This is a genomic window from Georgenia muralis (assembly GCF_003814705.1).
Lineage (GTDB): Bacteria > Actinomycetota > Actinomycetes > Actinomycetales > Actinomycetaceae > Georgenia > Georgenia muralis.
Genome location: NZ_RKRA01000001.1, coordinates 1,426,670 through 1,483,544, shown reverse-complemented (window position 1 = coordinate 1,483,544; position 56,875 = coordinate 1,426,670). Strand labels below are relative to the sequence as shown.

Here is a 56,875-nt window from a genome sequence, read left to right as displayed (position 1 = left end):
CATGCTTCACCAGTTGGAGCAAGGTAGTGACGACGCCTGGCCCCCGTGGTTCCGCCCGGACAGCGCGAGGCCGGCCGACCCCGGCGGGTCGGCCGGCCCCCGGCCGGTCGTCGTGCGACCCGATCCTCAGCGGTCGACGCGGGCCCCGCCACCACCGGCGAGCTTGAGCACCTCGGCCTTGCTGGCCATGGTCGTGTCGCCCGGGGTGGTCATCGCCAGCGCCCCGTGCGCGGCCCCGTACTCCACCGCCGTCTGGAGGGGCTCACCCTCGAGGAGGCCGTAGATGAGCCCGGAGGCGAAGGAGTCCCCGCCGCCGACCCGGTCGAGGATCTCCAGCCCGGGCCGGTGGGTGGCCTGGACGGTGCCGGTCGCCCGCGACCAGGCGAGGGCACCCCAGTCGTTGACGGTGGCGCTGCGGACGGTGCGCATCGTCGTCGCGATGACCTTGAAGTTCTCGTACTCCGCCGCGACCTTGTCGATCATGGCGGCGAACTTGTCGACCTCGAGCTCGGAGAGGTTCTCGTCCACACCCTCGACCTCGAAGCCGAGGGAGGCGGTGAAGTCCTCCTCGTTGCCGATCATGACGTCGATGTGCTTGGCGATCTCGCGGTTGACCTCGCGCGCCTTGTCCTGCCCGCCGATCGCCTTCCACAGGCTGGGCCGGTAGTTGAGGTCGTAGGAGACGACCGTGCCGTGCCGCTTGGCGGCGGTGACGGCCGCGATGACCGTCTCGGCCGACGTCTCCGACAGTGCGGCGTAGATCCCGCCGGTGTGCAGCCACCGGACCCCGAGCTCGCCGAAGAGGTGGTCCCAGTCGACGTCGCCGGGGGCGAGCTGCGACGCGGCGGTGAGGCCGCGGTCGGAGACGCCCACGGCGCCGCGGACCCCGAAGCCGCGCTCGGTGAAGTTCAGGCCGTTGCGCACGCCGCGGCCGATGCCGTCGTACGGCACCCAGCTGATGAAGCGGGTGTCGAGGCCGCCGGTGAGGATGAGGTCCTCGACCAGGCGGCCGATCTCGTTGTCGGCCAGTGCCGTCACGATGGCGCCACGCAGACCGAAGCACCGGCGCAGGCCGCGCGCGACGTTGTACTCGCCGCCCCCCTCCCAGGCGCGGAAGTTCCGGGCGGTGCGGATGCGGCCCTCGCCCGGGTCCAGGCGGAGCATGACCTCGCCCAGGGAGACGACGTCGTACTGGCACTCCTCGGCGGGGCGGATCGTCAGGTCACTCATGTCTCGTCCTCTCTCAGGCGCCGGCGGCGAGCGCGACGGCGTCGGTGGTCAGGCGGGTCACCTCGGCGAAGTCGCCGGCGGCGACGAGGTTCTTCGGCACCATCCACGACCCACCGACGGCGGCCACGGCCGGGATGTCGAGGTACTCGCGCAGGTTCTTCGGCCCGATCCCGCCGGTGGGCACGAAGCGCACACCGCCGAACGGCGCGGCGAGGGCCTTGATGGCGGGGGCGCCGCCGGAGGTGCCGGCGGGGAAGAACTTGACCGTGTCGAGCCCGAGCTCGAGGGCGGCCTGAATCTCGGTGGCGGTCACGGCGCCCGGCAGCGGGAGCACGCCGCGCTCGCGGCAGCGCTCGGCGACGGCCCGGCTCAGGCCGGGCGAGACGACGTAGGAGGCCCCGGCGTCGACGGCGCGGTCCACCTGCTCGGCGGTGAGCACGGTGCCGGCGCCGACGAGGATGTCACCGCGGGCCGACATGGCCCGGATGGCGTCCTCGGCGGCGGAGGTGCGGAAGGTGACCTCGGCGACCGGCAGGCCGCCGGCGACGAGGGCGGCGGCCAGCGGGTCCGCGTCGGCGGCGTCGTCGAGGACGACGACGGGAACCAGGCGGGCGTCGGTGAGGGCCTGGAGGACATCCATGGAAGGTTCCGTTTCACTCAGGGGAACGTGCATAACGGTAGGTGTAACGCACTCTGCCACGTCGTCATCGCCGCCGCAACCGCCCCGGTCCAGGGATCGCGGGCGCCCGGCGCCGGGCACCGTCGGCCGGTCGGACCTCGTGGGTCAGCGGGCCGGCTCGGGGAGCGTGAAGCCCTCGGGCAGCAGGGGCGGCAGGACGCGGGAGATCGTCCCGCGCAGGGCGGCGACGCGGTCCTCGGTCATGCGCTCGGCCGGGGCGGTCACGCTCACGGCGGCCACGGCGGCCCCCAGGCGCAGGAGCGGCACCGCGAGGCAGCTGATGCCCGGCTCGTTCTCCTCGCTCTCGCGGGCGAACCCTCCGGCCCGGGCCTCCTCGAGCGCGGCCCAGGCGCGCTCCGCCACGGCCGGCGAGGGGTCCGGGAGGGAGCGGACGTACCCCTCGAGCACCGGCCGGTCGGTGCCGCGGTAGGCCAGCAGCGCCCTACCCAACGCCGTCGTCGCCGCCGGGACCCGCCGTCCGATCGCCGACCAGACGCGCACCGCCCGCTCCGGCTCGACCTTGTCGAGGTAGACGACCTGCGTCCCGGCGAGGACGCCGAGGTGGACCAGCTCGTCGACCTCGGCCACGAGGGCCACGAGGGCCGGGTGCAGGAGCGCGGGCAGGTTCTCGTCGGCGTAGAAGGACTCGCCCAGCCGGGTGGCCCCGGGGCCCAGGACGTACCGGCCGCTCACGGCGTCCTGAATGACGAAGTCGCGGAACTTCAGGGCGGCGAGGGCCCGGTGCGTGGTGGTCTTGTTCAGCCCCAGCGACGCGGCGAGGTCGGCGAGGACCAGCCCGCGGGGGCCGGCGTCGGCGAGGGCCTGGAGGGCGAGCAGGGCGCGGTCGACCGCCTCGACGGGAGATCCCCCGGCCTGGCTCATCGTGCCTCCTGGTCCTCGGGTCCGGCCCCGGCAGCCGCCGCACCTCGGCAGCGGCCACACTATCGAGTGGCGAAGACCGCCGCGGCACGGTGGAAAGCCTTTACCCTGAGCAGGTGCGCACCACGACCCTCAGCGACGTCGCCCGGGAGGCCGGCGTGTCCCTCGCGACGGCGTCGCGCGCGATCAACGGCAGCACCAACCGGACGGTGGGACCGGCGCTGCGCGAGCGGGTCCTCGCCGCCGCGGCCCGGCTGCACTACTCCCCCGACGCCAACGCCCAGGCGATGGCCCGGGGGCGCACCACCTCCCTCGGGCTCATCGTCCACGACATCGCCGACCCCTACTTCTCCGCGATCGCCGCCGGGGTGACCCGGGCGGCCGAGGCCGCTGGCCTGTCGGTGGTCCTCACCTCCACCGAGCACGACCCTGCCCGCGAGGTGAGCTTCGTCGAGCTCCTGCGCCGCCAGCGTGTCCGCGCCATCGTGGTCACCGGTGGCCGGCGCGACGACCCCGAGGGCACCGCGGCGCTGCGCGCGGCGCTCGAGGGGTTCCAGGCCGCCGGCGGCTCGGTGGCGCTCGTCAGCCAGCCGCTCGAGGGCATGAGCACCGTGGTGGTGGACAACCGCGAGGGGGCCGCCGACCTCGCCCGGCACCTGCACGGGATCGGCTACCGCCGCTTCGCCGTCGTCGCCGGCCCGGTGGACCACCTCACCTCCCGGGACCGGCTCAGCGGCTTCCGTGAGGCGCTCGACGAGCTCGGCGCGCCCCTGGCGGACGGCGCGGTCGTCCACTCCGGCTTCACCCGCGACGGCGGGTACGAGGGCATGGCCGAGCTGCTCCGGCGCGACGCGGGCCCCGAGGTGGTCTTCGCCGTCAACGACGTCATGGCGGTCGGTGCGATGGCCGCGGCCCGGGACGCCGGTGTCTCCGTGCCGGACGACGTCGCCGTGGCGGGGTTCGACGACATCTCCACCCTGCGCGACATCACCCCGGCGCTGACCACGGTGCGGGTCCCGCTCGTGGAGGCCGGCGTGCTGGCCACCGAGCTGGCCCTGGGGCCGGGCGAGCCGCGCGAGGTCCACCTCGCGGGCGAGGTCGTCGTGCGCGAGTCGACGCCGGCGCGCTAGCGGCGCAGCCCGGCGAGCCCCGGCAGCAGAGCGGCGAACCGCTCCCCCATGTGCCGGTGCCCGGCGTCGTGGGGGTGGAGCAGGTCGGGCATGGGCATCCGGTCCCACTCCGCCTCGCCGAACAGCTCCCGGCCGTCGAGGTAGGTCAGCGCCTCGTCGCCGGCCGCGCGGCGCCGGGCGACGACGGCGGCGAGGACCTCCCGCATCACGGCCAGGCTCAGCTTGCCCTCCGCGACCTCCTCGGGCCTGCCGGCGGTCCGGAAGGACGGGGCGTCGCCCGGGGAGTCCGGTTCGATCGACGTCGGGCCGGGCCGGTCCTCGACCATCGGGCACAGGATCGGCGAGATGACGACGACGGGGGTGTCCGGGTGGCCCTCCCGAACGGTGTCGAGGAAGCCGTCCACCGCCGGGGCGAAGGTGCGGCGCCGGAAACCGTCGTGGTTGGCGACGTTGATGCCGAGCTTGAGGGTGATGACGTCGGCGGGCTGGTCCCGGATCGCGCGGGCGGTGAAGGGGTCGAGCAGCGCGTTGCCGGACAGGCCCAGGTTGACCAGGTCCAGACCCGCCGCCCGGGCGGCCACGACCGGCCAGGTGCCCGTGGGTGCGGTGGCCGAGGCGCCGTGGCTGATCGAGCTCCCGTGGTGGACCCACCGCGGGTGCGTTTGCTCGGAGGCCGCGGCGACCGGGGCGTCGGCGCGCAGCGCGACGAGCACGGTGATCTCCCCGTACGGGAGCCAGACCTCGACGTCCTTCTCGCCGGTGGGCAGCGGTCCGAGGCGCACCGTGGCCACCGGGCCCGGCCGGCGGCTGCCGAGGCCGGTCACCGGGTCGAGCTCGACGACCCCGTGGGCCTCGGCGGTGCCGGAGGCGACGACGGCGCCGTCCACGACGGCCTCGTAGCGGCCCGCGTCGGCCACCGGCCGCCCGGTGAACCGGGTCCGGGTGGCGCGGACGTCCAGCTCGAGGACGGTGGCCGAGGTGCGTAGGACCAGCCGCACACCGGCCCGGGGAGTCGGCAGTCATCGGGACCCTCCGGCGTCAGTAGATGTTGCGGTGCTCGCGGAACTCCCGCCAGACGTTCTCGAAGAAGTCGTCGTCCTCGGGGATCGGGCGCACGGGTCGCCACTCGAACCCGACCTGGCCCGCGCCGTCGACGCCGTCCTCGTGCGCGCCAGGAGTCCCGCCGTCCGCCTCGCCGGGCGGCGGCGTCCACCAGGTCTCCTGAATCTCCCCGTCGAGCGCCCCGCCGTCGAGGCTGAAGCGGAACAGCTCGGGCAGGTCCAGCTCCCGCTCGGCGTCGGCACCGAACCCGGCCAGCGGCAGCGAGCCCTCGGGGTCGGTGTAGAGCACCGACCCGCGCGACCGCCCGCCGTGGCCGACGTAGTCGGCCATCGCCGAGAGGTAGACGTAGGCGGTGGTGAGGATGTCGCGGACGAGGAAGGTGCGGTTGACGGCCCGGCGCGACCCGCCGTCGGCGCTGACGAACCGCTCGTAGTCGGCGAGCCAGCGCTGGACCTGGACGAGCGCCTCGTGGATCGACTGCGCCGAGCGCACCGGTCCGGCCTTGGCGCTCATGAGCTCCCCGACCTCGCGCAGGAGGTCACCGGTGTTGTCCTCCTCGCCGCCGGCGAACCGGGCGGTCGCGGCGGCGGCCAGCTCGACGGCTCCGGCGAGCACCGGCTCGGCCGCGGCGGCGAAGGCCGCGTCGTCCACGGGTGCGTCCGTGCGGCGGGCGGCGATGAACTCCGCCGCCCGCGTGGCGCCCACCTGGCCGCTGTTGAGCGCGGCACCGCCCGGACGGTAGACGCCGTGGGCGCCGCCGGCCTCCCCCACCGGGAAGAACCCGGTGAGGTTGGACTGCCACCACGTGTCGACGACGAGGCCGCCGTTGTTGTGCTGGGCGCACACGTCGATCTCGAGCATCTCCTTCTCGAGGTCCACGTACGGGTTCTTGTTGAGGTAGAAGTCGTAGGCCGGGCGGTTCATGTGCTGCAGCCGCTCGATCGGCGTGCCGAAGAGGACGCCGGCCCGCTCGAGGTAGGCGTGCGCCTCGGGGCTGAGCTCCCCTGCGTCCAGCTCGGGCCGGACCGGGTTGGACCGGAAGTCGAGGAACACGCGGCGCCCGCGCAGGACGGTCTCGCGGTAGACGAGGAGGTCGATGAGCGACGAGCCGTCCAGCGCCTTGCGGACGTCGAAGGGCCACTGGTAGCCCTTGAGGAAGATCAGCGACAGCTGGCGGCCGTAGTCGGGGATGGCCTCGGAGAGGAACTCGCGCTCGTCGCCGCCGTCGGCGTCGGTGGAGACGAACCGGGGCAGCACCTGCATGTACGTGCCCGAGACGTTCCACCGCGGCCGGGTCGAGGCGAGGCCGAACTGCCACTCCGTGACGTTCTTGCCGCGCACGCCCGCCCGGTAGGCCGCCCCCGAGGCGCCCCACTGGCCGTTGGGGAAGACCCGGGTGGCGTACAGCCCCGCCGGGCCGCCGGTGGCGTAGACGACGTTGGTGCAGCGGAAGAGCATGAACGGGCTCTCGGCACCGTCGAAGGGGACGTCCAGGCGCAGGACGAGCAGGCCGACGACGGCGCCGCCGGCGGTGATGAGGTCGACGATGCGGCAGTCGTCGAAGATGCGCGTGCCGTCCCGGTTCACCTTCTCCTCGAGCTGGGTGACCATCGACCGCGACGTGTACGGACCCACGGAGGTGGCGCGACGCCGGGGGTCGTGGTCCGTCTTGTAGCCGATGAACTCCCCGTACCGGTTCTGCGGGAACGGGACACCGAGGTCGCACAGGTGCAGGAACGCCCGCGCGGACAGGGCCGCCTCGGCGAGCGCGTTGTCGCCGTCCATCGCCCCGCCGGAGAAGAGGGTCCGGGCCATCTCGTGGACCGAGTCGGGGTCGGAGCCGGAGAGCGTGAGCTTGTAGTAGGTCTGCTTGTCCGAGCCGGCGTTGCGGCTCGCCCCGGCGCCGACCTTGTCGACCACCATGACGACGTCGTCCTGGCCGAAGTCGACCAGCCGGTCGGCGGCGCAGAAGCCGGCCGAGCCGGTGCCGACGACGACGGTGTTGGCCGTGACGACGGGCACCTCCTTCTCGGCGATGGTCAGGGGCTGCGGGTCGTGGGGCATGGCGGTCCTCCAGGACGCGGTGGGCGCGGGCTCGGCGGTCACAGCCGGGCGATGTGCATGCCGCCGTCGACGTTGATGACGTCGCCGGTGGAGTAGGGCATCTGGCCGGCGACGAGCTGGGCGACGGCGCCCGCGACGTCGGACGGGCGGCCCCACCGAGGCATGGGCGCGAGTCCGCCGGCGAACAGGGCGTCGTACTTCTCCTTGACGCCGGAGGTCATGTCGGTGGCGATGACGCCGGGCCGGACCTCGTAGACGACGATGCCCTCCGGCGCCAGGCGCGCCGCCCACAGCTGGGTGGCCATGGCCCCGCCGGCCTTGGACATGCAGTACTCCCCGCGGTTGGTCGACACGACGGTCGCGGAGATGGACGAGACGTTGACGATCGTGCCGATCGGGGCCTCGGGCAGTTCCGTCAGCTCGCCGCGCGCCTCGATCATCGCCGCGGCGACCCGCTGGGTGAGGAAGTACGGCCCGCGCAGGTTGATGTCCATGACGCGGTCGTAGCTCTCCGGCGTCGCGACGAGGATGTCGTCACGCACGGTCGGGGCGACACCGGCGTTGTTGACGAGGACGTCGATCCGCCCGAACGCCTCGAGCGTGGCGTCGACGTAGCGGGCGTGGTCGTCGAGGTCGGCGACCGAGCCGCGCACGTAGATCGCCTCGCCGCGCTCGCGCAGGGCGCCCATGACGTCGGCTGGCTCCTCCCGGGTGGCCAGGATCGAGACGGCGTAACCCTCGTCGAGGAGCCGCTCGCTGATCCCCAGACCGATCCCGCGGTTCCCGCCGGTGATCATCGCAACCTTCGGCATCGTCGCCCTTCCTCGTCGTGGCCGGCCCGCTCCGGTGCCGGTCCGCCTCGCGGCGGGGCCCACGGGTCATCGCGGGTCCCACCCGATCCTGCCAGCCCGGCCCGGTGCTGGCAAGCGCTTTCCGTCGCCCGGCGAGGCCGGCGCTCGGTCAGGCGAGCGTCGTCGGCACGTCGAACGCCTCGACGACGGCGTGCAGCTCCTCCCGGGTCAGCCCCTGGGCGCGGCCGCCAGCCACGAGGTCCATGTACTCGTAGCGGGCGCCGGTCTCGGCGTACTCGATGCGGTCCACCGCCCGGGTGACGGACAGGTCCGAGCGTGCCATGACCCCGTGCTTGCTCCACAGGACGATCTCGTGCTCGCGCAGGCCGGCGGCGTTGGCCGCCATGAGCTCGGGGTCGGGGACGGTCACGGGCATGGTGTCTCCTTCTGACGGTGCGCGACCCTCACGGCCGCAGCAGGTCCTCTGCGTGGTCCACCGGGCCACGGTGCCGGTGGGTTCGTCCTGGGTGGGCTCGTAGGAGGTGGTCGGCACGGAGGCGGCGACCACCCGGCGCAGGGCGGGCAGGCCCGGTGCGACATCGCCGAGGGCCTGGGCCTGGGCCTGGAGGTTCCCCAGCGCCGCGCCCTCGGTGGGCCCGGCCACGACGGGTAGGCCGGTGGCCGCGGCCGTGAGGCAGCACAGCAGCGCGTTGCGCGCCCCGCCGCCGACGAGGTGGACCACCCGACCCTGCGCCCGGCGAGGCCGGCCGCCATGCGCACGGCGCGCCGGTAGGCCAGGGCGAGGGAGTCGAGGATGCAGCGCACGGTCTCGGCCGGGCTCTCCGGCGGGCGCTGCCCGGTGCGCCGGGCGGCCTCGGCGATCCGGGCGGGCATGTCGCCCGGCGGCAGGAACGCCGAGTCGTCGACGTCGACGACGCAGCGCAGGGCGGGCCCGGCGAGCGCCTCGGCCCGGTCCGGGTCGGCGGCGAAGAGCTGGGCCGTGCGTCGCCCGGTGAGGGGGTATCGCACTCACAGGCCGTCGTAGAGCGCCACGAGCGCGAGGTTGGGTGCGAGGACAGCGAGCGACACGGCCAGGCCGGCGAGCGAGAAGCCGAGCGTCATCACCCGAACCGCCCTCCCGTCCCGGCGTCCGGCGGTCGTCGCTCGACGCACCGCGGCGGGGCGGCACCGCAGCGGGGGGCACCGGCCCCTCGGGCCACCTGCCATGCGCGGGGAGGCGGCGTCCGGGCCCGACGTCACCGTCGGGCCGGGAAGTGACGGCGCTAGGCCACCGTGGTCCCGAAGCCGAGGCCGAGCAGGTAGGTGACCCCGGCCGCGCCGTACCCGATGGCCAGCTGGCGCAGCGCCCGGCGCAGGGGCGGCGCACCGGAGAGGACCCCGACGACGGCGCCGGTCCCGAGCAGGGCGATCCCCACCAGGCCGGTGGCGAGGAGCACAGCGGAGAGCCCCGTGGCGCCGAGCAGGTAGGGCAGGATCGGGACGAGGGCACCGACGGCGAAGAACATGAAGCTCGACGTCGCGGCCCGCCAGCCGGTGCCGATCTCCTCGTAGTCGGGCTCCGCCCGGTCCGGGACGTGGTGGCCGTCGCGAACACGGGCGAGGACCTCGGTCGCGTGCGCGCTCGCCGCGGCGGGGTCCATCCCGCGGGCGCGGTAGACCAGCGCCAGCTCGTTGGCGTCGACGTCGAGGTCCGGCAGGCTCTCGTGCGAGCGGGGGTCCGGCCGGGAGGAGTCGAGGAGCTCGCGCTGGGAGCGGACCGAGACGTACTCCCCCGCCCCCATGGAGAGGGCGCCGGCGAGCAGGCCCGCCACACCGGTCAGGAGCACGGTCCCGGAGCTCACGCCCGCGGCGCCGACGCCCAGGACCAGGGCGAGGTTGGACACGAGCCCGTCGTTCGCCCCGAAGACGGCGGCCCGGAACGTGCCGGACATGTGCGAGCGGCCGCGCGCGGCCAGCGCCCGGACGACCTCGCCGTGGACGCGCTCGTCCGCGGCCATCGCGCTGGTGGCGTCGCCGTCGCCGTCGTAGGCAGAGCGCTGCTCGGCGCTCTGCGCCAGGGCGAGGACGAAGACCCCGCCGAACATCCGGGCCAGCCGGGCGAGCAGCCGGACCCGCAGGGCGCCGCGGACGGGGCGCCCCACCTGCTCGCCGAGGAGGTCGCGCCAGTGCTGCTCGTGCCGGGCCTCGGCCTCGGCCAGGCCCAGGAGGATCTCGCGCTCCTCGCCCTGGCGACGGGCGGCGAGGTGGCGGTACACCGCCGCCTCGGCCCGCTCGTCGGCGAGGTACTGGCGCCACCGGCGCACCTGCTCCTTGCTCGGGGGGCGCACGGAATAGGCGGAGGAGGCGGGCATCCGTCCATCATCGCAGCGGACGAGGGCCCTCCCAACCCCCCCCGGGGTGGAATCGCCCACTGTTCGCAGGACCGAAGAATCGCTGTCAGGGCAACGAAAAACCGGAGGTGACGAGAACCGGGCGTCCGGTGCTGAGCGGTCAGTCGCGGGTGCGCTCCTCGAGGTATCGCTGAACGACCGTGGAGTCCAGGTCGCCGAGCCCCGCGGCGGTGAGGGCGGTGTACAGCTCACGCAGGGCGGGCAGGAGTGCCGGCACCACCCCGGCCCCCTCCGCGGCCTCGGCGGCGAAGGCCAGGTCCTTGATCATGAAGCGTGCCGGGGAGGCCGGGCTGTGGTCGTGGGCGACGAGCTTGTGCCTCTTGACCTCGAGGAGCCGGGAGCCGGCGTAGCCCGAGCCCAGGAGGTCCAGCAGCGCCGCGAGGTCCAGACCGGCGCGCTCCGCGACGACGGCCGCCTCGCCGAGCGCCGCCGTCGTCGCGGCCACCACGAGCTGGTTGCACGCCTTGGCCACCTCGCCGCTGCCGAGCGGGCCGAGGTGGACCGGCCGGCCGAGGGCCCGCAGCCACGGCTCCGCGCGGGCGACGTCGTCCGCGTCGCCGCCGACCATGATCGACAACGTCGCATCGGCGGCGCCCTCGACCCCGCCACTGACGGGGGCGTCGACCAGGCGCAGCCGGCCGGCGGAGCGCTCACGAAGGTCGGCACCGAGGTCGCGGACCCCCTGCGGTGAGACGGTCGCGCCGATGACGAGGACGGTGGGCCCGGCGATCCCGGCGAGGAGCCCGTCGTCGCCGTCGGTGACCGCGCGCAGGTCGGGCAGGTCCGGCACCATCACGACGACGACGTCGCAGCGCGCCGCCAGCTCGCGCGGCGTGGCGGCCCAGCGTGCGCCGGCCGCGAGGGCCGCGGAGGCGGTGCCGGGACGCCGGGTGGTGACCACCAGCTCGGTCCCGCGCTCGGCGGCGGTGCGTGCCAGATGCAGGGCCATGGGCCGGCCCATCGCGCCGAGACCGACGAGACCGACGCCCCGCCCGGGCGTCGTGGCCGGCTCCGGTGTGCCGGGCCCCGGACCCGGCGCGGGCCGGTCCGGTGCGCTCACGACCGCGCCCCGGCGGCGGCGCCCTCGTCGCGCAGCCGCACCGACAGGCAGGTCACACCGCCGTCGAGCTTCTCGAGCTCGCTGATGTCGACCGTGACCACGCGGTGGCCGCGGCTGCGGAGCAGCTCCGCCGTGCGCGGCGCGCTGGCCGCGAGCAGGACGGTGCCGTGCTCGAGGAGGACGACCTGGCCACCGCTGGGCTCGGGGACGGGCAGCAGGGCGTCGAAGGGGTGGTCGACGAGCGGCGGGTGGCCGACGAGGGTGCCGTCGGGCAGGGCGGTGACGGCCGACTTGAGGTGGAGGACCGAACGCACCGGGACCGGGACGACCCGCGCCCCCATCGGCTCGAGAAGGGCGGCGAGCTGGCGGATGCCGTCGTCGTCGGTACGGGCGCTGCGACCCACCCAGACGGTGCCGCCGAACTTCAGGACGTCGCCGCCGTCGAGGGTGCCCGGCGCCTCGATCCGCGCGACCCGGTACCCCGCCTCGGCGGCGGCCTCCCCGACGGCGGGCAGCTCGCCCCGCCGCCCGGGGGCGCCGGGGCGGGTGAGCACGGCGAGGTCGCCGTAGACGACGAGGGCGTCCTCGACGAAGACGGCGTCGGGCTGGTCGTCGGCGGGCTCGACCTCCAGGGTCTGCCAGCCGGCGTCCTGGAGGGTACGGACGTACTCGGCCCACTGCCGGTGCGCGAGCGCGACGTCCACCGGGCCGCCGCTCGCGTGGGTGACGATCCCCTCGGCCAGACGGGGTCCGGGACGGCGGACCAGGGCACGCAGAACGGGCATGGGATCAGTCTTCACCTGCGCGCCGGCTCCGGCGGCCACGACGGGCCGCCGGTGTCGGTCGGACGATCGGCTGCGTCAGAGCGGGGGCTGCGGCGTGGTGGGCGGCATCGGGCCGTCCGTGCCCCGGCCGGTGTTGCCCACGGGGAAGTCGGGGTGGTGCGCGCCGCGCGAGCCGGAGAGCTTGCCCTTGACGGTGGAGGCGACCTTGTCGGTCAGCTGGGACCCGCTGTTCTTCGCGGCGTCGGTGACCCTGGTCTCGACCTTGTGGACGTTCTGCTGGATCTTCGGGTTCTCCCACAGCTTCGCGGTCGCACCCTTGATCTTCTCGTAGCGGGCGCGGCCGGCGCGGGCTCCGAGGACGTAGCCGATGCCGGCGCCGGTGAGGAACGAGAGCTTGCCCATGGAATACCTCCGTGCGTCAGTGGTGCGGTCTGGCCCCGAGCCTAGGTCGGATCGCCCCGCCGCGCGCGCGGTGCCAGGTCTAGCCTTGCGCCATGGCTCACGCGAAGCGGCGCGACACGGACGACGGCCCCGGCGGCGAGCGTGACGGCGAGCGCGACGGCCACGTCGCCGGCGGCGAGGAGAGCGGGTTCCACACGACCCGGATCCCGCCGAAGGTCTACGCGGCCGAGCTCTACCGGCTCCAGGGCGAGCTCGGCAAGCTCCAGACGTGGGTCAAGGAGACCGGCGCCCGCGTGGTGGTGATCTTCGAGGGCCGCGACGCCGCCGGCAAGGGCGGGACGATCAAGCGGATCACCGAGTACCTCTCGCCGCGCGTGGTGCGCATCGCGGCGCTGCCCGCGCCCACCGAGCGCGAGAAGGGGCAGTGGTACTTCCAGCGCTACGTCGAGCACCTGCCCGCCGCCGGGGAGATGGTCCTGTTCGACCGCTCCTGGTACAACCGCGCCGGGGTGGAGAAGGTCATGGGCTTCGCCTCCGCGGAGGAGGTCAAGAGGTTCATGCGCCAGTGCCCGATCTTCGAGCAGATGCTCGTCGAGGACGGCATCCACCTGCGCAAGTACTGGTTCTCCGTCTCGGACGAGGTGCAGCTCGCCCGGTTCCGCAAGCGCCTGCACGACCCGCTGCGGCAGTGGAAGCTCTCCCCGATCGACCTGGAGTCGATCACCCGGTGGGAGGACTTCTCCCGCGCGAAGGACGAGATGATGGTCCACACGGACACCTCGTCGGCGCCCTGGTACCACGTGGCCAGCGACTCCAAGAAGCAGGCGCGGCTGAACATGATCCACCACCTGCTCGAGTCCCTGCCCTACCACGACGTCCCCTCCCGGGGGCCGGTCGAGCTTCCCGAGCGGCCCGCCGGCACGGGCTACCGGCGTCCGCCGATCTCGGTGTCCTCGTACGTGCCGGACCACGCCTCGGCGCTGGTGGAGGATCCCTCGCGGGCCTGAGCCGCTTCTGCGATGCCGCCATGCCCACCGCCGAACGGCTCTACCGCCGCCTCGTCCGCCCCGGCCCCGTCGCGGCCGGCGCCGCGCCGGAGCCGGCCCGCCTGCCCGCCAACGGGCTGCGCCAGATCGCCGCGAACGCACTGATCAGCACCGGTGACCAGGTCGTCAGCGCCAAGACCGTCCTGCCCTGGCTGCTCGCCTCCCTCGGTGCCCCCGCCGTCCTGGTCGCCCTCCTCGTGCCGGTGCGGGAGTCCGGCTCGATGCTCCCCCAGGCGGCCCTGTCGCCCTGGGTGCAGCGCCACCGCGTGCGCAAGGGCCTGTGGGTCGCCGGCGCCGCGGGCCAGGCCGGGGCCACCGCGGCGATGGCCCTCGCGGCGGCGACGACCACCGGGGCCGTGGCGGGGGTGGTCGTGCTCGCTGCCCTGGCGGTGTTCGCCCTCGCCCGGGCGATGACGTCGCTGGTGGACAAGGACGTCCTCGGCCGGACCGTCCCGAAGGGCCAGCGCGGGCAGATCAACGGCATCGCGACCGTCTTGTCCGGCGTGGTCGCGATCACCCTCGGGCTCGGCATCCGCGCCCTCGGCGGGGACGACGTCGCCCCACCCGTGCTCGCGGCGCTGCTCGGCGCGGCCGCCCTGACCTGGGTCCTCGCCCTCGTCGTCTACTCCGGTATCGTCGAGCCCCCGACGGAGCCCGCCGCCCGGCCGCCGGACGGTCCCGGCTGGCTCGCCCGCTCCTGGTCGATGCTGCGCTCCGACGCACCGTTCCGCCGCTTCGTCACCGTGCGGACCCTCCTGCTCGTCTCGGCCCCGAGCCCGCCGTTCGTCGTCGCGCTCGCCGCCGCGGAGGGTGGGGTGGGCCTCGGTGGCCTCGGTCCGTTCGTCATCGCCTCGGGCGTGGCCGGCCTGCTCGGCGGCCGGCTGTTCGGCCGGCTGGCCGACCGCTCGAGCCGGACCCTCCTCGTGGCCGGGGCCGGTGCCGCGTCGCTGCTCGTCCTGGCCTTCCTCGCCTTGCGGCTCGTGGCTGCGGCCCGGGAGTCGTGGTGGCTCCACCCGCTCGTCTACCTGCTTCTCGCCTTCACCCACATCGGGATCCGGGTGGCGCGCAAGACCTACGTCGTCGACATGGCCGAGGGCGACCGGCGCACCGAGTACGTGGCGGTGGCGAACACGGCGATGGGGGTGCTGCTCCTGGTCGTCGGCGCCGTCTCGGGGGCGCTGGCGACGATCGGGGCCGAGGCCGCGCTCCTGCTCCTCGCCGCTCTGGGTCTGGTGGGGGTCGCCGTCGGCCGCACCCTGCCGGAGGTCAGCCACCGCTGAGCACGGACCCGTGCGGGACCTGGGTCCGCGGCGTGGACCCTGCCCCGGGCCCCACGATGGGAGGGCGGGGCCGGTCTCGAGCCCCGTCGGACCGGCGGCGACGGCGCCGGGGCGGCGAGGGAGGCGACCGGTGCGGCGAGCGACCCTCGGTGCCGTCCTGGCGCTCCTCGCGATCCTGGTGGCGACCGCCGTCGCGGCCGTCACGCCGGCGACCGCCCGCACCGTGCCGGACGGCCTCGCCGGCGCGGCGGCCGGGTGGTCCGGTGCAGCGGCAGCACCGGTGGAGCCCGTGAAGCCGACGATCTACTACTTCTGGGGCGACGGGTGCCCGCACTGCGCCGAGGCCGGCCCGTTCCTCGCCTCGCTGGCGCAGACCTACGGCGCCACGGTCGTGGACTACGAGGTCTGGAACCACCCCGAGAACCGCGAGCCGATGGCCGAGATGGCCGCCGGCTTCGGCTTCGAGCCCACCGGCGTGCCGCTGATCTTCCTCGGTGAGGAGTACTGGGTCGGCTTCTCCGCGCAACTCAACGGGGCCGAGATCGAGGCCGCCGTCGCCACCTGCGCCGAACGCGGGTGCCTCGACGCCCGCGAGGTCGCCCGCGCGGGCGGGCCAGGCGTGCTCGACCCGCCGGCGGCGGCCGGGCCGGAGCCGGCGGCCCCCGCGGCCACGGAGGTGCTGCGCCTGCCGCTCCTCGGGGAGGTGGACCTCGGGACGCACTCGCTCACCGTGAGCACCGCGCTCATCGCCGTCGTCGACGGGTTCAACCCGTGCTCGCTGTGGGTGCTCTCCGTCCTGCTCGCCCTGACCCTGCACAGCGGCTCGCGCCGGCGCACGGCCGTCATCGGGCTGACCTTCATCACCGTCACCGCCGCGATCTACGGCCTGTTCATCACCGGGCTGTTCACGGTCCTCACCGTGGTGGGCATGTCGGCGTGGCTGCACGTGCTCGTCGCGCTCGTGGCGCTGTTCTTCGCCGTCGTCAACATCAAGGACTACTTCTGGTACCGGCAGGGCCTGTCCTTCACCATCGCGGACGAGCGCCGGCCGGGGCTGTACCGCGGCATGCGCGCCGTGCTCGCCAAGGGCGACTCGCTGCCGGCCCTCGTGGGCGCGACCGTGGTCCTCGCCGCGGGCGTCTCGCTCGTGGAGTTCTCCTGCACCGCCGGGTTCCCCGTTCTGTGGACGAACCTCCTCACCAGCCAGGGCGCGACCGCGGGCACCTTCGTCCTCCTGCTGGCGCTGTACCTGCTGATCTACCAGCTCGACGAGCTGGCCGTCTTCGGCGCCGCGGTCGTCGGGCTGCGGGCCACCCGGCTGCAGGAGAAGCAGGGTCGGCTGCTCAAGCTCGCCGGTGGCATGCTCATGCTCACCCTGGCGGTGGTCATGATCGTCGACCCGGATCTCATGGGTGACGTCGGCTCCTCGCTCGCCGTCTTCGCCGTCGCCCTCGCCGCGACCGCGCTCGTGCTGCTCGTCCACCGCGTGGTCCTGCCGCGGCTCGGGATCCACGTCGGGAGCGAGAAGAGCCTGCGCCGGTGAGGCGGCCGGGCCGGCCCGGAGCGCTCCGGGCCGGCCCCACGCTCAGCCGTCCAGCCGGGCCAGCTCCTCGGCCGTGAGCTCGAGCTCGACCGCGGCGACGGAGTCGAGCACGCTCTCCGGCCGGGACGCACCCGGGATGGGGATCACGACGTCGGCCTTGGCCAGCTCCCACGCCAGGGCCACCTGCTGGGGGCTGACGCCCCGCTCGGCCGCGACCTCGGCGAAGGTGGCGTGGGTGGACCCGAGCTCGCCGGCGCGGCTGATGCCGCCCAGGGGGCTCCACGGCAGGAACGCGATGCCCATCTCCGCGCACTGCTCGAGCTCGGGCTCGCTGGAGCGGAACGACGGCGAGAACTGGTTCTGCACCGAGACGAGCCTCCCGCCGAGGATCTCCTGGGCGAGGCGGATCTGGTCGGGGTCGGCGTTGGAGATGCCGGCCATGAGGATCTTGCCCTCGTCGAGCAGGTCGCGGATCGCGCCGACCGACTCCTCGTACGGGACCGCCGGGTCCGGCCGGTGGAACTGGTAGAGCCCGATCGCCTCGACGTCGAGCCGCTGCAGGGACGCCTCGCAGGCCTTGCGCAGGTACGCCGCGTCGCCCTGCTTGGTCCACGTGCCGTCCCCCGGACGGCGGTGCCCGCCCTTGGTCGCGACGAGGACGTCGGCGGCGGAGGCCCCGGCCAGGCGCAGGGCCTTGGCGATGAGGAGCTCGTTGTGCCCGACGTCGGTGGGGTCGCGGTGGTAGGAGTCAGCGGTGTCGATGAGGGTGATGCCGGCGTCGAGGGCCGCGTGCACGGTGGCGATGGACCTTGCCTCGTCCGGCCTGCCCTCGATCGACATCGGCATCCCGCCGAGACCGATCGCGCTGACGGGACGGTCGCCGATACGGCGCTGCTGCATGTGTCCTCCCACGTTCTCGCGGGCCCCGGTCGAGGCCCGCGAACACGTTAGACGCCGTCGCCGTCCGCTGCGACCAGAAGCTTCATCCCCTCGTGGGTGGCGGTGAACCCCAGCCCCTCGTAGAAGCGGCGCGCGCCGGTGCGCCGCTTGTCGGTGGTCAGCTGCACGAGGGTGCAGCCGTGCCGCCGGGCCTCGTCCACGGCCCAGGTGATCATGGCCCGGCCCAGCCCGCCGCCGCGGCGGTCCGGTGCCACGCGGACCGCCTCGACCTGGGCGCGCAGGCTCCCCCGCCGGGCCAGACCGGGGATGAAGGAGAGCTGGAAGGTGGCGGCGAGCCGGCCCTCGTCGTCGACCGCGACGACGAGCAGCTGCGCGGGGTCGGCGTCGATCGCGGCGAAGGCGGCGAGGTACGGCGCGAGGTCACCGCCGTCCCGGCCGCCACCGAGCTGGTCGGCGGCGAGGAGCTCGACGATGCCGGCGACGTCGGTGGCGACGGCGCGGCGCAGCACCACCGTCTCGCCGCCGACGTCCAGGCGGGCGAGCACGGCCATGTCAGCGGCGCTCGAGCGGCAGGGCGCCCGGCCGGGCCGGGTCCCCCCGCAGGGACGGGGGCAGCGCGGGATTGCTGACGCCGCGCTCGCGCAGGGCCTCCAGGACGTCCAGCGCCGGCCGGTCCCGGTTGAACGTGTACAGGTGCAGCCCGGGTGCACCGGCGGCGAGCGCGCCCTCGACCAGGTCCACGGTGGCCGCCACGCCCCGGCGCAGGCGCTCGGTCTCGTCGTCGACGGCGAGCAGGGCCGTCAGGGCCGGCGGCACGTCGACGCCGGTGAGCTCTCCGAGCCGGGCGAGGCGGCCGGGGTCCGTCAGCGGGATGATGCCGGGCAGGATCGGGATGAGCACCCCGGCCGCACGGGCGTCCGCCACCAGGGAGGCGTAGGAGTCGACGTCGTAGAAGACCTGGGTGATGGCGAAGTCCGCGCCCGCCGCCTGCTTCTCCCGCAGCGCCGCGAGCTCGGCCTCGCGCGTGTGGCTGCGCCCGCAGGGGTAGGCGGCCACGGCGACGGAGACGACGTCGGCCGGGTCCACCCCCAGCTCGCGGGCGACGGGCGAGGGCTCGGCCGTCGTGGCCCCGGCCTCCCGGCCGCCGTCGGCGCGGGGCGCGCCGAGCTCCTCGGCCTCGACCTGGCGGATGAGATCGACGAGCTCGCTCGAGCGGGCGAGACCACCGGCCGCCGGGGCCCACACGGACTGCCCGGCCGGCGGGTCGCCGCGCAGCGCGAGGAAGTCCCGCACGCCCAGCCCGAGCAGACGACGGACGAGCGCGCCGAGCTCCTCCCGGGTCGTCCCGACGCAGGTCAGGTGGGCGATGACCGGAACGCCGGTCTCGTCGAGGATGCGGCGGACCAGGCGCTCGGAGGCGTCGCGGGACGACCCCGACGCGCCGTAGGTGACGGAGAAGAAGTCCGGTCCGGCCTCGGCCAGCCGCAGGATCCGCTGCCACACGACCTCGCCGAGCTCGGGCCGCCGTGGCGGGTAGAGCTCGAAGGAGACCGTGGGGCGGGTGGTCGGCACAGCCAAGAGGCTAGAGGTGGACATCGGATCACGCTCCATCGGTCCTGGCGGGAGCACCCGCGGGCGCGGGTTGCTGCGGCGTCGGGGAGCCAGGTCTCTCGGCCGCTCGGGATGGACGCTCCATACTCGCCGGGGTATGGGCGTTCACGCCAGCATGCGGCCCCCACATCCCACGCCCTGAGACGTGCGGTTCAGGCACCGGGCAGGACCACCACCTTGCCGGCGGCGTGCCGGCCCTCCACCTGCGCCAGGGCTTCGGCCGCGCGCGTCAGCGGGTAGGTCGCGGTGACGTTCGGGCACAGTCGTCCTTCCGCGGCCGCGGCGACGACGTCCGCGAGCACGTCCGGTCCCCGCACGAGCGCCCGGCCCCCGAGCGCGACGGCGGCGGTGGGGTCGGCCGCGCTGACGACGCTCGCGCGGTCGGCCACGACCTCGACGAGGCTGCGCAGCGCCTCACCACCGGCGAGGTCGAGCACGGCGTCCACCGGGCCGGCGGCCCGCACGGCCGCGAGCGCCGCAGGCCCGGAGGTCACGAACGTGACCCCGAGGCTCTCGGCGCGGGCGCGCTTGCTCTCGCTGCCGGTGCCGACCACCCGGGTCCCGGCGGCCACGGCCAGCTGGGCCACGAGATCGCCGACGCCGCCTCCCACCCCGACGACCAGGAGGGTGCGGCCGGGGCCGGGGTCGACCTGGTGGAACGCGTCCCAGGCCGCCGTCCCGGCGATCGGGAGGGTGGCGGCGACGTCGTGCGGCAGAGCGGCGGGCTTGGGGACGACGTCGCGCCGCCGGACGAGGGTGTGCTCGGCGAAGGCGCCGGCACCCGGACGCGGGCTGCCCACGACGCCGTCGCCCACGTCGAGGTCCGTGACGTCCGGGCCGAGCGCCTCGACGACGCCGGACAGCTCCAGGCCGAGGGGGACGGGCGGGGTCCGGGTGGTCCCGAAGAGGCCCTCGCGCCGCTTGACGTCGGCCGGGTTGACGGCGGCCGCGCGGACCCGGACGAGCACCTCGCCGGGGCCGGGCGCGGTGACGTCCCGCTCGACGAGCGCCTGCTGCTCCGGACCGCCGTAGGCGCGCGCGACGAGGACGAGCGAGCCGGTGGCGCCGCCGGCGGGCGGTCGGGACCGGGTCACGGGGGCTCCTTCTCCTCGGCGTGGGCCCCAGCGTGGCGCAGGTCGGTGGCGCCGTCGAGCCCTTGGGCCCTGGCCGCGGCCGGGGAGGGTCGGCGAGACTGGTCCCACCCGAGACGAGGAGTCCCCATGGCCGCGCGCAGCTGGTCCGAGTTGAGCACCACCCAGCGGCGGGCCGTCACCGCGCTCGGTGTCGCGGAGGTCGCGCTGGCGGTCACGGCGTGGGTGGACCTCGCTCGACGGCCGGCTAGGGCGGTCGCCGGCGGCAAGACCCGGTGGGCCGGTGTCATCGCGATCAGCTGGGTCGGTCCGATCCTGTACTTCACCAGGGGACGGCTGCCCAGGACCTGAGCGCGCGAGCGACGGCCCACCCGGCGGGCACCCGCGCACCCGGACGGCGCACCCGGCGCGCCCACGGGTACGCGGGCGGACCCGCCGCGGGGACCGAGGACCCTTGCCCCGGGTCGACCCCGGGCGGACGCTGCTGTGGGGGGAGTGAGGAGATCACCATGACCCAGTACACGCCCGGGCAGTACACCTCGGGCGCGGCCGACCCCGTCCCGGACGAGGCCGAGCTCCGCCGTCTTGCCATCAAGCGGCTCAAGGACAAGCGCGACTTCAGGGCTCACCTCCTGGCCTACGTCAGCGTGAACCTCCTGCTCGTGGTCATCTGGTGGATGACCGGGGCGGCGGCGTTCTTCTGGCCCGTCTTCCCGATCCTCGGCTGGGGCATCGGGCTGCTGTTCCACGCGATGGACGTCTACTCCCCGCCGCCCGGACCGGCGGAGATCGCCGCGGAGATGGACCGGCTGCGCCAGCAGCGCTGACCGGAGCGGCGCCCGCGCGTAGGCTCGCCGCCATGGGCATCCGCGGCCAGGAGCAGCAGGTCGGCGACGAGCGGCTCGAGGCAGCCACGGGCCGCTCCCGCGCGGCCTGGTACACGCTCCTCGACGACGCGGGTGCGCGCGAGTGGGACCACGCCCGCATCGCACGCTGGCTCGGCGGCGAGCACGACGTCGACGCCTGGTGGGCGCAGTCGGTGACGGTGGGCTACGAGCAGGCCCGCGGCCTGCGCCTACCCGGGCAGAGCTCGCTCGGGCACTTCGAGGCGGGGGTGACGCGGACCCTGCATGCCACCGCGGAGCAGGTCTGGCCCTACCTGGGCGAGGAGGACCTGCGCAGCGACTGGCTCGACGTCGACTGGCCGCTCGTGGGTGCGACCGAGCCGCGGTCGCTCCGGCTTCGGGGCGACGACGGCAGCCGGGTGAGCGTCCTCCTCCAGGCCGTGCCGCCGGGGCGCGACGGCCGGGCCAAGGTCCGGGTAGCGGTCCAGCACACCAGGCTGCCGGGCGCGGACGCGGTCGCGGAGACCAAGGAGTTCTGGCGGGCGTGCCTCGACCGCCTGGCGGCCGCCGTCGGCAGCGGCTCCTGACGCCCCCGGGCCCGCGCACGTCCTCGACCGCCGCCCGTCCGCCCGTCTGCGCGTCTGCCCACGTCACCGTCGCCCGCCCGTCCGCCGTCACCATCAGCCGCCATGCGAGACCACGGACGAAGACGCTGACCGCTCCCATACCAACCCTTTACCGTGGAGGCATGGCCGACGTCTCGATCAACACGCCCCGCGGCGCCCACCTCGCGGGGACCTTCGAGCACGGCGCCGGCCACGCGGCGGTGCTCTTCGTCCACGGCTTCCTCGCCGACCGCCACTCCTCGACCCGGTTCGACCGGCTCGCCGCCGCGTACCGCGCCGCCGGGTACGCCACCCTCCAGGTGGACCTCTCCGGCTGCGGTGCCAGCGACGACGACGTCGTCACGGTGGCGGGAGAGGTCGAGGACATCCGCTCGGCGTCGGAGTGGCTCGCCGAGGAGGGCTACCCGGTCCAGGCCGTGCACGCCCACTCGTTCGGCACGCTCGCGGCGATGCGCGCGGCGGCGCCGCACGTCGTCACCATGGTCCTCACCGGCGCGATGACGGGCCCGATGTCGTACCCGTGGGAGGAGATCTTCTCGCCCGGGCAGCTCGACGACCTCGAACGGCTGGGGCACGCGCGCATCCCCGACGACAACGTCGCCGCCGCCCGGGAGTACTCCGTGATCTCCCGCCAGACCCTCGCCGACTTCTCGCTCATCGACCAGGCGGAGCTGCTCGGGTCGGTCAAGGTGCCCGTCCTCCTCGTCCACGGCGACCACACCGAGGAGGCAAGCGACCAGGTGGTCATCACCCGCGAGGGGCTGCACCTGCTGCCCACCGGCTCCCGGCTCGAGCTCCTCGCGGGCGCCGAGCCCGGCGTGGGCGACCGGATGGACGAGGTCGCCCGGCTCGCGCTGGACTGGTTCGCCGCCCACCTCCCGCCGGACTGAGGACCCGGGCCGCAGCCGGGCCGAGCTGCCGGGCCGAGCTGCCGGACGTGCCGCTCTCACGCCAGGCGCAGCTGCCACGCACCCTCGACGCTGGCGGGGACGAACCCCATGCGCTCGTTGATGTCGAGCATGAAGCGGTTCTCGCCGGCGTTCCAGGTGTGCACCCGGCGTGCACCTGGGAAGGTCCGGGCCAGGAGCTGGAGGTTGGCCGCCTTGACCAGGAGGCCGAGGCGGCGCCCACGGTGGTCGGCCCGGACCAGGGTGTCCTGCTGGAAGATGACGTCCTGCTCGCGGCGGTCCAGGGCGGTGAACGCGACCAGCTCGCCGGAGGGCAGGTGCTCCACGGCGGTGACCACCTGCGACCCGCCGCGCGCGACGAGCTGCTCGTCGGCGTGCCGCATCCGCTCGGCGTCCCACGCCTCCTCCTCGAACTCGAGCCCGGCGGAGGGGACGTCGGTGCTCATGCGGCTGCGCAGCGCGGCCATGCCCGCGAGCCGTTCCTCCGGCGTCGACCCCGTCCACGAGACGAGGCGGTAGTCCGGGCCCGCGACCGCGGCCGCCTCGGCCCGCCAGCTCTCCAGCCGCTCGGGCGGGACCGGCAGCGCCAGGGTCGAGTGGCGCTCGGTCTGCTCCAGGACGAAGCCGTGCGCGAGGGCGAAGCGCGTGGCGGGGTCGTCGGCGCGGACCCGCCCGGCCCCCGTCGGCGCGGCGAGGACGCCGGGTCCGTCCTCCGGCTCCGGTCCGTGGACGCTCCACGAGGTCACGGTGGTGCGCCCGGCCGCCCGGACCCGCGCCTCGGCCGCGCGCCACAGCGCCGTGCCGATGCCGGCGCGCCGCGCGGACGGGCGCACGAGGATGTCGAGGCCGGCGAGGTGGCGGTTGTCCTCACGGTGCAGGACGAGCCAGGCGTACCCCAGCACGTCGGCGGGACTCTCGGCGACGCCGTCGGCGAGGGCGACGAGGAGGACCTTGTCCTCGTGGCGCTGGTCGGCCAGGTCGGCGCGGAGCCCGGTGGCGGGCTCGGCGAAGTCGTCGTGGCCCAGCACCGCCACGAAGGTCTCGGTCTGCACCTCGTGGCAACCCTCGAGCACCGCCGGGGACAGGGCGTCCGTGACGGCCGTGAACTCCTGGAGGCTCATGGTCCGCATGGGTCCACGGTCGCATCACCGAACCGCCCCGGGCGAGGGATTTTCTGTTCCACGAGCGGGGGCCTACCGGTCGGATCCCACCGGCCGCAGCCGCACGAGCAGCGCCCGGTGGTCGCTCCCGCCGACCTCGACCACCGCGGCCTGGGTCGGCTCGTACGCCTCGCCGTCGGCGATGACGTGGTCGATCGCGGCACCGAGCCACTCCGGGGTGCGGGTAGGCCAGGTCGCCACCCCGCCCGCGCCGGCGCCGGCGGCGCCGTGGACGCAGCGGCCGATGTCTTGCAGCGGGGCGTGGTCGAGGGTGGCGTTGAGGTCGCCGGCGAGGATGAGGCCCCGCGTGGTGCGCGGCGCGCAGAGGGCGGTGACGGCGGCGAGGTCCTCCTCCCAGACGTCGTGGAGGTCGCCGCTGGGCGGCGCGGGGTGGACCCCCACCAGCACCGGGCCGACGCCGGTGGCGGGCTCGGCCCGCACGGCGCCGAAGCGTGTGTCCGGCCCCGGCGTCTGGACGTACTCGCCGAGCGCGGCCGAGACGAGCATCGCCGTCGAGCCGGCGGGCCCGTCCTGCGCACCGGCGGCGTCGAACACCTGGAAGGTCGCGCCGGACGCGGCGAGGGCGGCGGCGAGCTCCTCCGCCGTCGCGCGGGACGTCTCGGGAAGGACGACGACGTCGGCGCCGTTCGGACCGGCGAGCTCAGCCACGTCCTCCACGCCGGTGCGGCCACCGAGGGTGTTCAGCGTCAGGACCGTGATCTCGCCCGTGCCGAGGTCGCCCGGCCGCACCCCGCCGTCCACGGTGAGACGTCCGGGGTTGTCCAGGCCGCGCTCCGTCAGCACCCAGCCGTGCCCGACGCCGACGACGGCGAGCGCCAGCCCGAGGACCAGCGTCCGCGTGCCGCCCCGGAAGCCCACCTTGCGGACGATCCCGACGACGAGGGTGATGACGGCCAGCACGATGAAGCCGATCGCCACGAGCGAGCGCATCGCGATGACCTGGGAGACCGGCGCGACCGTCGTCCACCCGCTCCAGTCCCGGTGGAGGTTGACCGCCCACTCCAGGTCCAGCGTGAGCGCGGCGGCACCAGAGATCACCAGGACGAGGAGCCAGCCGATCGCGCGCACGCCTCATCCTCGCACCGGGGCACCGCCGGGCCCGGGACCTCGGCGGAGCGGGTCCCCGCCACGTCGGCCCGAAGCGTCATCACAGCCCCGCCCCACTCTGGTATCGCATGCTGGACACAGGGGTCCATGTGGTGGCCGCTGGGGATGCGCTGGCGGACGTGTGATGCGCACACTGGTCGGGCACGGGCCGGCTCCATCCTGCAGGGGTGTGGAGCCGGCCCGATTCACGTCCGGCGGGGCCTGGGGTGCAGGACGGTGAAACGCTCGAGCACGAGGGGCACGTCCGGGGCGAGCTGCCGAGGTGCGACCGCCGCGGCGAGGTGGTCCCGGTACTCGCGCCGCCAGGAGTCCAGGCTCGGCTCGCCCTCGGCCCGGGCGTGCTCGGCGTCGACCGCATCGAAGGGGACGACCTCCACGGCGTCGGTGCGCACGAGCGCGCGCGGGAGCCCGGCGCCGTCGCAGACGATGGCGAGGTCACCGGGGCGAGGGAGGTCCTCGTCCTCAGCCTCCCACTCCCACAGGGCGCTCGACGTGGCGGTCCGTCGCCCGGCGAGGACCAGCGCCACGAGCTCGTCGGCCTGCTCGGCGGTCTCGCCGAACGACCACGCCGGCGGGGTGAGCGAGGCGGTGTCGCTGGTGCCCACGATGACGTCCAGGCGGGTGAGCCCGACGACCTTGCGCGCCTCGGCCCAGAACAGCTCGATCGCCTCGTCCACCGGCGGGGTCGTCTCCATGACCCCGAGTCTCGCACCGTGCGGGCCGCCGGTCCGCCTCGCACCGATCCGCGCATGACCGAACGATGCCCCGGCGAAACGATCCCCCCGCGACCGAACGATCCCTCCGTAGCCGAGTGAGAGTGGTCTGCGGGGATCACTGGGCAACAAGGGGATCGCTCGCGCCGAGGCTGGCGAACAGCACCGCGCTAAGGGCATCACTCGCGCACGGCCCGCGCCACCGCGACCATCACCGCCCCGGCGAGAGCGAAGGCGACCGCCATGACGGCACCCATCGTCGCCACCGACCCGCCGAGCAGGCCCGAGACGGGGGCGCCCAGTGCAGCCATGCCGAACTGGGCGGCGCCGATGAGGGCGGCCGCACTGCCGGCGTCGTGCCGGTGCCGCCCCAGGGCGATCGCGGGGATCACCGGGAACATCATCCCGACCGCCCCGATGGTGGGCAGCACGGCCAGCAGCAGCGGCCAGAGCAGCCCCGGTCCGGTACCCACGGTGAGCGCGACGACCACGATCCCGGCCGCGCCCGTCAGGGCCACGCCGATCGCGATGCCGGCGATGCGCTCGCCCCGGAGCCGGCCCAGGAGGTAGCCGGTCACCTGGGTGCCCGCGGTCACGGTTAGCGCGCCCACGCCGAAGAGGACGCCGAACTGCTGGGCGCTGAGTCCATAGATCTCCTGGAAGACGAACGTCGAGGCGGTGATGTAGGTGAACTGCCCGGCCATGACGAGCCCGGCCACGGCCACCAGCCCGACGAAGCTGGGCTCGCGCAGCAGGCCGAGGTAGGAGCGCACCGCTCCTGCGGTCCCACCCACCCGTCGCAGCTCCGGCGGGTGGGACTCGGGCAGAGCGAGCGCCACCAGGAAGACGAGCACCGCCGCGAGGACGGCGAGGGCGACGAACAGCAGCCGCCACGAGCCCACGAGGAGCAGCTGCGAGCCCAGCGCCGGCGCGAGCACCGGAGCGACGCCGACGACGAGCATGAGCCGGGAGATCGTCCGGCCCACCGCGACCCCTTCCCGGGTGTCCCGCACGACGGCGAGCGCGATGACCATCCCGGCCGAACCGAGCACACCCTGGGCGGCGCGCAGGACCAGGAGCGCCTCGATGCCGGGTGCGGCGGCGATCCCCGCCGAGACCAGCACGTACAGCCCGTACGCGACGAGGAGGGGGAGCTTGCGCCCGACCGCGTCGGAGACGGACCCGGCCACGAGCTGCCCCACCGCGAGGCCGAGCAGCGCCGAGGTCATGGTCAGCTGCACCTGCCCCTGGTCGGCGCCGAGCTCGGCGGCGATCGCGGGGAACGCCGGCAGGTACAGGTTGATGGTCAGCGGACCCAGGGCGGTCAGCGCGCCCAGGAGAAGGACGAGCCCGGCGCCGCGCCGCCGGTCGGTGCTCACCCGGCCGAGGGTAGACGCCCCCCGGGCGCCGCGGCCCCGCGCATCGGTGAGAATGGGTGACCGTGAGCGAGGAGACGACGGCAGCCGGGGCGGCCGGGACCGGCGCGGATGGCGCCGGCACCGGGCGCGGCCGGCGCCGTGGGCGTCCCCGCCGCGGGCCGGGTGAGCGACAGACCGGCGAGCGAAGCTCGGGCGAACGCCAGTCGGGCGAGCGAACCTCGGGCGAGCACCAGACCACCGGACGCCGCGACCCCGCCGCCCGCGAGCGCGGCGGCTTCCGCCCGTACACGCCCGCGCAGCTCGCGGCCCGCCGCTCCGCGCTGCCGCGGATCACCTACCCCGAGCAGCTCCCCGTCTCGGCCCGTCGCGAGGAGATCGCGGCCGCCATCCGCGACCACCAGGTCGTCGTCGTCTCCGGCGAGACCGGCTCGGGCAAGACCACCCAGATCCCCAAGATCTGCCTCGAGCTCGGCCGCGGCGTCACCGGCACGATCGGGCACACGCAGCCCCGCCGGATCGCCGCCCGAACGGTGGCCGAGCGCATCGCCGAGGAGCTCGGCGTCGAGCTCGGCGGCGCCGTCGGGTACCAGGTCCGCTTCACCGACCAGGTCTCGCCCACCACCCTGGTCAAGCTCATGACCGACGGCATCCTCCTGGCCGAGATCCAGCGGGACCCGATGCTGTGGCGCTACGACACGATCATCGTCGACGAGGCCCACGAGCGGAGCCTCAACATCGACTTCATCCTCGGCTACCTCGCCAACCTCCTGCCCCGCCGGCCCGACCTCAAGGTGATCATCACCTCGGCCACGATCGACTCCGCCCGCTTCGCCGCCCACTTCGGCGTCCGGGAGGGCGGCCGGCCCGACGGCGAGCTGCTGAGCGCGGCGCCGGTCGTGGAGGTCTCCGGGCGCACCTTCCCCGTGGAGCTGCGGTACCGGCCCCTCGTCGAGGACGACGCGGCCGACGACGACGCCGAGGAGGCCGGCGGTCGCGCACGGCCACCCGCGGAGGAGCCGCTGGACCAGGTCACCGGCATCGTCCGGGCCGCGGACGAGCTCATGGCCGAGGGACCCGGCGACATCCTCGTCTTCCTCTCCGGCGAGCGGGAGATCCGCGACACCCACGTCGCGCTGGCCGAGCACCTCGGGGACCGGTACGTCGCCCCGGGCGCCCGCTCGACGGTGCCCGGCGCCGTCGAGGTCGTCCCCCTGTACGCGCGGCTGTCCTCCGCCGAGCAGCACCGCGTCTTCGAGGCGCACAGCACCCGGCGCATCGTCCTGGCGACGAACGTCGCCGAGACCTCCCTCACCGTCCCGGGCATCCGCTACGTCATCGACCCCGGAACGGCCCGGATCTCGCGGTACTCCACCCGCACGAAGGTCCAGCGCCTGCCCATCGAGCCGGTCTCGCAGGCCAGCGCCAACCAGCGCTCGGGCCGGTGCGGACGCGTCGCGGACGGCATCGCGATCCGGCTCTACTCCGAGTCCGACTACGCCGCCCGCCCCGAGTTCACCGAGCCGGAGATCCTGCGGACCTCCCTCGCCGCCGTCATCCTCCAGATGGCGGCCCTCGGCCTGGGCGACGTCGCGAGGTTCCCGTTCGTCGACCCGCCCGACACCCGGGCCGTGCGCGACGGCGTCCAGCTCCTGCACGAGATCGGGGCGCTGGACCCCGAGGCGAGCGACCCCCGCCGGCGGCTCACCCCGGTCGGGCGCCAGCTCGCCCAGCTGCCCATCGACCCGCGACTGGGCCGGATGCTGCTCGAGGGGCAGCGGAACGGCTGCGCGGCGGAGGTCATGGTCGTCGTCGCGGCGCTCAGCGTCCAGGACGTGCGCGAGCGCCCCGCCGAGCACCAGCAGGCGGCGGACGAGAAGCACCGCCGGTTCGCCGACCCGACGTCGGACTTCCTCGCCTACCTCAACCTCTGGCGGTACCTGCGCACCCAGCAGCGTGACCTCTCCGGCTCGGCGTTCCGGCGTCTGTGCCGCGCCGAGCACCTCAACTACCTGCGCGTGCGGGAGTGGCAGGACGTCGTCGCCCAGCTGCGCCAGCTCGCCAAGCCGCTCGGGCTGACCCTCAAGCCCATCGCCCTGCCGCACGAGGACGACATCGCCGCCACCGCCGGGTCCACCCCGGACGGCCGCCCCGACACCGCGCGCGCCGCCGTCGCGGTGGGCCGGTCCGCCGACGCCGTCGCGGCCGACGCGCTGCACCAGTCCCTCCTCGTCGGCCTGCTGTCGAACCTCGGCTCGTGGGACGAGCGGCGCCGCGAGTACGCCGGCGCCCGCGGCACCCGGTTCACGATCTGGCCCGGCTCCGGGCTCTCCCGCAAGACCCCGGCGTGGGTCATGGCGGCCGAGCTCGTGGAGACGTCGCGGCTCTTCGCCCGGACGGTGGCGCGGATCCAGCCGGAGTGGGTCGAGCCGGTCGCCGCGCACCTCGTCCGGCGGGTCTACTCCGAGCCGTACTGGTCGGCCAAGCAGGGTGCGGCCATGGTCAAGGAGAAGGTCATGCTCTACGGCATGACCCTGGTTGCCGACCGGCCGGTGCTCCTCGGCCGGCTCGGCGACCTCGTCCTGGGCGATCTTACCGCCCGCGAGCTGGCCCGGGAGATGTTCCTCCGGCACGCGCTCGTCGGTGGCGAGTGGCGCACGCACCACCAGTTCTACGAGCGCAACCGCGAGCTGCTCGCCGAGGCCTCGGAGTTCGAGGCCCGGGCCCGGCGCCGCGGCCTCGTCCTGGACGAGGACGGCCTCTTGGCCTTCTACGACGAGCGGGTGCCCGACGACGTCGTCTCCGCCCGGCACTTCGACTCCTGGTGGAAGCGCGCCCGCCGCGAGGATCCGGACCTGCTCACCTTCACCCTCGACCTCCTCGTGCCCGGGGCCGGGGAGATCACCGGTGACGACTTCCCCGACACCTGGGGCCAGGGTGACCTCACCCTGCCGCTGACGTACCAGTTCGAACCCGGCACCCACGCCGACGGCGTCACGGTCCACGTGCCGGTGGAGGTCCTCGCCCGCCTCCGCCCGGACGGCTTCGACTGGATGGTGCCGGGCCTGGCCCTCGACCTGGCCACGGCGACCATCCGGGCCCTGCCCAAGAAGGTCCGCGTCCAGCTCGTCCCCGCCCCCGACGTCGCCCGCGACGTCGTCGCCCACCTCCCGCCGTGGGCGGAGGTCGCCCCGGCCCCGCCGGGCGCGCCCAGCTACCGCGAGGCCTTCGCCGACGCCGTGCGGCGGCTGCGCGGGGTGGAGGTCCCCGACGACGCCTGGGACGACGAGAAGCTCCCCGACCACCTCCGGGTGACGTTCCGGGTGCTCTCCGCCCGGGGCGCCGTGCTGTCGGAGGGCAAGAACCTCGTGGCGCTCCAGCGCGAGCTCGCCCCGCAGACGCAGCAGGCGGTCAGTGCCGCCGTGCGCGGCGCCGTGGCGCTGGCGATGGAGGAGGCGCGCGCCGGCGCGGGCGTCCCAGCAGGTGCCCCGGGGCCGGCGGTCGCGGCCGGGTCGGTCGGGACGACGGGCCGCGCCGACGCCGGCCGACCCGGCGGGACGGCCCTGACGCCCATGCTCCCCGAGCAGCACGACCTCACCGCCTTCCCCGACGTCCCCGGCGGGGTCATCCCGGCGGTGGTCGAGTCCACCGGCGCCCAAGGGCTGACGGTGCGGGGTTACCCCGCGCTCGTCGAGGTGCGCGGGAAGGGCGGTGCGGTCACGGTGTCGTTGCGCGTGCTGGCCGACGCCGGCGAGCAGGCCCGGGCCCACCGCGTCGGGCTGCGGCGCCTGGTCCTGACGGAGACGACGCTGAGCACCCAGCGCGTGACGACCCGGTGGACCGGGCGCGAGGCGCTCACCCTGGCGGCCAGCCCGTACCGGACCACCGAGGAGCTCGTGGCCGACGTCCAGCTCGCCGCGGTCGGTGCGCTCGTCGACGAGTGGACGGCCGCGCACGGCGGGCGCCCGGTCCGCGAGGCCGAGCGGCACGACGCGCTCGTCGCGCACGTGCGGGCCGAGCTGGAGGAGCGGGTCCACCGCCTGGTCGGCCTGGTGGTGGCGATCCTCGACGCCCGGCGTGAGCTGGACGTGGCCATCAAGGGGGCGACGTCGATGTTCCTCCTCAACACCCTCACGGAGGTCCGCGACCAGGTGGCGCGGCTCGTGGGTCCGGGCTTCGTCTCGGCCACCCCGCCCGAGCGTCTGGTGCACCTGTCGCGCTACCTGCGGGCCGCGCAGCGGCGGATCGAGCGGGCCCAGGTCAACGTCCACCAGGACGCGAACCTGGCGTGGACGGTCGGCGAGCTCGAGGACGCCCACGCGGCGGCGGTCGAGGCCGGCGCGAGGATGGCGCCGGACCCCGCCCGCGACGCCGCGCTGGACGAGGTGCGGTGGATGATCGAGGAGCTGCGGGTCAGCTTCTTCGCCCAGCAGCTCGGCACCCCGGTGAAGGTCTCGGAGAAGCGGATCCGCAAGGCCCTCGCCGAGGTGTGAGCACCGCTGTCAGAACGTGCCGGGCCGCGAGGACCCTCAGCTCCCGATGACCTGCACGAGGAGGATCTTGGCGATGATCCCGACGGCGAAGAGGGCGGCGTAGCCGGCCTCCACCCGCTCGTCGGTGACGCGCCCGTTGGCGTAGGCGAGGATCGCGGGCTGGCCCACCAGGCCGGCGAGCGCACCCGCTGCCCGGGCGGTGCTCACCCCTGCGGTGCGGGCGAGCACCCCGAACAGCGCCGCCGTGAGCACGCTGAGAGCCAGCGCGAGCACGACCACGCGCAGCCCCTCGCCGGTGAACGCCGCCGACGCGAACGCCTGACCGGACGCGAGGCCGGTCGCCCCGAGGAACAGCAGCAGCCCGAGCTGGCGGATGGTGAGGTTCGCTGCGATGGGCAGGCCCCACACGAGCGGGCCGGTGCGCTCGAGGCGGCCGAGGACCATCCCGACGACGAGCGGACCCGCGGCCGAGCCGAGGGCGAAGCTCGCCCCACCGGGCAGGGGCAGCGTGAGCAGGCCGACGGCGAGACCGGCGGCCAGGCCGATCCCCAGGGAGAGGGCGTCGACCTCGCTGACCCGGCGCTCGGAGTCGCCGAAGAGCTCGCGCACCTCGTCCATCCGCCCCCGCGGCACGATGACCCGGACCTTGTCGCCGAGCTCGAGGACGAAGTCGTCCGAGGCGAGGAGGTCGAGGTCGCCGCGCCGCACCCGGGTGACGACGCCGTCGAAGCGCCCGGGGACGTCGAGGTCGGCGACCGTGCGTCCGGCGAGCGCGGGCCGGGAGACGATGAACCGGCGGTAGTCGACGGTGCTGCGGTCGTGGGCCAGGTGCTCGCTGACCCGGCGCCCCAGGCGCTCGCGCGCCGCGGCCACCGCCTCCGCCGGCCCGACCATGACCACCCGGTCCCCCGCCAGGAGCTCCTCGTCGGGGTCGATGACGCGGGTGCGGCCCGCTCGCTGGAGGTAGGACAGCCGCACGCGGTCCTCCGCGACCTCGGGCAGGTCCGCGATCCGTGCCGGGTGCAGCACCTCGACGGAGATGTCCACCAGACCCACCCCGGCGACCGAGCCCCGGTCGCGCCGCGCAGGCCACGAGCGGGACAGCACGGCCCCGACGGCGAGGATGGTGACGACGACGCCGACGGGGTAGGCCAGGGCGTAGCCGACCGCGGGCTCCTCCGACCCGGCGAGCTCCGTCGCGGCGGCGAGAGCCGGGGTGGAGGTCAGGGCGCCGGTGAACGCCCCCGACCGCAGCCCGGGCGTGAGCCCCAGCGCGGCGCCCAGGACGATCGCCGCGACGGCGACGAGCGCGAGGACACCGACGGCGCCGCCCAGCAGCGGGAGCTGGCGGCGCAGGTCACGGAAGAACCCCGAGCCGGCGCCGAGTCCGACCGTGTAGACGAACAGCGCCAGGCCGAGGGTCTGCAGGAGGCCGAGCCCCTCGCCCAGCCGGGGGTCCAGGGCGCCGACCGCCAGCCCGACGAAGAGGGCGCCGGCGGGTCCGAAGCGCAACGGGCCGAACGGGATCGTGCCGATGAGCGTGCCCACCGCGACGACCACCATCATCGAGAGCAGGGGTGAGGCGGCGAGGACGTCGACCATGGGGCTCAGCCTCCCACCACCGCGCGGCGTCGCCCGGCCAGACGTCCGACGAGCGCACGTGCGGCGTCGCGGCCTGCGCGGTTCGCACCCACGGTCGACGACGACGGCCCGTAGCCCACGAGGTGGATGCGGGGTTCGGACGCGACCTGCGTGCCGGCCATGACGATCCCGCCCCCGGGCGAGCGCAGGCCGAGCGGCGCGAGGTGGTCGAGCGCGGCACGGAAGCCCGTGGCCCACACGATGACGTCCGCGGGCTGGAACGTCCCGTCGGCCGCCCGGACGCCACGGGGCTCGATCCGGGTGAACATCGGCCGGCGGTCCAGGACACCCCGGGTAGCTGCGGCACGGAGCTCGCGGCGCCAGATGAGCCCCGTGACGGAGACGACGCTGGCCGGCGGCAAACCCTGCCGCACGCGCTCCTCGACCAGGGCGACGGCCCGACGGCCCGCGTCGGCGTCGAACTCCTCGTCGCGCCAGAGGGGTTCGCGCCGCGTGAACCACGACGTGGTGGTCACCCGGGAGATCTCCTCGAGAAGCTGGACGGCGGAGATCCCGCCACCCACGACGACGACGTGCTTCCCGGCGAGCTCCTCGGCAGAGACGTAGTCGGCCACGTGGAGCTGACGTCCGGCGAAGCTCTCCTGACCGGGGTAGCGGGGCCAGAAGGGCCGGGTCCACGTACCCGTGGCGTTGACGACGGCGCCGGCGAGCCAGGTCCCGGCGTCGGTGTCGAGGAGGAGGTCGGCGCCGGCGCGGTGGACCGACCGTACGGACACGGGCCGCAGGACCGGCAGCTCGAAGGCGCTCTCGTAGTCCGCGAAGTATCGCGGGAGGGCCTCCGCGGACGGCTCGGCGGGATCGACCGTCGGCTGGGGCGCGCCCGGCAGGTCGTGGATGCCGTTGACCGTCGCCATGCGCAGGGACCGCCACCGGTGGCGCCACGCCCCTCCCGGCCCGGCCTCGGCGTCGAGGACGACGTAGGTGCCCGCACCGCCGGGGGGCCACCCCAGCGCGCCGCCGCCGACTGCGAACCCGGCGGCCGCGGGACGATCTGCCGCGGTACCGGTGACGGCCGGGGCGGTGGCGGCGGGACCGGTCGGGTCCGTGGCCGGGACGAGCCCGAGACGGCGCAGGTGGTAGGCAGCCGAGAGCCCGGCCTGACCGGCCCCCACGACGACGACGTCCGCCCGGCGCCGGCCGTCCGTGAGCGTCGCGCGCCGGCGAGCTCCCTCCTGCCACGCTGCGTCCTGACGCTGCCCACCCTGACGCTGCTGGGCGGTCCGGGCCGGCGCGGTGGGGGTCATACCGGGAGAACACCGCGGACGGAGCGCTCCTTCCGGGTCGAGGCGTGGGACTGCCCACAGGGCGGCTCGTCCACAGCCACCCGTGCGGCGCACCGCAGGGTCGGAGCCGGTGTCGGTAGCGCCCCGTAACCTCCTCTCAGCGGGAACGAGGGAGGGAGCGGCGATGGACCTGCGGGAGGTGGTGGCGCTGGGCCGGGAGCTCATGGACCGGCACGGCCTGACGTCGTGGGCGTTCACCCTCGACGGTGCCAAGCGGCGTGCGGGGGTGTGCCGTTTCGACCGTCGGACGATCTCGGTCTCGCGGCACCTCATGTCGCTCTACGACGTCGAGCAGGTGCGGGACACGGTCCTGCATGAGATCGCCCACGCACTGGTCGGGCCCAAGCACGGCCACGACGCGGTCTGGCGGGCGAAGGCACTGGCCCTCGGCTGCTCCGGCTCCCGCCTCGTCGATGCGGAGGCCCCGCGCGCACCGGCGCCCTGGCGCGGGGTGTGCCCGCGCGGTCACGCCTTCGACCGGCACCGCCGCCCCGCCCGCCCGTCGAGCTGCGCGCGCTGCGACCCGTCCTTCAACCCCGACCTCCTTCTCCGGTGGACCTTCCACGGGCGTCAGGTGCCGATGGGCCAGCGGTACGAGCGCGAGCTGCTCAATGCGCTGGCCGGGAGCCGGCGGCGCCGGGCGGCCGAGCTCTACGCCGACGCGCTCGCCGGGCGCGGCGGCACCGAGACGAGCCGCCGGACGGGCGAGCCCTGGTGGGTGCACGACCAGCTCGAGGCCGACGGCGAGGACTGGGTGCTCGACGACGACGGCCGGCGGTGGCGGGTGGAGGAGCCGCCGCCCGAGATCGCGGACCCGCCGCTCACCCCCGAGATGCGCCTCGCGGTGCGGGCCGCGAGCGGCGGCCTGGGGCCGGGTTGGACCGTCCGACTCACGGCGCCGGGCCGGTACCACGGAGTCGAGGGCGCGGTGGTCAAGAGCGCGCGGACGAGGTACCACGTGCGGGCGGGGCGCGGCGTCCTCACGGTGCCGTTCGAGTACGTCGAGCCGGTCCGCCCGCCCGGGTGAGGCCGACTCGTGGGTGGCGCGAGCCGACTCGTGGGTGGCGCGAGCCGACTCGTGGGTGGCGCGGCGCTACCGGGTGACCTCCTCGAGTACCTCGAGGACGTGGCGGTACGGGCGGCCGGTGGCGGCGGTCATGCCCATCTCGCAGGTGCGGTTGCAGGAGGCGTAGGCCGCGAACGGCCCCTGGTCACGCTCGAGCGTGGCGATCTCGGCCGCCTGGGCCTCGGTCGCGCCGGCGGTGAGCTCGGGGTGGAGCATGCCCCGGTCGCCCGCGGTGCCGCAGCACCCCCACGCGACGGGGACCGTCACGTCGGTCGCGGCCGCGCGGGCGACCTCGGTGAGGTCCTCCACGGCGCCGAGGTGGACGACCGAGCACGTGGGGTGCAGCGCGAGGGTGGGCACGCGCCGGGACGGCTCGACGGCCAGACGTGGCAGCACCTCCTCGCGGGTGAACGTCACGGCGTCGACCGTGCGCACCCGGCCCCACCTCTCGGCGGCGGTCCCGGTGAGGTGCTTGCCGATGCCTGCCAGGCCGTGGCTGCAGCTCGAGGCGTCCGACACCAGCGGCACCCGACCGCCCCGCGTCAGCCGCCACACCGAGGCCGCGACGCGGGCGGCCATGGCGGCGGCGCCGTCGGTCAGGCCCTTGGACTCCCACACGGTGCCGCAGCACAGGGAGTCGATCCCCTCGGGCACCGCGACGCGCAGCCCTGCCCGCTCGCACAGGCGCAGGAACGCCGCCCCGGCGCCGTCCCCACCGCCCTCGGCGGCGAAGATCGAGCCGATGCACGCCGGGAAGAACACGACGTCCGCCGTCCCGGTGCCGTCCGGACCGGCGCCCGGCCCCGGTCGGGCTCCGGGGCCGGCTCCGGCCCCGGCCACGACCGCCGGGGACGCGGCGGCCAGGGCCCGACGGGGGCCGCCCGGCCCGGGCAGGTCGTCGCCGACCTGCGGGATCCAGTCCCGCAGGGTCTCCCCCGCCACGGCCCGCACCCCCGCCGTGAGGCCCCGCAGGACCGGCGTCGGCACCGCACCGGCGACCCGCAGCGCGCCACGGATGGCCGTGGTGGCCGGGCCCCACGCCCCGGCTGCGAGCGCGCCGGCCGTGCGGACCGGCAGCGGCCGTGACGCGGCACGGAAGGACTTCATGACCTTCCCGGTGTCGATGCCCACCGGGCACGCCGTCACGCACAGCGAGTCGGCGGCGCAGGTGTGCACGGCCTGGTAGGTGTACTCGTCCTCGAGCTCGGCCCGCCGCTGCGGCGTCGAGACCGCCATCTCGCGCAGCAGGACGATGCGCTGCCGCGGCGTCGTCGTGGTGTTCCGCGAGGGGCACACGGGCTCGCAGTAGCCGCACTCGACGCACCGGTCGAGCTCGGGGTGGGCGGCCGGGAAGAGCTTGAGGTTCTTCAGGTGCGCCTCGGGGTCGTCGTCCAGGACCACGCCGGGGTTGAGGATCCCGGCCGGGTCGCACAGGGCCTTGACCTCGCGCATGACCTCGTACAGCTCGTCGCCGAACTGACGGCGCACGTACGGCGCCATGATCCGCCCGGTGCCGTGCTCGGCCTTGAGCGAGCCGTCCGCCCCGAGGATGAGATCGACGAGGTCCTCGGTGAACGCGGCGTAGGCGTCCAGCTCGGCGGCCACGTCGAGGTGCGGGTTGATCTGGAAGTGCAGGTTCGCGTCCTTGGCGTGGCCGAAGATCACCGCGTCGTCGTAGCCGTACCGGGCGAGGAGCACCCCCAGGTCCCGGACGGTCGCGGGCAGGGCCGGCGGCGGGACGACGATGTCCTCCAGCAGCGCCGTGGTGCCCTGCGGCCGGGCACCGGCGACGGCGGCGTAGAGGACCTTGCGGGTCACCCACATCCGGCCGCGGGCGACCGGGTCGGTGGTGAGCTCGGCCGGGGCGCTCAGCGCCAGGCCCCCGATGACCGGGCGCAGCCCGGCGGTCAGGGCCGCCAGGCCCTCGGCCGTGTGGTCCTGGACCTCCACGAGCAGGGCGGTGTGGTCACGCACCGCGAGCGCGCGCATGACCTCGGGCGCCTTGGGGTCACGCTGGGAGACGCGCAGGGACGACGCGTCGAGGAGCTCGACGGCGTCCGCGCCGGCCGCGGTGAGCGGGATGATCGCGTCGGTGGCCGCGTCGATGGTCTCGAAGACGCACAGCGCGGTCGCCGCGTGCGGCTGGGCGGGCACCGTGCGCAGGGTGACCTCGGCGATGTAGGCGAGCGTGCCCTCCGCACCGACGACGAGGTGGGCGAGGATGTCGGCCGGGCGGTCGTGGTCGAGAAAGGCGTTGAGGGCGTAGCCCATCGTGTTCTTCATCGAGAACTGGTGCTCGACCTTCGCCCGGAGCCCGGCGTCGACGCGCACGCGGTCGCGCAGCCGCGCCAGCCCGGCGTGGAGGTCCGGCTCGAGGGCACGCAGACGCTCGTCGGCGTCGGGCGGGCCGGTGTCCACGACCGTGCCGCCGGGCAGGACGAGGACCATCGAGTCCAGGGTGCGGTACGCCGTCATCGTCGTGCCCGACGTCATGCCTGAGGAGTTGTTCGAGACGATGCCGCCGAGGGTGCAGGCGATCTCGCTCGCGGGGTCGGGACCGAGGCGGCGGCCGTGCGGGGCGAGGGCGGCGTTGACCCGGCGCAGGACCGCGCCGGGCTGGCAGCGCACCCGGGCGCCGTCGTCGAGCACCTCCACCCGCGCCTGGTGACGCCGGACGTCGACGAGGACCGAGTCGGTCGAGGCCTGTCCCGACAGGGACGTCCCCCCGGCGCGGAACGTCAGCGGCGTGCGCGCACGGGTGGCGGCGGCCATGACCGCCGCGACCTGCTCGGGCGACGTCGCGGTGACCACGGCCTTCGGCGTGAGGAGGTAGTGCGACGCGTCGTGCGCGAGGCGCACCCGGTCCACCAGCGCGGTGGAGACGTGGTCGGGGCCGCCGGCGGCCGACAGTCCCGCCAGGGCGGTGGGGTCCAGCGTGAGCGTCATTGCCTGCCACCTCGTCGTCGTGTGCGCCTACTGTGCCACCCCCCTGCAGGTCACGAAACGATTCCGGTCCTTGACGTATCTATGACGGAGCGCGTACCGGACGATAACCTGCCGGAGGCGCCCCGATCCCGGCACCGACCCGGGAGCGCCGAGCCCGCAACAGGAGTGGCACCGATGAGATCCCCCCGTCGCCCCCGTGGCACGGCCGCGGCGGTCGCGGGGAGCGCGCTCGCCCTCGCCGCGTGCACCACGGAGGCGGGTGACGCCGGGCTGGCCGCCCCCACCGACGACGGCTCGGCCAGCGTCACCCTGCGCGTGTGGGACGCCGCCGCCGCCCGTGCCTACGCGGAGTCCTTCGACGCGTTCATGACCGAGCAGCCCGACATCCGCGTCGAGGTCGAGGTCGTGCCGCGTGCGGAGTACTGGGACCGGGTGGAGACGGACCTCGCGGCCGGGGAGATGGCCGACCTCTTCTGGGCCGACGGCGCCGGCTACGCGCGCTACGCCGAGGAGGGTGCCCTCGTCGACGTCGGAGCCGCCCTGGGCGACGAGCACGACGAGTGGGTCGGCGTCGTCACCGACCTCTTCAGCCGCGACGGCACGGTCTGGGGGGTGCCGCAGCTGTGGGACCCCGTCGCGCTGTACTACGACGTGGAGATGGTGGAGTCGACCGGGGTGGACGTCGAGGAGCTCACCTGGGCCCCGGCGGCCGGCGCCGCCACGACGGGGGCGAGCGGGAGCCGCACCGACGGGGACGACGCCGGCGAGGACCCGCCCACCGAGGACCCCACCGACGACGACCCGCCCACCGACGGCGGCGACCCGCCCACCGAGGACACCACCGACGACGGCGACCCGCCCGCCCCGGACGACACCCTGCTCGACGCCGCGCGCGCCCTGACAACCGACTCCTCCGGACGACGCGCCGACGACGAGGGCTTCGACCCCGCCGCCCCGGCCACCTACGGCTTCGACGCGCAGGGCGACCTCCTCGCGATCGCCGGCTCCTTCCTCGCCCAGAACGACGCCGCCCTCATGGCCGAGGGCGAGTTCGCCTTCGCCTCGGCACGGGGTGAGCAGACCTTCGGCTACCTCGTCGACATGGTCACCCGGCACCGCACCGCACCGCCCGTCGTCGCCGGCGGCCCCTCCGCGGTGGACCAGTTCACCGGAGGGCGCCTCGCGCTCCTCCAGTCCGGTGCAGCGGACCTGCGGGCCGTCGCCGAGTCGGCGCGCGGACCGTGGGCGCTCGCCCCGCTGGTGGCCGGTCCTGAGGGGCGGGTCGCGGTGGTCGACGGCGTCGCCGCCGTCGGCAACGCTGCGACGGAGGACGAGGGCGCCGCGGTGGCGGTGCTGCGGTGGCTCGGCTCGGCCGACGGTCAGGCCGCGCTCGCCGGGCAGGGTGTCGCCCCGCCCGCCACGGTGGGCGCGACGGACGCCTTCGTCGAGCACTGGTCCGAGCAGGGTGTCGACGTGGCACCGTTCTTCGAGCTCGACGCCGCGGTGCCCGCACCGTCCGGCCCCCGGGTCCGGGCCGGGCTGGCGGCGCTGACGCCGGTCCTCGGCGAGATGTACGTCGGACTCGCGCCCGTGCCGGCGGCGCTCGCCCGGGCGCAGGACGCCGCCAACACGGCGATGGAGCCCTGATCCGACAGGACCAGGGCTCCACCCTGCTGGTCACGGCCGGCCGGGCCGCGACCGGCTAGACCTCCTTGAGCGCACCCACCACGTTCGTGAGGGACTCCTTGGCGTCACCGAAGAGGACCTGCGTCTTCTCCGAGAAGAGGAGCTCGTTCTCGATGCCCGCGAACCCGGGCCGCATGGAGCGCTTGAGGAAGATCGTCTGGCCGGCCTGGTCGGCGTTGATGATCGGCATGCCGTAGATCGGCGCGCCCGGGTCGGTCCGGGCCGCGGGGTTGACCACGTCGTTCGCCCCCACGACGACGACGACGTCGGTCGAGGGCATGGCGGCGTTGATGTCGTCGGCCTCGACGAGGAGCTCGTAGGGCACGTTCGCCTCGGCGAGGAGGACGTTCATGTGCCCGGGCATGCGCCCGGCCACCGGGTGGATGCCGTAGACGGCGTCCACGCCGCGGGCCCGCAGAGCCGTGACGAGCTCGGCGACGACGTGCTGGGCCTGCGCCACCGCCAGGCCGTAGCCGGGGACGACGACGACCTTGTTGGCGTAGGCGAGGGTGATGGCGACGTCCTCGGCCTGCGCGCGGCGGACGGGGCGGTCCGAGGTCTGCGTGGACCCGGCCGTGGAGCCGCCCTTGAGGGCCCCGAAGAGGATGCCCGTCACCGAGCGGCCCATCGCCGTCGCCATGGCGATGGTGAGGATCGAGCCGGACGCGCCGACGAGCGTGCCGGCCACCAGCAGCAGGGTGTTGGACATCGCCCACCCGGACGCCGCCACCGTCAGGCCGGTGAAGGCGTTGAGCAGGGAGATGACGATCGGCACGTCCGCCCCGCCGACCGGCAGGACGAGCAGCGCGCCGAAGGCCAGGCCGACGGCCATGAGGACGACGCCGAGCCACACGTTGCCGGTGAGGGCCACCGCGACCCCCACCCCGACGCCGGCGACCAGCGCCGCGACCATGAGCGGCGCAGCGAACGGCACGACGATCGGCCGCGAGGTGATGGTCCCCTGCAGCTTGAAGTAGGTGAGGATCGAGCCGAGGAGGGACGTCGAGCCGACGAGGATCGCGAACGCGGTCGCCGTCGTCGCGACGGCGCCGGGCTCGGTCCCCATCCACTCGGCGAGCTCGATGACGCCGACGACGGCGGCAGCGCCACCGCCCACACCGTTGAAGATGGCGACGAGCTGCGGCATCTCGGTCATCTTGACCCGCCGCGCGGCGGGCACGGCGACGGCGGAGCCGATGCCGACCGAGCCGAGGACGAAGGCGAGGTTGGCGCCGCGGAAGTCCGTGGAGAGCAGCACCGTGACCACGGCGATCGCCGCGCCGAGCGCGCCGAGGAGGTTGCCCCGGCGGGCGCCACGCGGGGACGACAGGCCCTTGAGCGCGAGGATGAAACAGACGGCGGCGGCGAGGTAGATGACCTCGGCCACGGCGGCGGGCAGGAGGTTCATCGGGGGTCACCGGCCATCTCGGACTCACGCTGGGGCTGCTTGGGCCGGCCGGAGAACATCTCGAGCATCCGGTCGGTGACGACGAACCCGCCGACGAGGTTGACGGTCGCGAGCAGGGTCGCGAGGGACCCGAGCACGATGAGCCAGGGCTCGGTCGCGTGGGCGGTGACGGCGATCGCGCCGACGAGGATGATGCCGTGGATGGCGTTCGCGCCGGACATCAGCGGGGTGTGCAGGGTCGAGGAGACCTTCGAGACCACCTCGACGCCGACGAAGGCCGTCAGGACGAAGAGGGTCAGGATCGTGATGCCGCTCATCGCCGGCCTCCCGCGTAGCTCGTGGTGCGGTCCTCACCGGCGGTGTCGGGCGAGACCGGTGAGATCAGGTCCGCACCCGGCGGGGTGGTCACGTCCGTCTCGGGCGCGACCGGCGCGGCGTCGGCGACCGGCGCGGCGGGCGGCGCCACGGGCGCACCGTCACGGTCGCGCGTGACGCCCTCGTGGGTGAGGGCGAGACCGGCGACGATGTCGTCGTCGAGCGGGACGACGAGCTCGCCGTCCGCGACCAGCAGGGCGAGGACGTTCGCGACGTTCTTGGCGTACAGGCGCGAGGCGTCAGCGGGCAGGTCGGACGGCGCCGAGGCGAGGCCGACGACCGTCACCTCACCGGCACCGCGCGAGCTGGGGACGCGCACGTCCTCACCCGGGCGCGAGGCCTCGACGTTGCCGCCGGTGGAGGCGGCGAGGTCGACGACGACCGAGCCGGGCCGCATCGCGGCCACCATCGCAGCGGTCACGAGCAGAGGGGCGCGGTGGCCGGGGACGGCCGCGGTGGTGATGAGGACGTCGGCGTCGGCGATGTGTGGGGCGAGCGCGGCCTGCTGACGCTCCGCGGCCGAGGAGCCCAGGGCCCGGGCGTACCCGCCGGTGCCGGTGCCCTCGGCGGCGTCGAGCCCGACGTCGATGAACGTCGCGCCCACCGAGCGGGCCTCCTCGGCGGAGTCGGGCCGGATGTCGTTGGCGGCGACCTTCGCGCCCAGGCGCTTGGCAGTGGCGATGGCCTGGAGCCCGGCGACGCCGATGCCCAGGACGACCACCTTCGCCGGCGGGACCGTGCCCGCGGCGGTCATGGCGAGCGGGAAGAACCGCGGGAGTCGGATGGCGGCCTCGAGGACGCACCGGTACCCGGCCGCGAGCGCCTGGGAGGACAGGACGTCCATCGACTGGGCCCGGGAGGTCCGGGGGAGCCGTTCGAAGGCCAGCACCGTGAGCCGGTTCGCGTTCGCCGCGGCGAGGCGCTCGTCGTCGTCGAGCGGCGACTCCAGTCCCAGGGTCACCGCCCCGGGCCGGAGCCGGCCGAACGCCGTGGCCGGCAGCGGGGTGACGTGGGCGAGGACGTCGACGGCGGCGAGGTCGATCGCCGGGACGACTTCGGCGCCGGCGGCCGTGTAGGCCTCGTCCGGGTGGGTCGAGGCGGCGCCTGCGCCGGACTCGACGAGGACGCGGTGGCCGGCGCGCACCAGTGCCGAGACGATGTCCGGCACCAGGGCCACCCGGGTCTCAGGAGATGGCTCCCGTGGGGCTGCGATGGTGATCACAGACCGAGCCTAGGCTCGTCCGAGTCCGGATTCTGGGACTTTGTCCCCAACGCCCGGCGGACCGCCTGCACGCGCCCGGGAAGGTCAGAAGCCGTCCCAGCGCACGACGACGGGCTTGTCGACGTCGTGCATGTCGATGAGGACGTCGGCCCTGGTCACCGGGTCGTCGCGCTCGACGTACAGGCGCAGGGCGGGGAAGTACCGCTCCCGGTAGCGGTGCTCGAGGGCACCGAGCTGGTCGTCGTTGTAGATGTGACGGTCCCGGATCCGGACCCGTTGGATGGCCACGTCCTCGGTGACCGAGAGGTAGATCGTGACGTCCCACAGGTCGGCGAGCTCGGGGCGCTGCATCGACATGCCGTCGACGAGGACGATCGTGCCCGGCGGGTCGTGGTCCGCACCGAGCGCGGTCTCGCGGATCCGGTCCAGCTCGTAGGCGTGCGCGTAGAGCCAGGCCGGGTCCGCCGCCGCGGGTGAGCGCCGCACCTGGATGGGGACCATGAACTCGTCGGTGCTGAACCGGCGGACCTCGGCGCCGTCGTGGAGCATCGGGGTGAGGATGTCGTCGAGCTGACGGGCGAACGTGGTCTTCCCGGCGGCGTCGGGGCCGTCGATCGCGACCCGCAGGCACCTCACGTCCCGGGCCCGCGCCACGAGGCCCTCGGCGAGACGGTTGAGGACGTAACGGCGGGCGGAGGACGGCGCTGGCTCCATGATCGGATGCTAGGCCGCGCACGGGTGACCCGCCCTCCGAATCCACCATCTGGTGGGGGGCGTCCCGACGCACGGACCCGGCCACCGCGCCGGACGTCCGGCCGCCGGCGTGCTGCGCGCGGTGGCGCTCGCCGCCCTCGCCCTGGCCGGCCTCGCGGCCTGGGACGCCCGGCCGGCGGACCGGATCGTCGGCGGGCCCGCCGCGCCCGTGAGCATCCCCCTCCCCGGGGCGCCGGCACCCTTCACCGGCGAGAAGGGCGGCTGCACGGCGACGGACCCCACCGGCACCGGCGGGTGCCTGACCGCGCCGACGGCGTGGATGCTCGGGCAGGTCACCGCCGCGTTCGGCGCGCAGCCGGCGACGTGCTGGAGCGAGCACGCCTGGAACCCGGGCAGCGACCACCCGGCCGGCCGGGCGTGCGACTTCTTCCCCGGCCCCGCCGGGGAGTTCGCCACCGGCACGGACCTCGCCGAGGGCTGGGCCACCGCGGAGTGGCTGCGCCGGCACGCCGACGCCCTGGAGGTGCGGTACGTGATCTGGCAGGGCCGGATCTGGGTGGACTCGCGTCCGCACCTGGGTTGGGCCCCCTACGACGGCGGTGGGGTGTACGACCCGACCGACGCCGTCGGCGGCCACTTCGACCACGTGCACGTCTCGATGCGCCGCTGAGCAGGTCGACGCGGCTGCCGGGCACGCGGGCCGGTCCGCGCCCGCGGTCGCAGAGGTGCCGGTCGGCGGTCGCGGAGGTCCCGGTCGGCGGTCGCGGAGGTCCCGGTCGGCGCGGCCCTAGGCTGGGCGGATGAGCGAGACGACCCGCGCCTTCGACGACGGCGCCAGCACCACCGAGGAGCAGGAGCGCGAGGTCCTCGGCTGGGCCCAGTTCGGGGAGGCCGCGCGAGAGCTCGCGCGCGAGGTCGTCCGCTCGGGGTGGATGCCCGACCTCGTCATCGCCGTCGCCCGGGGCGGCCTCGTGCCCGCCGGGGCGGTCGCGTACGCGCTGGGGACGAAGGCGATGGGCACGCTCAACGTCGAGTTCTACACCGGCGTGGCCGAGACCCTGCCCGAACCGGTCGTCCTGCCCCCGCTCATGGACACCTCGGAGCTGCCGGGCAAGCGCGTGCTCGTCGTCGACGACGTCGCGGACTCCGGTCGCACGCTGGCGCTCGTCATGGACCTCATCCGCACCCGGGGCCTGCCGGCCGACGTCGACGGCGACGGCGCGGTGACCACCGGGGAGACGGTCGCTGTCGACGCACGCTCCGCCGTCGTCTACGCCAAGCCCCGCTCGGTCATCGAGCCGGACTACGTCTGGCGCCGCACCGACCTGTGGATCACGTTCCCGTGGTCGGCGCAGCCACCGGTCACGGCCGAGGAGTGACGCCCAGGCGCTCCCGCACGTGGTCGAGGACACCGAGGGCGCCTCGCTCGACGGCCTCGAGGGTGTCGTAGAAGCCTTCCCGGTCGCCGTACCAGGGGTCGGGCACGTCCAGGTGGTGCTCGGCGGCGCCGTCGGCAAGACGCGGCGCGGTCGCGTCGAACTCGCGCCAGAGGCGGATCTCCGCGGCGTCCGTCACGCCGTGGGCGCGGCGGCGCAGCACCCGGGCGTGCTCGGTGGTCATGGCCAGGACGAGGTCGTAGGCGGCCATCTCCTCCTCCTCGACCCGGTGCGCGCGGTGGACGTGGGGGGAGTAGCCACGCTCGACGAGCACTGAGTGCGCCCGCTCGTCGATGGGGTTGCCGCGCTCCTCGTCGCTGACCCCGCCCGAGGCGACCTCGACGGCGCCGTCGAGCCCGGCCTCGCGGAGCCGCTCGCGCAGCACCACCTCGCCCATGGGCGAACGGCAGATGTTGCCGGTGCAGACGACGAGGACGCGGTACGGGTCGGAGGCGGTCACGGGACCATCGTGCCAGGGGAGCGTCGCGTCCCGAAAAGGGGGTGACAGCGCCCAGGTGAGGTGCTTACCGTTGTGCGCACACGAGAGAGGAGGTGGTCCAGAGGTGAATTCCTACAGGACGCGTGAGGTGGCCACCCGCTAGCCGTCAGCGGACGGACCTGCCGGTCCTCCCGCCACGCGGCGGCGAGAACCAGGTGGTCACCGGAGCCCGCGGGGCCGTGAGCTCGTCCTACACGGCACCGGCCGAACGGCCGGACCCGTGGGCTCTTCCACGCCAGCACTCAGCCGGCCGCGAGGGAGCGGGCCTTGAGCGCCTGCACCCGCTCGTAGGACGCCGCGAGGCGCGCCTCGCTGACCTCCCCGGCCTCGACCATCGCCAGGATGGCCGCGTGGGCCCGGGCCCCGTGCGTGACCGACGCGAGCAGGACGATGTCGGTCCCGGCGAGCACGGCTCGGCGCACCGCCTCCTCGAACCCCCACTCCCGGGCCACGGCCCCCATGAGCAGGTCGTCGCTGATGACGATGCCGCGGTACCCCAGCTCACCGCGCAGGAGCCCGTTGACCGTCGCCGCGGACAGCGACGCCGGGTACCGCGGGTCCAGGGCGGTGTTGACGACGTGGGCGACCATGACCGCGTCGGCGAGACCTGCGTCGACGAGCGCGCGGTAGGGCTCGAGCTCGACCGCGTCCCAGGTGGCGGTGACGTCGACGAGCCCGGCGTGGGTGTCCCCCCGTGAGCTGCCGTGGCCGGGGAAGTGCTTGAGCGTCGTGAGGACGCCGACGTCGTGGTGGCCCTGGACGAACGCGGCGGCGTGCTCGGCCACCAGCCGCGGGTCCGCCGAGAAGCTTCGCCCCAGCGAGCCGATCACCGGGTTGGCCGGGTAGGTGTCGACGTCGACGACCGGGGCGAGGTTGAGGGTGACGCCCGCGGCGGCGAGCGTTCGCGCCATCTCGGCCGACGCCGCCCGGGTGGCGGCGGGGTCGCCGCGACCGAGGTCCCGCGCCGACGACGTCGGCGGGAAGCCCCGCGCCGGACCGAGGCGCGCCACCCGGCCGCCCTCCTGGTCGACGGCGACGATCAGCGGGGACGCCGCCACCTCCTGGAGGGACGCCGTCAGCGCGGCCACCTGCTCGGGCGAGGCCACGTTCGACGCACCGCCGGCGGAGAAGAGGACCACCGAGCCGAGGTGGCGCTCGGAGAGCTCGGCAACCACCGGGTTGTCCGGGGCGAGGACCGTGCCGGGGAAGCCGAGCATGAGCATCTGGCCCGCCATCACCTCCAGCGGCGGCCGGGGCGGCGCTGTCGGGGTCGGCGTGGGCGCCGGCGCGGAGGCTGCGGGAGGTTCGGTGGGCCGGGCCGCCGGTGCGCCGAGCCGCCGGGCGGTGTCCGGTCCGGCGCAGGCCGCGAGCGCGGCGAGGAGCCCTCCCGAGAGGAAGGCTCGCCGGGTGGGTGGTCGCGAGGTCATGCCACCGCCGGGTACTCCGCCGCGCGGCGCTCGACCCCGCGCCGGACGGTTACCGGGAGCTCGGTGAACGGTTCGGCCTCGACGTGCCGCCGGGAGCCGCTGCCGACCCGCCGCCAGGTGCCCACGACCCGGCCCCGGGCGAGGACCGTCGGCCGGAACATCCCGTTGCCGCCGGGGACCACCCGTCCGGCGTGGGCGGGGTCGAGGGTCGCGGACCGGTCCGCGTAGCCGAGGATCAGCTCGTCGAAGCCGGGAAGGAGGAGGACGCCGCCGGCCTCGGACCGTGCGTCCGCCAGGCGCTGTGGCGTGGCCGGGTCCATGAGGTGCTCGACGCCGTCGACGTCGACCGCCTCGAGACGGCCCCGCGCGAGGGCGAGACCGGTGCGGGCGTCCGCAGCGGTGAGCTTGGTCCACCACCGGAAGTCGGTTACGGTGGCGGGCCCGTGGCTGCGGAAGTAGCGCACCGCCCACTCCCCCAGCGCCTCCTCGCGGCCCGGCCGGTGCGGCGCCGGCACCCACTCGTCGAGCAGGACGACCCGCTGCTCTGCGCCGTCCGTCGGGCCGAAGCACGTCAGGCCGCGCTGTGAAAGGTGCCACAGCAGGTGGTAGCCGCGCTGCGGGACGCCGAGCAGGCCGTCGCGCTCCCACAGCTGCACCAGCTCGGCGCGACGGAGCGAGCGGCCGCCGGTCAGGGCCTCGACGGCGAGCGTCGTCGCACGCCCGAGCATCGCGTCGTCGATGCCGAGCTGTTCACGGCGGCGGGCGGCGCCGGTGAGGAGCCGCTCGCTCGTCAGCGACAGCATCCAGCCCAGGTCCTCGGCGGCCACGAGGTGGAGAGTCCCGCGCATCGGCCAGGAGCGCACCACGGCGCCGGTGTCCAGGGCGGCGCGGACGCCGCGGTGGTCGGTGGCACCGCGGTGGTCGGTGGCACCGCCGTCGTCGGAGGCGCCGCCGTCGTGGGAGGTGCCGCCCGGGTCGGGCGCGCCGGCGCGTTCCGTACGCAGCATCACCGACGCCAGGGCGCCGGGGTAGTCCTGCGCCTGCATCGCGGTCATCCACCGGACCGCGTCGGTCGCGGTCGGTTCGCCGGGGCCGACGAGGCGCTGTGCGGCCAGGCGGAGGCGCGCGACGTCGACGGTCATGTGGTCCAAGGGTAGGCGCGGGGCACGACCGGCACACCCGCGCGCACGGGCTGCGCGGGCGCGCGGGTCCCCGTGGCAGCCGGTCGGCGTCGCGCACCCGTGCCCGCTCACGGGCCGGTTGTCGGCCCGCTCTGGCAGGCTGGGTGCATGGACCTGAGGATCTTCACCGAGCCCCAGCAGGGCGCCTCCTACGACGACCAGCTCGCGATGGCCCGGCGCGCCGAGGCCCTGGGTTTCGACGCGTTCTTCCGCTCCGACCACTTCCTGCGCATGGGCGACGGCGACCCGCTGCCCGGTCCCACGGACTCATGGGTGACCCTCGCGGGGCTGGCGCGGGAGACGTCGACCATCCGGCTGGGCACGCTCGTCTCCTCCGCCACGTTCCGCCACCCCGGCCTCCTCGCCGTGCAGGTGGCGCAGGTCGACGCCATGTCCGGCGGCCGCGTCGAGCTCGGCCTGGGCACCGGGTGGTTCGAGCAGGAGCACCGTGCCTGCGGGGTGCCCTTCCCGGCCAGGCGGTTCGGGATGCTCGAGGAGCAGCTCGAGATCGTCACGGGCCTGTGGGCCACGCCGGTCGGCGAGACCTTCGACCACTCCGGCGAGCACTACCGCCTCGAGCACTCCCCCGCCCTGCCCAAGCCGGTGCAGGACCCGCTGCCGATCATCATCGGTGGCGGCGGGCCCCGCCGGACCCCGCGCCTGGCGGCCCGGTTCGCTGCCGAGTACAACCAGTCCTTCCCCGAGAAGTCGGAGATACGTCACCAGATCGCCCGGGTGCGTGCCGCCTGCGAGGAGGCCGGTCGGGACCCCGGCGACCTCGTCTACTCGGCGGCGTTCGTCGCGTGCGTGGGCGCCGACGAGGCCGAGGTCACCCGCCGGGCCGACGCCATCGGACGGGAGCCGGACGAGCTGCGCGAGCACGGCCTGGCGGGCACCCCGGACGAGGTGCTCGAGGGCATCGCGGAGATGGCCGAGCTGGGGATCTCGCGGCTGTACCTGCAGTGCCTCGACATGACCGACCTCGAGCACCTCGACCTCGTCGCCGCGGAGATCATGCCGGAGGTGAGCTGACCGGCGGCACTTCCGGCACACTCCCGGCGCAGGGCGGGCCGGCCGCCGCTGGACGCGCCTGGCCCGCCCGGACGCGCCGTCAGCCTGCCCCTCGCGCACCGGTGCCGCGCACACCGGTGGTCACGGTGACCACGGACGGTGTCGCCGGGGTGGAGGAGAACCCGAAGCGCGTGGGCGGCTCGACCGGGCGCAGGCCGCCCAGGTCGCGGCCCTCCCAGCGGACCCGGGCGGCGGCGATCCGGTGCACGTCCCGGGCGCCGTACCACTCGACCCGGCCACCGCCCGCCGACCCGGTGGTCCGGACGCCGGGCAGGACCAGCGCCGCCACCGGACCGACGAGCCGGGCCCACGTCAGCGACTCGGCGACCGGCCCGGGCACCAGGCGGAGGAGGTGGCCGAGCGGCGCGCGGCGGCCCGACGCGATCTCCAGCTCGAGCGGCCCGGCGTCGACCCGCCAGCCGACGGCGGACCGGCGCACCCGCACCGGCACGAGGCGGACCTCGTCGAAGCGGTAGGTCGCGGCGACGAAGTCCGCGACCCGGCGGTCCGGGGCGAGGAGGATCCGCCGGCCGTCCCGGCGCTCGACCATGACGTCGGAGAACGGACCGAACGGCGAGCTCGGCCAGTGGCCCACCACCAGACGGGTGCCCTCGGCCGTGCCGACCCCGGCGATGTGCCCTCGGAAGCGCCAGTGCACACCCATCCGTGACCTCCAGCTCCGCCGTCCCCGGCACCGTCGCGCCGTCGTCGCCGGCGTCGTCCTTCCCCATCCTCACCCGGTCGCCGCCGTGCGGCATGATCACGGTCATGGACGACGGCGCCGCACCCCTGAGGCTGGGCTACTCCGTGGGGTACTGGTCCGCCGGTCCCCCGCCCGGCGCCGCCGAGGCGGTCCGCCTCGCCGACGAGCTCGGGCTCGACTCGGTCTGGACGGCGGAGGCATACGGCTCCGACGCGCTCACCCCGCTCGCCTGGTGGGGGGCGAGCACCAGGCACGTCCGGCTGGGCACCGCGGTGGCGCAGATGGCGGCGCGCACCCCGACGGCGACGGCGATGGCGGCCCTGACCCTTGACCACCTCTCGGGCGGGCGGTTCGTCCTCGGGCTGGGCGCCTCCGGCCCGCAGGTGGTCGAGGGCTGGTACGGCCAGCCCTACCCCCGTCCGCTCGAGCGCACGCGGGAGTACGTCGACGTCGTCCGGCAGGTCCTGCGCCGTGACGCGCCCGTCCACCTCGACGGCCGCCACTACCGGCTGCCCTACCCCGGCGGCCAGGGCAAGGCGCTGCGCCCCACGGTGCACCCGCTACGCCCCGACCTGCCCGTCCACCTCGCCGCCCAGGGGCCGCGCAACACCGCGCTGGCGGCGGAGATCGCCGACGGGTGGCTGCCCACCTTCTTCGCGCCGCGGACCTCCGACGCGGCTGCCGAGCTCCTCGCGGAGGGGTTCGCGCGTCGCTCCGCCCACCTGGCCCCGCCGGCGGCGTTCGAGATCTGCGCGGGTGCGCCGGTGGCCCTGGGCAGCGACGTCGAGGCGGCCGCGGACACGCTGCGCCCCATGTTCGCGCTGTACATCGGCGGGATGGGCTCCTCGACCGCGAACTTCCACCGCGCCGCCCTCGAGCGTCTGGGCCACGAGGCCGCGTGCGCAGAGGTGAGCCGGCGCTGGGCCGCGGGCGACCGGGCCGGCGCCGCCGCGGCGGTGCCCACCGACCTCGTGCTCGACGTCGCCCTCGCGGGCAGCCCCGCCCAGCTGCGGGAGCAGCTCGGCGCCTGGGAGCGCTCGGTCGTCACGACGCTCGTCATCCAGACCGACGCACGGGCGCTCGGTCCTGTCGTCGCGGCTCTGCGGGGCTGAGGGCGGGCGTCTACCGTTCACCCATGCCGCACCCACGTCTGGTCCTGGCCAACGCCGCCGCCGGCTCCGCCGACGACGAGGCGGTGACCGCCGCCCTCGCAGTCCTGCGCGGCGCCGGGGAGGTCGAGGTCGTCGCCCCCGACGGCCCCGCCGAGCTGTGCCGAGCCCTCGCCGGCGCCGAGGGGCGCGACGTGGTCATCATGGGCGGCGACGGTTCGATCCATGCCTGCCTCGACACCCTCGCCAGGCTGGGAACGACCGCGGACGTCGGACCGTTCGCGATCGTGCCGCTCGGCACGGGCAACGACCTCGCCCGGGGGCTCGGCCTCCCGCTGGACGCGGAGGCGGCCGCGCGGGTGGCTCTCACCGGTAGGACGCGGTCCCTGGACCTCCTTGTCGACGACGACGGAGCGGTGGTCGTGAACGCCGTGCACGCCGGCGTCGGCGCCGAGGCCGCTGCGAAGGCCGAAGGCCTCAAGAAGGTCCTCGGGCCGGCCGCCTACCCCGTCGGCGCCTTGCGCGCAGGAACGGGCGTCACCGGCTGGCGCCTGCGGATCACGCTGGACGGGACGGTGCTGCACGAGGGCGACGTCCTCATGGTCACCGTCGGGCTCGGGTCCTCGATCGGCGGGGGCACCCAGGTTGCCCCCGACGCCGAGCCCGACGACGGGCTCGCCGACGTCGTCGTCGCCACCGCCACGGGGCCGCTGGCACGGGCCGGCTACGCCCGCGACCTGCGCCACGGGGAACACCTCGGCCGCGACGACGTCGTCCTGGCACGGGGCACCGAGGTGCGGGTCGAGGCGGTGGGGCCGGAGGACGCCTTCCGCACGAATGCCGACGGCGAGGTGACGGGGCCGCACGCCTCGCGCACGTGGCGTGTGGTCCCGGGGGCCTGGCGCTGCCGGGTGCCGGGGTAGCGCCGGACGGGTGCGACGCGTCCGGCGGGCGCCTGCTCACCGAGCCGCTCCGACGGCGAGGCGCGCCAAGACCCGGGTGACCGGCAGCGAACGGTTCTGATACCGGCACAGCAGGGGCGTCCGTAGGACTGGGCACCGTGTCCCGCAGAAATTCGACGTTGCGTCCCGCAAGAATGCGGAGCTTCATCCCACGAGAATGGAGCTGCGTCCCACAAGAATCCGGAGCTGCGTCCGCGAAAATGCGGCGCTGCGTCTCGCAGAAGTTCAGCACCGCGCTCGTTGATATGCGGCGCCGACCCCGTAGTTGCACCCGAAAGCATGCGAGGACGTCGTCCCATCACGGATGGCTCTCCACCTTGGCGGCCATGGGCGCGCGACCGTGCACACTCGTCACCCCGCGACCGTGCACACTCGCCACGCCGCGTCTGGTCTGACCGCACTCCTCGGGCCGCGACCGACATCATTCTTCGCACCGTGGGCTCAACGGCGCGCCTGCCGCGACGCCACCTGTGGCCTGGTGTCGGCGTCGTGACCCGTCTCAGTGCGGTTCCACCTGAGCGAGCACGCGACGTGCGATCGCGGTGGTGCGCACTTGTGCATGAGCGGCAGCTGTGGATATCTGCGTTTATCCACAAATTGATTTACACGAGTCGGAGGTATTGCGGTCCCGTACGCGCGTTCGATAAATTGGTGGCGGGTAGAGGAGTCGATTCGAAACGCCCCGTGAATGGGGGCGGTGTGCCCTGGGGGGTGTGTGGTGGCGGCGGAGGCGGTGGTCGATCCCGGGACCGCGTTGGCGGCCGGGGTCGCCGACCTGCTGACCGCGTGCGCGGGGTTGGCGGAGCTGGACGTGCACGGGCTGGCGTTCACCGCCCTGGCCCAGACCGCCCAGGACTTGGAGCGGGTCCGCCGTCACCTCACCGGCCTGGAGGCCAAGGTCCTGGCCGCGGTCGACGCCGACGGGCGGTGGGCCACCGGCGGGGCCAGGACCCTGCCCGCCTGGGTCCGCCAGACCACCGGCGCCCACCCCGCCACCGCCGCCCGGCGGGTCCGTACCGCCCGGGCCCTGCGCGAGGTCCTGCCCGCCACCGCCACGGCCCTGTCCGCGGGGATGATCAGTGACGAGCACGTCGGGGTCCTGATCCGCCACGCCACCGACACCCCCGCCCGGGTGGCGCAGCTGGCCGACCCCGAGCTGGGTGAGGACTTCCTCCTCACCCACGCGATGGGCCTGGACGTGGCCCGGTTCACCCGCCTGGTCCAGCACTGGGCCATCCGTACCGACCCCGACGCCGCCGACCGGTCCTACACCGACGACCTGGACCGTGAGGAGCTGTTCATCTCCGACGTCCCCGGCGGGTCCCTCCTACGCGGCTTCCTCGCCACCGCCAACGCCACCGCCCTGAAAGAAGCCCTCACCGCCCGCACCGGCGTCCCGCCCGCCGGGGACACCCGCACCCCCGCCCAACGCCGCGCCGCGGCCCTGAACGGCCTCACCCACCTCGCCCTGGACTCCGGCACCCTCCAACCCACCGCCCGGATCCGCCCCCACCTGGCCGTGACCACCACCCTGGACACCCTCCTCGCCCTGGTCGCCGCCTCCGCACACGGCACCGGCGGCGCCGGCGGCGCCGGCGGCGCCGGGCGGGGTGACGCCGGCACGGGCGGCGTCGAGGACGCGGGCGAGGACGGGGACGCCCTGGCCCGGATCACCGCCGACCTCGACCCCGGTGTCCTCGCCGGGATCGAGGCCGCGACCCTGGCCGACAACACCCCCATCCCCTTCACCCTGCTCCAACGCCTGGCCTGCGCCAGCGCCGTCCACCGCGTCATCTTCGGCCCCGACGCCGAGATCCTCGACGTCGGCCGCGAAGAACGCCTCTTCACCACCGCCCAGACCCGGGCGATCATCGCCCGCGACCGGCACTGCCAGTACCCCGGCTGCGACGCCCCACCCGGCGAGGGCGAGATCCACCACAACCTCTGGTGGTACGCCCACCACGGCCCCACCGACATCACCAACGCCATCCTGCTGTGCTGGCACCACCACGACCACGTCCACGCCCAACACCTCACCATCGAACGCCACCCCACCCACTGGCGTTTCCTCGACCGCCACGGCACCCCCACCGGCACCACCCCCATCACCACCCCCGGAACACCACCGAGCCCCGGATCGCCACCGAGCCCCGGGTCGCCCCCGACCCCGGCATCACCACCGACCTCAGGGTCACCACCGACCCCAGGGTCACCGCCGACCCCAGGGTCACCACCGACCACCGGATCACCGCCGGGCACGGGGTCGCCGCCGACCCCCGGACCGAGTACCTCAGCCGACTGACGGCGCGAGTGGTCGGTCCACGGCGAGAGCCGACGCCTGATGCTGCGCGCTGGGACATCCGGCCTGACCGCGCCGCCCGTAGGCTGGCGGCGCCGGCGACGGGGCCGGCCGTCGAGGGAGGACTGCCGATGCGGGTCAAGGGGGTCGCCGCTGTCGTCACGGGCGGGGCGTCAGGGATGGGCGCCGCGACGGCGCGGATGCTGAGCGAGCACGGTGCGTCGGTGTACGCGCTCGACCTGCCGGCAGCCCTGGAGGGCGCCGCGCACCCCGGCATCACCTACCTCGCCGCGGACGTCACCGACGAGGCACAGGTACGGGCCGCCATCGCCGGAGGCAGCGAGCGGCGCGGCCCCGCTGCGGGTCGTGGTGAGCTGCGCCGGCATCGCCCCCTCCGCACGGATCCTGGGCCGCCGCGGCGTGCACGACATCGGCCTGTACGCGAAGGTCGTGGCGATCAACCTCGTGGGCACCTTCACGGTGCTCGTGCTGGCCGCCGAGCACATCGCCGCGACCGAGCCCGACGACGGCGGTCAGCGCGGCGTGGTGATCAACACCGCCTCGGTCGCCGCGTACGAGGGCCAGGTGGGACAGGCCGCGTACGCGTCCTCCAAGGGCGGGGTCGTCGGCCTCACGCTGCCGGCCGCGCGCGACCTCGCCCGGTACGGGATCCGGGTCAACACCATCGCGCCCGGGATCGTCGAGACGCCGATGATGGCCACGATCGACGAGGAGTACCGCGCACGCCTGGCGGCCGGGGTGCCGTTCCCGCCGCGCCTGGCCCGGCCCGCTGAGTTCGCCCAGCTGGCGTTGGCACTCATCGAGCACGACTACGTCAACGGCGAGACGGTCCGCATGGACGGCGCGCTGCGCATGGCGCCGCGCTGAAGTCCTCCGGACGCGGGTCCCTGGACGCGGGGCTCGCGGTGGGTGTTCGATCGTGGTGGCGGCGTCCGCGCCGGGCCCCGCCTGGTGAGGGAGGTCGGTCGGTCGTGACGGAGTTCAGGATCATCGAGGAGCCGGAGCAGCTCACGGCAGGCATTCGCCGGCAGGTGCGCACCACCGAGCTGCCGGCGTTCTTCGACGACGCCTTCCACGAGGTCTTCGAGGCCCTGCGGGAGGCGGGCGTGGCGCCGGCCGGCGCTCCGTACGCCCGCTACCGCGGCCCCGTCGGCGAGACCGTGGACGTCGAGGCGGGCTTCCCCGTGCTGGAGGCGTTCTCCGGCGGGGAGATCGCCGGCGGCGCACTCCCCGCCGGCCGTGCCGTCGAGGCGGTGCACACCGGCAGCTACGACGCCCTCCACGAGACGTACGAGGCCATCGAGACCTGGCTCGGGGAGAAGGGCCTCACCGCCTCCGCCGAGATGTGGGAGATCTACGAGTCGGGGCCGGAGTCCGACCCCGACCCCGCCACCTGGCGCACCCGGGTGGTGTGGCCGGTCTCCGGCACGTAGGGACTCGGCTGAGGCCGGGCTCGGCCCAGGCCGGGGCTCAGCCGAGGGCCAGGCCTACGCCCGCCGGCCGAGTCCACCGCTCAGCCGATCGTCAGGCGCACCTCCAGGCTCACGGGCGTGGGCACGAGGCGCGCGTTCGGCAGCACGCCGGGCCCGCACGCGGCCGAGCCGAGACCGTGCTGGGCGGCGTCGAGGTGCAGCCAGAGCATCCCGTCAGCAACGAGCTCGTGCGGGTGCGCGGCCGCCGCCAGAGCCCGGTCGGACCACGGGCGGGCGGTGAGCTCGAACCCGTGCACCGTCCGGCCGCCCACCGTGACCCCGCCGGCCTCGAGACCGAGCGTCGCCCCGCCGAGGTCGAGCGCGGCTCGGGTCACGCCGCGCCGGGCACCGTTCTCCTGCGGGTGGGTGTACGGGGTCTGCAGCTCGGCCACGGTGTGGCGCCACCGGCCCGCGAGCGCCGCCCTCGCCGAGTCGGCGTAGGACTCGAGCGGGCCCAGACCCACCCAGTCGACCATGACGTCACCCGCGTCGGGCTGCTCGATCGCGAGGAGCAGACCGAGGCGGGCGACGGACCCGGGCCAGCGTCCCTCAGGGGTGATCTCGAGCGTGAGGTCGACGGCCTGCTCGTCCACCGGGCGCCACGTGTAGCGCACCCCGAGGCCGCAGTCGGTGGCGGAGCCGGCGGTGCGGCCGGTGACGACGAGCGCCTCGCCGTCGACCCCGACCGTGTCGAGCCGCTCGTGGAGCCGCGTCAGGCCGGCGCGCTCCCAGGCATCCGCGTCACCGATGGGGTCGTTCCAGGACGTGCGGGCGTCGTTGTCGGTCGGGGCGCGCCACGCGTCGACACGGGCCACGCCGACGCGCCGCTCACCGATGGCGACGAGCCGGCCCGACCGGTCCAGGCGTACGGGCCCGACGGTGAACCCGCCGTCGTCCGTGCGCGCCGGACGGGCGCCGGCGGAGTCACCCCCGGCCTGCGCTCGAGCCGGGCTGGCGCCCTCCGCGCGACCCGCGCTCCCGGCCGCCGCGGGGAGCGGTCCGGCGGGGCGCAGGAGCAGCTGGCCGGCCCCCAGCTCGGTGCCGGGGGACGCCCAGGCGGCGTCGCCGGCCACACCGTCGCGCTGGAGGGCGCGGACCGTCCACCACAGGGCGGCCCGCG

General features: G+C 75.1%; 48 protein-coding genes and 2 pseudogenes (1 of these 50 only partly in view). 19 read left to right on the top strand and 31 right to left on the bottom strand.

Translation table 11 applies throughout. The features are described 5' to 3' along the window. Positions 1–126: 126 nt before the first annotated feature. From EDD32_RS06560 to EDD32_RS06550, 3 genes are all read right to left on the bottom strand, one after another. The gene (locus EDD32_RS06560) at positions 127–1,230 is read right to left on the bottom strand and encodes a sugar kinase (RefSeq protein WP_123916014.1); all 1,104 of its coding nucleotides are present in this window, start codon (positions 1,228–1,230) and stop codon (positions 127–129) included. Positions 1,231–1,243: 13 nt separating this feature from the next. Continuing rightward, the gene (eda, locus tag EDD32_RS06555; RefSeq protein WP_211338750.1) at positions 1,244–1,870 is read right to left on the bottom strand and encodes a bifunctional 4-hydroxy-2-oxoglutarate aldolase/2-dehydro-3-deoxy-phosphogluconate aldolase; all 627 of its coding nucleotides are present in this window, start codon (positions 1,868–1,870) and stop codon (positions 1,244–1,246) included. Positions 1,871–2,014: 144 nt separating this feature from the next. Further along, positions 2,015–2,791 carry an IclR family transcriptional regulator gene (locus EDD32_RS06550; RefSeq protein WP_123916010.1) on the bottom strand — a complete coding sequence of 259 codons (777 nt, stop codon included), beginning with the start codon at positions 2,789–2,791 and terminating at the stop codon, positions 2,015–2,017. Between the two features lie 113 nt (positions 2,792–2,904). Here EDD32_RS06550 and EDD32_RS06545 point away from each other — a divergent pair, with 113 nt between their 5' ends. Next, positions 2,905–3,918, top strand: a complete 1,014-nt coding sequence (locus tag EDD32_RS06545) for a LacI family DNA-binding transcriptional regulator (protein ID WP_123916008.1) — start codon at positions 2,905–2,907, stop codon at positions 3,916–3,918. Here EDD32_RS06545 and EDD32_RS06540 read toward each other — a convergent pair. The 8 genes and pseudogenes from EDD32_RS06540 to EDD32_RS06500 all read right to left on the bottom strand — a co-directional run bounded on the left by EDD32_RS06540 (position 3,915) and on the right by EDD32_RS06500 (position 12,493). Then, entirely contained in the window at positions 3,915–4,916 is a 1,002-nt protein-coding gene (locus EDD32_RS06540; RefSeq protein WP_246006014.1) for a GDSL-type esterase/lipase family protein, read from the bottom strand. The genes EDD32_RS06545 and EDD32_RS06540 overlap by 4 nt on opposite strands. A gap of 40 nt (positions 4,917–4,956) precedes the next feature. Then, on the bottom strand, positions 4,957–7,044 hold the full coding sequence (locus EDD32_RS06535; protein ID WP_123916004.1) for an FAD-dependent oxidoreductase: 2,088 nt from the start codon (positions 7,042–7,044) through the stop codon (positions 4,957–4,959). Between the two features lie 38 nt (positions 7,045–7,082). After that, positions 7,083–7,856, bottom strand: coding sequence for a 3-ketoacyl-ACP reductase (locus tag EDD32_RS06530; RefSeq protein ID WP_123916002.1), 774 nt, complete (start codon positions 7,854–7,856; stop codon positions 7,083–7,085). 499 nt (positions 7,857–8,355) lie between these two features. Next, positions 8,356–8,804, bottom strand: a pseudogene (locus EDD32_RS20105) (FGGY-family carbohydrate kinase); the annotation flags it as partial. 314 nt (positions 8,805–9,118) lie between these two features. Then, positions 9,119–10,207, bottom strand: coding sequence for a VIT1/CCC1 transporter family protein (locus EDD32_RS06515; RefSeq protein ID WP_123916000.1), 1,089 nt, complete (start codon positions 10,205–10,207; stop codon positions 9,119–9,121). Between the two features lie 139 nt (positions 10,208–10,346). Beyond that, entirely contained in the window at positions 10,347–11,306 is a 960-nt protein-coding gene (locus tag EDD32_RS06510; RefSeq protein ID WP_246006012.1) for an NAD(P)-dependent oxidoreductase, read from the bottom strand. Further along, entirely contained in the window at positions 11,303–12,091 is a 789-nt protein-coding gene (gene ddaH, locus EDD32_RS06505; protein WP_123915998.1) for a dimethylargininase, read from the bottom strand. Before ddaH ends, EDD32_RS06510 begins: the two co-directional genes overlap by 4 nt. A gap of 75 nt (positions 12,092–12,166) precedes the next feature. Then, positions 12,167–12,493 carry a YtxH domain-containing protein gene (locus EDD32_RS06500; protein ID WP_123915996.1) on the bottom strand — a complete coding sequence of 109 codons (327 nt, stop codon included), beginning with the start codon at positions 12,491–12,493 and terminating at the stop codon, positions 12,167–12,169. Positions 12,494–12,585: 92 nt separating this feature from the next. On the opposite strand from EDD32_RS06500, the gene ppk2 reads away from it, so the two are divergent. From ppk2 to EDD32_RS06485, 3 genes are all read left to right on the top strand, one after another. Next, the gene (gene ppk2 / locus EDD32_RS06495) at positions 12,586–13,500 is read left to right on the top strand and encodes a polyphosphate kinase 2 (protein WP_123915994.1); all 915 of its coding nucleotides are present in this window, start codon (positions 12,586–12,588) and stop codon (positions 13,498–13,500) included. A gap of 20 nt (positions 13,501–13,520) precedes the next feature. After that, a complete protein-coding gene (locus tag EDD32_RS06490; protein WP_123915992.1) occupies positions 13,521–14,819 on the top strand; it encodes an MFS transporter in 1,299 nt (432 codons plus the stop codon). A 130-nt stretch (positions 14,820–14,949) separates the two neighbouring features. Beyond that, a complete protein-coding gene (locus EDD32_RS06485) occupies positions 14,950–16,362 on the top strand; it encodes a thioredoxin family protein (RefSeq protein WP_123915990.1) in 1,413 nt (470 codons plus the stop codon). A gap of 42 nt (positions 16,363–16,404) precedes the next feature. Here EDD32_RS06485 and EDD32_RS06480 read toward each other — a convergent pair whose 3' ends face one another. The 4 genes from EDD32_RS06480 to EDD32_RS06465 all read right to left on the bottom strand — a co-directional run bounded on the left by EDD32_RS06480 (position 16,405) and on the right by EDD32_RS06465 (position 19,967). Next, complete coding sequence (locus tag EDD32_RS06480; RefSeq protein ID WP_123915988.1) at positions 16,405–17,262, bottom strand: aldo/keto reductase; 858 nt, start codon at positions 17,260–17,262, stop codon at positions 16,405–16,407. 47 nt (positions 17,263–17,309) lie between these two features. After that, complete coding sequence (locus tag EDD32_RS06475) at positions 17,310–17,813, bottom strand: GNAT family N-acetyltransferase (RefSeq protein ID WP_123915986.1); 504 nt, start codon at positions 17,811–17,813, stop codon at positions 17,310–17,312. Between the two features lies 1 nt (position 17,814). After that, positions 17,815–18,858 (bottom strand): methylenetetrahydrofolate reductase, encoded by a 1,044-nt coding sequence (locus tag EDD32_RS06470; protein ID WP_170175234.1) that lies wholly within the window; start codon positions 18,856–18,858, stop codon positions 17,815–17,817. A gap of 167 nt (positions 18,859–19,025) precedes the next feature. Next, the gene (locus tag EDD32_RS06465) at positions 19,026–19,967 is read right to left on the bottom strand and encodes an NADP-dependent oxidoreductase (protein ID WP_123915982.1); all 942 of its coding nucleotides are present in this window, start codon (positions 19,965–19,967) and stop codon (positions 19,026–19,028) included. A gap of 126 nt (positions 19,968–20,093) precedes the next feature. Between EDD32_RS06465 and EDD32_RS06460 the strand changes: the two genes are divergently transcribed. From EDD32_RS06460 to EDD32_RS06445, 4 genes are all read left to right on the top strand, one after another. Then, positions 20,094–20,315, top strand: a complete 222-nt coding sequence (locus EDD32_RS06460) for a PLDc N-terminal domain-containing protein (protein WP_123915980.1) — start codon at positions 20,094–20,096, stop codon at positions 20,313–20,315. A 158-nt stretch (positions 20,316–20,473) separates the two neighbouring features. Beyond that, complete coding sequence (locus EDD32_RS06455) at positions 20,474–20,791, top strand: 2TM domain-containing protein (RefSeq protein ID WP_123915978.1); 318 nt, start codon at positions 20,474–20,476, stop codon at positions 20,789–20,791. A gap of 32 nt (positions 20,792–20,823) precedes the next feature. Then, positions 20,824–21,396, top strand: a complete 573-nt coding sequence (locus tag EDD32_RS06450) for a hypothetical protein (RefSeq protein ID WP_123915977.1) — start codon at positions 20,824–20,826, stop codon at positions 21,394–21,396. 161 nt (positions 21,397–21,557) lie between these two features. Continuing rightward, complete coding sequence (locus EDD32_RS06445; RefSeq protein ID WP_123915975.1) at positions 21,558–22,325, top strand: alpha/beta hydrolase family protein; 768 nt, start codon at positions 21,558–21,560, stop codon at positions 22,323–22,325. Positions 22,326–22,381: 56 nt separating this feature from the next. Here EDD32_RS06445 and EDD32_RS06440 read toward each other — a convergent pair whose 3' ends face one another. From EDD32_RS06440 to EDD32_RS06425, 4 genes are all read right to left on the bottom strand, one after another. Further along, complete coding sequence (locus tag EDD32_RS06440) at positions 22,382–23,473, bottom strand: GNAT family N-acetyltransferase (protein ID WP_123915973.1); 1,092 nt, start codon at positions 23,471–23,473, stop codon at positions 22,382–22,384. A 63-nt stretch (positions 23,474–23,536) separates the two neighbouring features. Then, positions 23,537–24,592: an endonuclease/exonuclease/phosphatase family protein gene (locus tag EDD32_RS06435; RefSeq protein WP_123915971.1), complete on the bottom strand. Its 1,056-nt coding sequence runs from the start codon at positions 24,590–24,592 to the stop codon at positions 23,537–23,539. 224 nt (positions 24,593–24,816) lie between these two features. Then, the gene (locus EDD32_RS06430; RefSeq protein WP_123915969.1) at positions 24,817–25,326 is read right to left on the bottom strand and encodes an ASCH domain-containing protein; all 510 of its coding nucleotides are present in this window, start codon (positions 25,324–25,326) and stop codon (positions 24,817–24,819) included. Between the two features lie 197 nt (positions 25,327–25,523). Next, the gene (locus tag EDD32_RS06425) at positions 25,524–26,723 is read right to left on the bottom strand and encodes a multidrug effflux MFS transporter (RefSeq protein ID WP_123915967.1); all 1,200 of its coding nucleotides are present in this window, start codon (positions 26,721–26,723) and stop codon (positions 25,524–25,526) included. A 56-nt stretch (positions 26,724–26,779) separates the two neighbouring features. On the opposite strand from EDD32_RS06425, the gene hrpA reads away from it, so the two are divergent. Then, complete coding sequence (gene hrpA / locus EDD32_RS06420; RefSeq protein WP_447924420.1) at positions 26,780–31,213, top strand: ATP-dependent RNA helicase HrpA; 4,434 nt, start codon at positions 26,780–26,782, stop codon at positions 31,211–31,213. Between the two features lie 36 nt (positions 31,214–31,249). On the opposite strand, the gene EDD32_RS06415 is transcribed toward hrpA, so the two are convergent. Next, entirely contained in the window at positions 31,250–32,815 is a 1,566-nt protein-coding gene (locus EDD32_RS06415; protein WP_123915963.1) for an aspartate:alanine exchanger family transporter, read from the bottom strand. 5 nt (positions 32,816–32,820) lie between these two features. Next, complete coding sequence (locus tag EDD32_RS06410) at positions 32,821–34,119, bottom strand: NAD(P)-binding domain-containing protein (RefSeq protein WP_123915961.1); 1,299 nt, start codon at positions 34,117–34,119, stop codon at positions 32,821–32,823. A 163-nt stretch (positions 34,120–34,282) separates the two neighbouring features. Between EDD32_RS06410 and EDD32_RS19105 the strand changes: the two genes are divergently transcribed. Continuing rightward, complete coding sequence (locus EDD32_RS19105) at positions 34,283–35,185, top strand: SprT-like domain-containing protein (protein ID WP_211338749.1); 903 nt, start codon at positions 34,283–34,285, stop codon at positions 35,183–35,185. 66 nt (positions 35,186–35,251) lie between these two features. Here EDD32_RS19105 and EDD32_RS06400 read toward each other — a convergent pair whose 3' ends face one another. Continuing rightward, entirely contained in the window at positions 35,252–38,170 is a 2,919-nt protein-coding gene (locus EDD32_RS06400; RefSeq protein WP_123915959.1) for an FAD-binding and (Fe-S)-binding domain-containing protein, read from the bottom strand. Between the two features lie 174 nt (positions 38,171–38,344). On the opposite strand from EDD32_RS06400, the gene EDD32_RS06395 reads away from it, so the two are divergent. After that, entirely contained in the window at positions 38,345–39,817 is a 1,473-nt protein-coding gene (locus EDD32_RS06395; protein ID WP_170175233.1) for an extracellular solute-binding protein, read from the top strand. Between the two features lie 55 nt (positions 39,818–39,872). Here EDD32_RS06395 and EDD32_RS06390 read toward each other — a convergent pair whose 3' ends face one another. The 4 genes from EDD32_RS06390 to EDD32_RS06375 form a co-directional block, all read right to left on the bottom strand. After that, positions 39,873–41,264: an NAD(P)(+) transhydrogenase (Re/Si-specific) subunit beta gene (locus EDD32_RS06390; RefSeq protein WP_123915955.1), complete on the bottom strand. Its 1,392-nt coding sequence runs from the start codon at positions 41,262–41,264 to the stop codon at positions 39,873–39,875. Next, on the bottom strand, positions 41,261–41,581 hold the full coding sequence (locus EDD32_RS06385) for an NAD(P) transhydrogenase subunit alpha part 2 (RefSeq protein WP_123915953.1): 321 nt from the start codon (positions 41,579–41,581) through the stop codon (positions 41,261–41,263). The genes EDD32_RS06390 and EDD32_RS06385 overlap by 4 nt, the downstream gene beginning before the upstream one ends. Further along, positions 41,578–42,861, bottom strand: a complete 1,284-nt coding sequence (locus EDD32_RS06380; protein WP_123915951.1) for an NAD(P) transhydrogenase subunit alpha — start codon at positions 42,859–42,861, stop codon at positions 41,578–41,580. Before EDD32_RS06380 ends, EDD32_RS06385 begins: the two co-directional genes overlap by 4 nt. Positions 42,862–42,945: 84 nt before the next feature. Then, entirely contained in the window at positions 42,946–43,575 is a 630-nt protein-coding gene (locus tag EDD32_RS06375) for a nucleoside/nucleotide kinase family protein (protein ID WP_123915949.1), read from the bottom strand. Positions 43,576–43,627: 52 nt separating this feature from the next. Between EDD32_RS06375 and EDD32_RS06370 the strand changes: the two genes are divergently transcribed. Then, complete coding sequence (locus EDD32_RS06370) at positions 43,628–44,245, top strand: VldE C-terminal domain-containing protein (RefSeq protein WP_123915947.1); 618 nt, start codon at positions 43,628–43,630, stop codon at positions 44,243–44,245. Positions 44,246–44,375: 130 nt separating this feature from the next. After that, positions 44,376–44,954, top strand: a complete 579-nt coding sequence (locus EDD32_RS06365; protein WP_123915945.1) for a phosphoribosyltransferase — start codon at positions 44,376–44,378, stop codon at positions 44,952–44,954. Here EDD32_RS06365 and EDD32_RS06360 read toward each other — a convergent pair. The 3 genes from EDD32_RS06360 to EDD32_RS06350 form a co-directional block, all read right to left on the bottom strand. Further along, positions 44,938–45,471, bottom strand: a complete 534-nt coding sequence (locus tag EDD32_RS06360) for a low molecular weight protein-tyrosine-phosphatase (protein WP_246006011.1) — start codon at positions 45,469–45,471, stop codon at positions 44,938–44,940. The genes EDD32_RS06365 and EDD32_RS06360 overlap by 17 nt on opposite strands. A 281-nt stretch (positions 45,472–45,752) precedes the next feature. After that, entirely contained in the window at positions 45,753–46,937 is a 1,185-nt protein-coding gene (locus EDD32_RS06355) for a glycoside hydrolase family 3 protein (protein ID WP_123915943.1), read from the bottom strand. Beyond that, positions 46,934–48,079, bottom strand: coding sequence for a winged helix DNA-binding domain-containing protein (locus EDD32_RS06350; RefSeq protein ID WP_123915941.1), 1,146 nt, complete (start codon positions 48,077–48,079; stop codon positions 46,934–46,936). The genes EDD32_RS06355 and EDD32_RS06350 overlap by 4 nt, the downstream gene beginning before the upstream one ends. Before the next feature lie 147 nt (positions 48,080–48,226). Here EDD32_RS06350 and EDD32_RS06345 point away from each other — a divergent pair, with 147 nt between their 5' ends. Further along, positions 48,227–49,150 (top strand): LLM class F420-dependent oxidoreductase, encoded by a 924-nt coding sequence (locus EDD32_RS06345; protein ID WP_123915939.1) that lies wholly within the window; start codon positions 48,227–48,229, stop codon positions 49,148–49,150. 79 nt (positions 49,151–49,229) lie between these two features. Here the strand turns inward: EDD32_RS06345 and EDD32_RS06340 are convergent, their stop codons facing one another. Further along, positions 49,230–49,853 carry a hypothetical protein gene (locus EDD32_RS06340; RefSeq protein ID WP_123915937.1) on the bottom strand — a complete coding sequence of 208 codons (624 nt, stop codon included), beginning with the start codon at positions 49,851–49,853 and terminating at the stop codon, positions 49,230–49,232. Positions 49,854–49,978: 125 nt separating this feature from the next. On the opposite strand from EDD32_RS06340, the gene EDD32_RS06335 reads away from it, so the two are divergent. The 5 genes and pseudogenes from EDD32_RS06335 to EDD32_RS06315 all read left to right on the top strand — a co-directional run bounded on the left by EDD32_RS06335 (position 49,979) and on the right by EDD32_RS06315 (position 55,716). Further along, positions 49,979–51,004, top strand: coding sequence for an LLM class F420-dependent oxidoreductase (locus tag EDD32_RS06335; protein ID WP_123920253.1), 1,026 nt, complete (start codon positions 49,979–49,981; stop codon positions 51,002–51,004). 23 nt (positions 51,005–51,027) lie between these two features. Next, positions 51,028–51,924 carry a diacylglycerol/lipid kinase family protein gene (locus EDD32_RS06330; protein WP_123915935.1) on the top strand — a complete coding sequence of 299 codons (897 nt, stop codon included), beginning with the start codon at positions 51,028–51,030 and terminating at the stop codon, positions 51,922–51,924. Between the two features lie 757 nt (positions 51,925–52,681). Next, complete coding sequence (locus tag EDD32_RS06325) at positions 52,682–54,265, top strand: HNH endonuclease (RefSeq protein ID WP_170175232.1); 1,584 nt, start codon at positions 52,682–52,684, stop codon at positions 54,263–54,265. Positions 54,266–54,393: 128 nt separating this feature from the next. Beyond that, positions 54,394–55,150, top strand: a pseudogene (locus EDD32_RS06320) (SDR family NAD(P)-dependent oxidoreductase). Between the two features lie 104 nt (positions 55,151–55,254). Continuing rightward, on the top strand, positions 55,255–55,716 hold the full coding sequence (locus tag EDD32_RS06315; protein WP_123915931.1) for a GyrI-like domain-containing protein: 462 nt from the start codon (positions 55,255–55,257) through the stop codon (positions 55,714–55,716). Positions 55,717–55,796: 80 nt separating this feature from the next. Here the strand turns inward: EDD32_RS06315 and EDD32_RS06310 are convergent, their stop codons facing one another. Next, positions 55,797–56,875, bottom strand: the 3' portion of a protein-coding gene (locus tag EDD32_RS06310) for a glycoside hydrolase family 2 TIM barrel-domain containing protein (protein WP_246006010.1). 2,056 nt of this gene lie beyond the right edge of the window; the window shows 1,079 of its 3,135 coding nt (coding positions 2,057–3,135); the start codon falls outside the window, past its right edge — the gene reads right to left on this strand; it ends in the stop codon at positions 55,797–55,799.

What these genes read in the sequence shown, in the direction of transcription:
- EDD32_RS06560 (WP_123916014.1), bottom strand. Translation starts at nt 1,230, where the DNA reads ATGAGTGACCTGACGATCCGCCCCGCCGAGGAGTGCCAGTACGACGTC.
- eda (WP_211338750.1), bottom strand. Translation starts at nt 1,870, where the DNA reads ATGGATGTCCTCCAGGCCCTCACCGACGCCCGCCTGGTTCCCGTCGTC.
- EDD32_RS06550 (WP_123916010.1), bottom strand. Translation starts at nt 2,791, where the DNA reads ATGAGCCAGGCCGGGGGATCTCCCGTCGAGGCGGTCGACCGCGCCCTG.
- EDD32_RS06535 (WP_123916004.1), bottom strand. Translation starts at nt 7,044, where the DNA reads ATGCCCCACGACCCGCAGCCCCTGACCATCGCCGAGAAGGAGGTGCCC.
- EDD32_RS06530 (WP_123916002.1), bottom strand. Translation starts at nt 7,856, where the DNA reads ATGCCGAAGGTTGCGATGATCACCGGCGGGAACCGCGGGATCGGTCTG.
- EDD32_RS06515 (WP_123916000.1), bottom strand. Translation starts at nt 10,207, where the DNA reads ATGCCCGCCTCCTCCGCCTATTCCGTGCGCCCCCCGAGCAAGGAGCAG.
- ddaH (WP_123915998.1), bottom strand. Translation starts at nt 12,091, where the DNA reads ATGCCCGTTCTGCGTGCCCTGGTCCGCCGTCCCGGACCCCGTCTGGCC.
- EDD32_RS06500 (WP_123915996.1), bottom strand. Translation starts at nt 12,493, where the DNA reads ATGGGCAAGCTCTCGTTCCTCACCGGCGCCGGCATCGGCTACGTCCTC.
- ppk2 (WP_123915994.1), top strand. Translation starts at nt 12,586, where the DNA reads ATGGCTCACGCGAAGCGGCGCGACACGGACGACGGCCCCGGCGGCGAG.
- EDD32_RS06490 (WP_123915992.1), top strand. Translation starts at nt 13,521, where the DNA reads ATGCCCACCGCCGAACGGCTCTACCGCCGCCTCGTCCGCCCCGGCCCC.
- EDD32_RS06480 (WP_123915988.1), bottom strand. Translation starts at nt 17,262, where the DNA reads ATGCAGCAGCGCCGTATCGGCGACCGTCCCGTCAGCGCGATCGGTCTC.
- EDD32_RS06475 (WP_123915986.1), bottom strand. Translation starts at nt 17,813, where the DNA reads ATGGCCGTGCTCGCCCGCCTGGACGTCGGCGGCGAGACGGTGGTGCTG.
- EDD32_RS06470 (WP_170175234.1), bottom strand. Translation starts at nt 18,858, where the DNA reads ATGTCCACCTCTAGCCTCTTGGCTGTGCCGACCACCCGCCCCACGGTC.
- EDD32_RS06460 (WP_123915980.1), top strand. Translation starts at nt 20,094, where the DNA reads ATGGCCGCGCGCAGCTGGTCCGAGTTGAGCACCACCCAGCGGCGGGCC.
- EDD32_RS06455 (WP_123915978.1), top strand. Translation starts at nt 20,474, where the DNA reads ATGACCCAGTACACGCCCGGGCAGTACACCTCGGGCGCGGCCGACCCC.
- EDD32_RS06450 (WP_123915977.1), top strand. Translation starts at nt 20,824, where the DNA reads ATGGGCATCCGCGGCCAGGAGCAGCAGGTCGGCGACGAGCGGCTCGAG.
- EDD32_RS06445 (WP_123915975.1), top strand. Translation starts at nt 21,558, where the DNA reads ATGGCCGACGTCTCGATCAACACGCCCCGCGGCGCCCACCTCGCGGGG.
- EDD32_RS06440 (WP_123915973.1), bottom strand. Translation starts at nt 23,473, where the DNA reads ATGCGGACCATGAGCCTCCAGGAGTTCACGGCCGTCACGGACGCCCTG.
- EDD32_RS06430 (WP_123915969.1), bottom strand. Translation starts at nt 25,326, where the DNA reads ATGGAGACGACCCCGCCGGTGGACGAGGCGATCGAGCTGTTCTGGGCC.
- EDD32_RS06415 (WP_123915963.1), bottom strand. Translation starts at nt 32,815, where the DNA reads ATGGTCGACGTCCTCGCCGCCTCACCCCTGCTCTCGATGATGGTGGTC.
- EDD32_RS06410 (WP_123915961.1), bottom strand. Translation starts at nt 34,119, where the DNA reads ATGACCCCCACCGCGCCGGCCCGGACCGCCCAGCAGCGTCAGGGTGGG.
- EDD32_RS19105 (WP_211338749.1), top strand. Translation starts at nt 34,283, where the DNA reads ATGGACCTGCGGGAGGTGGTGGCGCTGGGCCGGGAGCTCATGGACCGG.
- EDD32_RS06400 (WP_123915959.1), bottom strand. Translation starts at nt 38,170, where the DNA reads ATGACGCTCACGCTGGACCCCACCGCCCTGGCGGGACTGTCGGCCGCC.
- EDD32_RS06395 (WP_170175233.1), top strand. Translation starts at nt 38,345, where the DNA reads ATGAGATCCCCCCGTCGCCCCCGTGGCACGGCCGCGGCGGTCGCGGGG.
- EDD32_RS06390 (WP_123915955.1), bottom strand. Translation starts at nt 41,264, where the DNA reads ATGAACCTCCTGCCCGCCGCCGTGGCCGAGGTCATCTACCTCGCCGCC.
- EDD32_RS06385 (WP_123915953.1), bottom strand. Translation starts at nt 41,581, where the DNA reads ATGAGCGGCATCACGATCCTGACCCTCTTCGTCCTGACGGCCTTCGTC.
- EDD32_RS06375 (WP_123915949.1), bottom strand. Translation starts at nt 43,575, where the DNA reads ATGGAGCCAGCGCCGTCCTCCGCCCGCCGTTACGTCCTCAACCGTCTC.
- EDD32_RS06365 (WP_123915945.1), top strand. Translation starts at nt 44,376, where the DNA reads ATGAGCGAGACGACCCGCGCCTTCGACGACGGCGCCAGCACCACCGAG.
- EDD32_RS06355 (WP_123915943.1), bottom strand. Translation starts at nt 46,937, where the DNA reads ATGACCTCGCGACCACCCACCCGGCGAGCCTTCCTCTCGGGAGGGCTC.
- EDD32_RS06350 (WP_123915941.1), bottom strand. Translation starts at nt 48,079, where the DNA reads ATGACCGTCGACGTCGCGCGCCTCCGCCTGGCCGCACAGCGCCTCGTC.
- EDD32_RS06345 (WP_123915939.1), top strand. Translation starts at nt 48,227, where the DNA reads ATGGACCTGAGGATCTTCACCGAGCCCCAGCAGGGCGCCTCCTACGAC.
- EDD32_RS06340 (WP_123915937.1), bottom strand. Translation starts at nt 49,853, where the DNA reads ATGGGTGTGCACTGGCGCTTCCGAGGGCACATCGCCGGGGTCGGCACG.
- EDD32_RS06330 (WP_123915935.1), top strand. Translation starts at nt 51,028, where the DNA reads ATGCCGCACCCACGTCTGGTCCTGGCCAACGCCGCCGCCGGCTCCGCC.